Consider the following 57150-nt stretch of genomic DNA (forward strand, 5'->3'; position numbering starts at 1 on the left):
GCTTCTGACCCAGGTCGCGAGCCCTCCCTCCACAGGATGATCCTGGTCGGCCGCTGGTCGTCGGGAGCTCGACAGGCGCCCCGGCCCGCACCGTCGAGCCCTACGCTCGTCGGATGAGCTTCCGCCGCCTCGCGCCCTACCAGGTCGTCGTCGACGTGTCGGCGGCCCTCCTGCTCGGGTTCGTCTCGCTGCTGTTCCTCGACGGCGACCTGACCGGAGCCCTCGTCGTGCTCGGCATGGTCGTCGCAGCGGCGATCCGGCGCGTGTCCCCGTCGGTCGCGCTGACGCTCGCCTGGGTCGTCGCCCTGGGCGAGATGGCGTCGCTGACGACGCCGGGCATCAGCAACCTCGCCGTCTGCGCGATCCTCTACACGGTCGCCGCCTACGGCAGCGAGCGCGCGAAGTGGGCGGGTCTCGGCTCGGTCGTGGTGGGCGCGATCCTCGGCACCTTCTACGTGTCCGCCGTCCAGACGTCGTTGTTCGGCATCTCCTACGACGTCTACGGCATCACCGACGTCGTCCAGATCCTCCTGCAGCTCGGCATCACCTTCCTCGGCTTCCTCGGGCTGCTCGGGCTGCCGTGGGCGGCCGGGCTGCTGACCCGGGCACGGTCGACCGCGAGGGTGAGCCGCGAGGCCCAGCTCACCGCCGAGCGCGAGACCGCACGCGCAGAGGGCGACGCTGCTCGGGCGGAGCGGGAGGCGGCGCGGGCCGAGCGCGACATCGCCGTCGAGCAGGAGCGCAACCGGATCGCCCGCGACATGCACGACGTGGTCGCGCACTCGCTCGCCGTCGTCATCGCCCAGGCCGACGGTGCCCGGTACGCCGCGAGGGTCGACCCCACGAGCGTCGACGAGGCTCTCGTGACCATCGCAGGCACGGCCCGTGAGGCACTCGGAGACGTGCGCGTCCTGCTCGGGCAGCTCCGACACAGCCAGGGTGAGGCGCCGCAGCCGGCGCTGGGAGATCTCGACCGCCTCCTCGACCAGATGCGCGGCTCGGGTCTCGAGATCGACCACCGTGTGCACGGCGAGCCCCAGCAGCTGGGCACCAACCGGCAGCTCGCCGTCTTCCGCATCGTCCAGGAGTCGCTGACCAACGCGCTTCGGCACGGCGCGCGAGACGCCCCGGTCGGCGTGCTGTTCGACTGGCGCTACGACGCACTGCACCTGGTCGTCTCCAACGTGGTGCGGCCCGTCACCGAGCCCGTGGACCCGCGGTCCACGGGAGAACTGCGCCGAGGCGGCCACGGACTCGACGGCATGCGCGAGCGTGCCACGCTCGCGGGGGGATCGCTCACCACCCAGGACGCCGACGGCCGCTTCGTCGTCCACGCCATCGTGCCGACCCTGGCGCTCACGCAAGAAGTAGGGATGATCCGATGACCACCACCATCCGCGTCGCCCTGGTCGACGACCAGGCGCTCTTCCGGGCGGGCATCAAGATGCTCGTCGGCTCGCAGCCCGACCTCGAGTTCGTCGGCGAGGCGAGCGACGGCGAGGAGGGCGTGGCGATGGTCGCGGAGGCCCGTCCCGACGTCGTCCTGATGGACATCCGGATGCCCGTGATGGACGGCATCGCCGCGACCAGCGCGGTCCTGGCCCAGGCCGAGGCGGCAGCTCGGCGGCCGCCTCGCATCATCGTGCTCACGACCTTCGACCTCGACGAGGCGGCCACGAGGGCGATCCGCGGCGGCGCGAGCGGCTTCGTCCTCAAGGACGCGGATCCCGAGTTCCTGCTCGCAGCCATCCGCACCGTGCACTCGGGCACCGCCGTCATCGCGGCCTCGGCGACGCGCGAGCTCTTCGAGCACTTCGACGGGCGCTCGTCGCGGGCCGCGTCGATCCCGCCGGCGTTCGGCACCCTCACCAGCCGTGAGCGGGACATCTTCGACCTCGCGGCCCGCGGGCTGAGCAACTCGGAGATCGCCGGACGTGAGTTCCTCAGCGAGGCCACGGTCAAGACGCACATCAGCCGGGTGCTGTCCAAGCTGTCGCTGCGCGACCGCGTCCAGCTGGTCGTCTACGCGTACGAGCACGGCATCACCGAGTAGGCACCGCCGACCGGCGGGCCGGACGACTCGCTGGCTCGTCCGTCGCCGACGTGGCTCGGGTGCTAGATTCGCCTCGTGCTGTTCGGTCTGCTCCTCCTTAGCTGCCGCGACGAGTCCTGACCCAGGCCTCCCTCGTCGCGGAGTTCGTCGTCGGCCGACACCATCCACGCGCTGAGGCCCCGTCGTCGGGGCAGAGAAGACCTGAGTCATGAAGAACGCACAGATCCCCTCCGGGATGCCGATCCACAAGTACCGCCCGTTCCACGAGCAGATCGCCGTCGACCTGCCCGACCGGACGTGGCCGTCCCGCCGCATCACCGAGGCGCCGCGCTGGTGCGCGGTCGACCTCCGTGACGGCAACCAGGCGCTGATCGACCCGATGAGCCCTGAGCGCAAGCGGATCATGTTCGACCTGCTCGTCGGCATGGGCTACAAGGAGATCGAGGTCGGGTTCCCGAGTGCCTCGCAGACCGACTTCGACTTCGTCCGCAGCCTCATCGAGACGGGCGCGATCCCCGACGACGTGACCATCCAGGTGCTGACGCAGGCCCGTGAGCACCTCATCGCTCGCACCTACGAGTCGATCGCCGGGGCGAAGCAGGCGATCGTGCACCTGTACAACTCGACCAGCGTCCTGCAGCGGGACGTCGTGTTCCGCACGGACCGGCAGGGCATCGTCGACATCGCCCTCGAGGGCGTCCGTCTGTGCCTCGAGGCGGAGAAGACCGTCCCCGAGACGGCCGTCTTCTACGAGTACTCGCCCGAGAGCTACACCGGCACCGAGCTCGACTTCGCCCGCGACATCTGCAACCAGGTCATCGAGGCCTTCGACGCGACCCCCGAGCGCCCCGTCATCATCAACCTGCCGGCGACCGTCGAGATGGCCACGCCGAACGTGTACGCCGACTCGATCGAGTGGATGCACCGCAACCTCGCCCGCAGGGACAGCGTCATCCTGTCCCTCCACCCGCACAACGACCGCGGCACGGGCATCGCCGCCGCCGAGCTCGGCTACCTGGCCGGTGCCGACCGCATCGAGGGGTGCCTCTTCGGCAACGGCGAGCGCACCGGCAACGTCGACCTCGTGGCCCTCGGCATCAACCTCTTCACGCAGGGCATCGACCCCCAGATCGACTTCAGCGACCTGGACAAGGTCAAGCGCACCGCCGAGCACTGCAACCAGCTGCCGGTGCCGGAGCGCAGCCCGTGGGCGGGCGATCTCGTCTACACGGCATTCAGCGGCTCCCACCAGGACGCCATCAAGAAGGGCTTCGAGGCCATGGCTGCCGAGGCCGAGGCGAGGGGCACGAGCGTGGACGACCTCGTCTGGGCCGTGCCGTACCTGCCGGTCGACCCGAAAGACCTGGGCCGCAGCTACGAGGCCGTCATCCGGGTGAACTCGCAGTCGGGCAAGGGCGGCGTGGCGTACCTGCTCAAGGCCGACCACGCGATCGACCTGCCGCGCAAGCTGCAGATCGAGTTCAGCGGCGTCGTCCAGGCGCGCACCGACGCCGAGGGCGGCGAGATGTCGAGCGCCCACATCTGGTCGATCTTCCAGGACGAGTACCTCCCCGCCCCGATCGACGACGACAAGTGGGGCCGGTTCGAGCTGACGCGTACGGGCACGTCGAGCTACATGGGCGGCGTGACGTCGCTCGACGTCGACCTGCGCGTGGGCGAGACGGTCGAGTCGACCTCAGGCCGGGGCAAGGGACCGATCGACGCGTTCATCCAGGTCCTGGCCGGCCACGGCGTGCGTGTCGAGCTCTACGACTACGTCGAGCACACCCTCAGCGCCGGCGGCGACGCCCAGGCCGCGGCGTACGTCGAGCTCGACGTCGACGGCACGCGGCTGTGGGGCGTGGGCATCGACGCCGACATCTCGACGGCGTCGCTCAAGGCGATCGTCTCCGCGGTCAACCGCGCCGTGCGCCGCACGTCCGGGGTCCGCGAACTCGCCAGCGCCTAGGCGCCCGGCCCGCCCGGCGGCAGCCAGGCACCGTGTCGGCAACTCCTGAAGCGTGCGCGGTCGTGAGCACGGACAGCCGTGAGCGACGGCGGCGTCGCCGCGACCGTCAGGAGTTGCCGACACGGATCGCGTCTGCACGTGCACCGGCGCCTTCGGCACCGCGCCGGTGCACGGAAGACGTCAGCGCTGCCGCGCCGCTGCACGGAAGACGTCAGCGCTGCCGCGCCGCTGCTCGGGAGGCGTCAGCGCGGCCGGCGCCAACGCGGCAGCCGGCTGAGGGCGCGCTGTTCGGGCAGGGTCCAGCCGAAGCGGACGGCGAGCAGCCGGATCACGAGCGTGACCGACGTCCCGATGATCGCGGAGAGCGCCACCGGGGCCCCGATCGACACGAGCACGACGAGCACGACGGTCCCGGCGGCGGCGGCCACGGCGTAGAGCGACCCGACGTGCATCATCGCGATGGTCAGGTTCATCAACAGGTCTCGCAGCACCGAGCCCCCGACCGCGGAGATCACCCCCACGAACACGGCGGGGATCTCGGGCAGCCCGAGCGCCAGCGCCTTCGTCGAGCCGATCGCACCGAACAGGCCGATGGTGAGGGCGTCCAGGGCGGTGATCAGCCCCGCGAGCCGGTGGAACAGGCGCTGCAGAGCCATCCCGACGAGGGCGGCGGCCACGGCCACGAGCAGGTACCAGTTGCTCGACATGGCGCGGGGCACCTGTCCGAGCAGCACGTCGCGGAGGATGCCGCCGCCGAGCCCGGTGGCGATGCCGATGATCGCGACCCCGAGCAGGTCGAGGCGCCGGTCCTTGAACTCGGAGGCGAACATGGCGCCCTGCAGGCTGCCGACCCCGACGGCGAGGAGGTCGGCCCACAGGGGGATGGCGAAGGCCGTGGCGTGCATCCTGCACTTCTACCACGCGTGGGATCATGGGCGAGTGCCCGTCTACCGAGATGAATGCGTCGTGCTGCGCACCCACAAGCTGGGTGAGGCGGACCGCATCCTCACGATGCTCAGCCGCCAGCACGGCAAGATCCGGGCCGTGGCCAAGGGGGTGCGACGCACGGGCTCGAAGTTCGGCTCACGGCTCGAGCCCATGATGGTCGCGGACGTGCAGCTCTACGAGGGCCGGTCGCTCGACGTGGTGACCCAGGCCGAGTCGCTCGGCTCGTACGGCGCCCTGATCGCGGCCGACTACGCGAGCTACACGGCCGGGAGCGTCATGGTCGAGACGGCCGACAAGCTGACCGACGCCGAGGCCGGCCTGCAGCAGTACCTCCTCCTCGTCGGTGCCCTGCGGTCGCTGAGCCGGCGGGAGCACGCCCCCCAGCTGACCCTCGACTCCTACCTGCTCCGCGCGCTCAGCATCGCCGGCTGGTCGCCGAGCTTCGGCGACTGTGCCGTCTCCGGCGCGCCGGGGCCGCACTCGGCGTTCGTCGTCCAGCTCGGGGGAGTGGTGGCCGACAAGCACGCGCCTCCGGGGGCTCCGCGACTGGCACCTCCTGCGCTCGGGCTGCTCTCGGCGCTGTTGACCGGCGACTGGGAGGCGGCCGACGCGACCCCGGACGCGACCCGCAACCAGGCGAGCGGCGTCGTCGCCGCGTACACGCAGTGGCACCTCGAGCGCGGCCTCCGCTCGCTCCAGCACATCGACCGCGAGCCAGGCCGGGCACTGCCTGCGGCCGCCAGGGAAGGCACCCCGTGAAGAAGACCCACCGCGACGCCGTCGACTGGCGTCCCCTCGACTGGACGGGCCTCTACCCGCCCGAGCTGCCCCGGGGCGCCGTCCCCGAGCACGTCGCGATCGTCATGGACGGCAACGGTCGATGGGCGAACGCGCGAGGCCTGTCCCGCGTCGAGGGCCACAAGCAGGGCGAGGCCTCGCTGCTCGACGTCGTCGCCGGCGCGATCCAGCTGGGCGTGAAGCACCTGAGCGTCTACGCCTTCTCGACCGAGAACTGGAAGCGCTCGCCCGACGAGGTGAAGTTCCTGATGGGCTTCAACCGCGACGTCCTGCACCGGAGGCGCGACCAGCTGAACGCCTGGGGCGTGCGCGTCCGCTGGGCAGGGCGCAAGCCGCGCCTCTGGGGCTCCGTCATCAAGGAGCTCCAGTACGCCGAGGAGCTCACTCGTCACAACGACGTGCTCACCCTCACCATGTGCGTCAACTACGGCGGCCGCACCGAGATCGCGGACGCCGTTCGGGCGATCGCCGAGGACGTTGCAGCCGGGCGGGTCAAGCCGTCCGGCGTCAGCGAGAAGCTCATCCAGCGCCACCTGTACGCGCCCGAGCTGCCCGACGTCGACCTCTTCGTGCGCAGCTCCGGCGAGCAGCGGACGAGCAACTTCCTCCTGTGGCAGTCGGCCTACGCCGAGATGGTGTTCCTCGATCGGCTCTGGCCGGACTTCACCCGGACCGACCTGTGGGAGGCGGTCGTCACGTACGCGAGACGCTCTCGCCGTTTCGGCGGGGCCGTCGACGCGCCCACGCCGGTCGTGGACGCCGAGGGGAGCACGAGCACCAGCGGCTAGAACTGGATGTTCGCCCCGAGGAAGATCCGCTCGGCAGGCCAGAGGAACTGCAGCGTCAGCGGCCCGTCCGCGGGCCGGTGGAACCAGGCGTTGGCGAACACGGCCGACTCGCCCGGCAGCAGGTACCAGGTCGCCGCGTCGGACGGGAACGCCGACTCGAGCGACGTCGAGTAGCCGGCGTCCGTCAGCAGGTCCTGCCCGGAGAACACGTCCTGCTGGGCCAGGTCGTTGCCGTAGGCGGAGTAGTCGGCGCTCAGGTCGGTGAGGTCCAGCCGACGCTGCGAGTTGTTGGCCAGCACGTAGGCGGTGGCCTCGACGGCGGTGCCGGCGGGGTAGGGGTCGCTGCCGTCGGGCCGCGCGTAGATGGAGGGCGCCGTGGTCGTCAGCGTGCCGACGCTGTAGACGTAGATCGTGAGGTCCTTGTAGTTGACCTGGTTGAGGAGCGTGCCGCCCGGCGCCAGCTCGTCGGGCGAGGCCCCGCTCGTCCCGCCGCCGGTGCCCGGTGCGCCCGTCACCTGGGGCTGCGGCGCCTGGGTCGCGGTGCCGCCCAGGCCTGAGCCGTCGTCGACGCCGCCCTGGCCGACCGGCTGCAGGGTCGTGAGGTCGGGGAAGCAGGCGGTGAGCCCCACCAGCACGACGGCGGCGAGGCCGACGGCGGTCAGTCGTCTCTTCACGGAGCGGGCACCCTTCGTCTCGTCCCGTCAGCCTAGCTCGGGCCGCCGACGGCGCCCTGCGGCCCGGCCACCTCGAGGCCGTGCCTCCCTGGCAGCACCCCGGACACCGCCTCCGTCAGGACTCGGATGCTGGGCACGCGCCGGGCTCCGCGGCGGTGCGCGACCGCGATCACCCGCGCGACGGACGGGGGCAGGGTGACGACCCGCACCTCCTCGGGGACCGCCGCCGACTGCAGCGACAGGCCCGGCAGCAGCGCGATCCCGAGACCGGCCGCGACCAGGCCGAGCACGGCGAGGGCGTTGTCGGTCTCGAGGACGATGTCAGGTGCGAAGTCGGCCGCGGCGCACGTGGTCAGGAGGTGGCCGCGGCAACGCGGGCAGCCGCCGATCCAGCGCTCGGCGTGCAGTGCGCCGAAGTCGTCGCCCTCGACGAACGGGTGGGCGCGCGGCAGCACGAGCACGGTCCGGTCGACGAACAAGGCGGTCTCTCGGAGCGACTCGGGCACGCTGTCGCGATCGGTCGCGGTCCTGCCCGCGTGGCGGAACACGACCGCGGCGTCGACGGCTCCGTCGCGCAGCAGCGTCAGAGCCTCGGGAGGCTCGGCCTCGACGTAGTCGACCTGCAGGCCGGGGTGGCTGGCGCGCAGCCCCGACAGGACGTCGGGCACGAGGGTCGAGGAGGCGCTGGGGAAGCCCGCGAGCCGCACCCGTCCCGAGGTCGCGCCGCCGAGGTGGTCGAGCTCCTGGCGCGCCGCGTCGAGGGCGGCCTGCACGTGGACGGCGTGCTCTGCCAGGCGCCGTCCGGCCTCGGTGAGCTCGACCCCGCGGCCCGCGCGCAGGAGGAGGGGGTGGCCGACCCGGGCCTCGGCACGCCTCAGGTGCTGGCTGAGGGCGGGCTGGCTGTAGCCGAGCTCGGCGGCGGCGGCCGTCACCGTGCCGGTGTCGGCGACCGCCCGCACGATGCGGAGGGTCAGGAGGTCGAGGTCGTCGGTCATGCTCGAACCATAACTCCGCGTTATGACTGGCGTCACCATCCTGGTCTTGTCGTGCGGTGGCGCCCGGCCCAGGCTGGGGCCATGCAGGACACGAGCAGCACGATCTCCGTCGCGGACGCGGCCTCCCGTTTCGCGAGCGGCACCGGGTACCTCGCCGCGTGCACCATGGGGCTGCCCCTAGCGGACACGCTCGCGGCCCAGCGCGACGACCTCGAGCGCTGGACCACCGGCTCGCGCTCGCCCGTCGACTACGGGGACGTCGTCGAGCAGGCCCGGGCCTCGTACGCGCGGCTGGTGGGCGTGCCCGTCACGAGCGTGGCCGTGGGCTCGCAGACCTCGGCCATGGTCTCCGTGGTCGCCGCTGCCGCTCCCGACGGCGCCGAGGTCGTCTGCGTCGACGGCGACTTCAGCTCCGTCGTCTACCCGTTCCTGCAGCAGGCGCACCGAGGCGTGACCGTCCGCAGCGTCCCCGTCGACGAGGTCGCGGAGGCCGTCGGGCCCGGGACGTGGTGCGTCGCGTGGTCGGCCGTGCAGTCGGCGACGGGCGTCGTGGCCGACGACGCACGGATCCGCGCCGCGGCCGCCGCTCACGGCGTCCTCACCGTCTGCGACGTGACGCAGGCCGCCGGCGTGCTCCCGGTCGACGCCTCCTCGTGGGACGTCTCGGTCGGGCACGCCTACAAATGGCTCTGCTGCCCCCGGGGAGCGGCGTTCATGACCCTGTCCGAGCGTGCCCTGGCGCAGCTGCGGCCCGTGCAGGCCGGCTGGTACGCGGGCGACTCGGTCTGGTCGTCCTGCTACGGGCCCGCGATGCAGCTCGCCCACGACGCCCGCGCCTTCGACGTGTCGCCGGCCTGGCCGGCCTGGCCCGGCGCCGCTGCCGCCCTCGAGACGTTCGCCCGGCTCGACCCTGCCGAGACCTGGGCGCACGCCAGCGGGCTCGGCGACGAGCTCTGCCGACGCCTCGACCTGCCCGACCAGCACCAGGCGATCGTCACCTGGGCCGACCCCGACGGCCGGGCCGCTGCCTCGATGGGGGAGGCGGGCCTCACGGTCTCCGCCCGGGCCGGTCGCGTCCGGGTCGCCTTCCACCTCTGGAACACGAGCGAGGACGTGGAGGCGGTCGTCGCCTCCCTGGGGCGGTGACCGGGACGGTCGGGGCGGCCGGGGCGGTCGGCCCGATCGGGCGAGGCCGCCCGCGCGGCTAGAGTTGCCGGGTACCTCGACCGCCGGGCCCCCGAGCCCGGACCGATCCTCTGGAGCACACCCCGTGGCAGCACCCAACCGTCTCGATTCCGTCATCGCCCTGGCCAAGCGCCGCGGGTTCGTCTTCCAGTCGGGCGAGATCTACGGCGGTTCCCGGTCGGCGTGGGACTACGGGCCGCTCGGCGTCGCCCTCAAGGAGAACATCAAGCGCCAGTGGTGGCAGACCGTGGTGCAGGGCCGCGACGACGTCGTCGGGCTCGACTCCGCGGTCATCCTGCCTCGCCAGGTGTGGGAGGCGTCAGGCCACGTCGAGGTCTTCAGCGACCCCCTCGTCGAGTCGCTGCACACCCACAAGCGCTACCGGGCCGACCACCTCCTCGAGGCGTACGAGGCGAAGCACGGCCACCCGCCCGAGAACGGCCTGGCCGACGTGCGCGACCCCGAGACCGGCCAGCCCGGCTCGTGGACCGAGCCCCAGAACTTCTCCGGCCTGCTCAAGACGTTCCTCGGGCCGGTCGACAACGAGCAGGGGATGGCTTACCTGCGCCCCGAGACGGCCCAGGGCATCTTCACCAACTTCGACAACGTCCTCCAGTCGTCGCGCATCAAGCCGCCCTTCGGGATCGGCCAGATCGGCAAGAGCTTCCGCAACGAGATCACTCCCGGCAACTTCATCTTCCGGACGCGCGAGTTCGAGCAGATGGAGATGGAGTTCTTCGTCGAGCCCGGCAGCGACGAAGAATGGCACCAGTACTGGATCGACGCCCGCTTCCAGTGGTACGTCGACCTCGGCATCGACCCCGAGAACCTGCGTCTCTACGAGCACGCCGCCGAGAAGCTCTCGCACTACTCGAAGCGCACCGTCGACATCGAGTACCGGTTCCGCTTCGCGGGCGGCGAGTTCGGCGAGCTCGAGGGCGTCGCGAACCGCACCGACTACGACCTCAAGACCCACGCTGCCGCCTCCGGCAAGGACCTGTCGTACTTCGACCAGGCCAAGAACGAGCGCTGGACGCCCTACGTCATCGAGCCTGCTGCCGGCCTCACCCGGTCGCTCATGGCGTTCCTCGTCGACGCGTACACCGAGGACGAGGCGCCCAACGCGAAGGGCGGCGTCGACAAGCGCACCGTGCTGAAGCTCGACCGCCGTCTCGCGCCGATCAAGGTCGCCGTCCTGCCCCTGAGCCGCAACGAGCAGCTCTCGCCGATGGCGCGCGGCCTCGCCGCGGACCTCCGCAAGTACTGGAACATCGACTTCGACGACGCCGGGGCCATCGGCCGTCGGTACCGTCGCCAGGACGAGATCGGCACGCCGTTCTGCGTCACGGTCGACTTCGACTCGCTCGAGGACGACGCGGTGACGGTCCGCGAGCGCGACACGATGGAGCAGCAGCGGATGCCCCTGTCGGCGCTGCGCGGGTACCTCGCCGAGCAGCTGCTCGGCGCGTAGCGCGCGTCCCGGCCCGCCGGGCCGCACGTCCCGTCGGGCCCTGGCCCCGTCGCGCGCCTCCCGGGTCGCCCTGCCCCCGGGCCTGCCGGGTCGCCGTCAGGGCCTGGGCCCCGTCGCCGGTCGGCAACTCCTGACCGGTGCGCCGTCACCGTCGCACGCGGCGGGCTCGCGTGCGACTGCCCGCGCTCGTCGCAGGAGTTGCCGACGCCGGCTGTTCCGCGGCTCGCACGGCGCACAGCCTGCGCGACCGCTGCTCGCGGGCACGGGCACGGGCCCGGGCCCGGGCCCGGGCTGCCGGGTGCGCCGCTCGCGGTCGGCAACTCCTGATCGGGGTCGCCCGAGGCGCTTCGCGGCCGCAAGTCGGTGCTCCGTGCGTCGCGGTGTTCAGGAGTTGCCGACGTGCACGGGTCGGCCCGAGCACCGAGCACCGAGCACCGAGCGCCGGGCGCCGGGCGCCGGTACGCAGCGTCGCGGGTGCGTCCTCCCCGCCGTCGAGCGGTGCTCGTCTCGTCCACACGCTGGCTCTCCACCCCGGCGCTGCGAGCACATGGACGACCATCCTCGTGCGATGACGACGATCCGAGAGCTGGTGGCCGCGGCCGGCGGGCTGCTGCACAAGCGCGACCTCGTGGGCCACGGGGCGACCGACAGGCACCTCACGGCGGCGGTGCGGGCTCGGGACGTCCGGCGTCCGCGCCGCGGGTGGTACTCGACCTGGCCGTCCACCGACCCGAGGTTCGTCGCCGTCGCGGTCGGGGGGAGGCTGACCGGGGCAGCCGCGCTCGCCCTCCTGGGCGCGTGGGCCTGGGACCGCCGTCCCCCCGACGTCGTCGTCTCCGTGCCCCGCACCGCGTCGCGCCTGAGACGCCGCCGGGGCGTGCGCGTCGTGTGGGACGGAGGCGACGTGGTCGATCGGGGCGGGACCGCGACCGTCGACGCCCGCGACGCCCTGGCCCGCGCCGTGGTCGAGGCGCCCTCCTTCGAGGATGCGGTGGTCCTCGCCGACTGGGCTCGGTCCGTCGAGCTGATCACCGAGGCGGACGACCGTGCCGTCCTCGGGCGGCATCGACCGGACGCGTCGGGGCTGGCCGACTGGAGCGACGAGGGCGCACAGAGCATCCTCGAGAGCGCGGCGGGCACCCGCCTGCGCCTGGCGGGCCGCGTCGTCGAGCGTCAGGTCGTCGTGGGGCCGCGGGGCGAGGCGGTCGACCACGTCGTCGACGGGACGGCGTCGCTCGAGACGGACGGTCGCGAGCACCACGCCGACCACTTCGAGCGCGATCGCCGGAAGGACCTCCTGACGATCGCAGCCGGGTTCGTGCCGTGCCGGGTCAGCTACCGGCAGGTGCGCGAGGAGTGGGCGGCGGTGCAGGAGGCGGTGGACCGGCTCGTGGGCCTCGCCGGCGGCCCGCCGCCCTCCGGGCGCCCCGAGGCGCGGCTGCCGCGCGTGCTGGGCGCGAGGGGCCGCCGCCGCTGGAGGCTGGGGCGTGACCCGGGAATGCGTCGGACCCGCACCGACTTTGCCCTGTCGTGACCGACACGACCACCGCCTCCTCGTCCCTCGCCAGCTCCCCGATCAAGGTCGACGTCTGGAGCGACATCGCCTGCCCGTGGTGCTACATCGGCAAGCGCAAGTTCGAGGACGCGGCATCGCGTTTCGACGGCGAGGTCGAGGTCGAGTACCACTCCTTCGAGCTGTCGCCCGACACCCCGGTCGACTTCGAGGGCGACGAGGTCGACTTCCTCGCGAAGCACAAGGGCATGCCGGCCGACCAGGTGCGCGGCATGCTCGACCAGGTCACCGGCGTCGCCGCCGAGGTCGGGCTCGCCTACGACTTCGGGTCCCTGCACCACACGAACACGGTGAAGGCGCACCAGCTGCTGCACTTCGCGAAGGCTCACGGCCTGCAGCTCGAGATGACCGAGCGGCTGCTCGCCGCCTACTTCGTCGAGGGCCGTCACGTGGGCCGCGTCGCGGACCTCGGCGACCTGGCCGCCGAGGTCGGCCTCGACCGCGACGAGGTCGTCGCGGCGCTCGAGTCCGACCAGCACCTCGCCGACGTGCGCGCCGACCAGCAGCAGGCGCAGGCGTTCGGCATCACGGGCGTTCCTTTCTTCGTGCTCGAGGGCAAGTACGGGATCTCGGGTGCCCAGGCACCCGAGGCGTTCCTCGGCGCCCTGCAGCAGGTGCAGTCCGAGCTGGCCGCTGCCAGCGGCACCGCGTCCGTCCCGGGCGCGGACACGACCGGGACGGACGCCGTCCGATGAGCCCGTTCGCCATGCTCGGCGACGCGGACGCCCTCGCGTGCGAGGGCGACTCGTGCCTGCTGCCGGCGGCGGTCGCCACCGTCGGCGCGCTGACCCCGAGCGCAGCACCGGTCGGCGCCTTGACCCCGAGCGCAGCACCGGTCGGCGCCTCGACGCCGAGCGCGACACCGGCCGACGTCCGGACCGAGGCGGACCCGGCCCCGGAGGCGGCGGTCAGTCGCTGATGTCGGCGACGGTCGCGGAGTACGCCTCGACGAGGTCGTCGGCCTCGACGAACGCGCTGAGGCCGGGGCCTCCGGCGCCCATGGCCACTCGACGCCCGACGATCCGTTCGTCGGCCACGACGGGCCAGGCGGTCGAGCTGCCGATCGGCGTGATCGTGCCGCGCTCGAAGCCCGTCGCGTCGAGAGCGACCTCCGCCGTCGGCATCGAGAGCTTGTTGACACCCACCGCCGTCCGCAGCTTGCGCCACGAGATCTGTCTGTTCCCCGGGACGAGCGCGAAGAGGAACGACCCGTCGTGCCTCTTGACCACGAGGCTCTTGACGACCGAGGACGGGTCGACCCCCAGCAGGGCCGCCGCCGCCTCGAGGCTGTCCGCCGCCGGGCGCGCGACGATCTCGACGGGGAGGCCTCGTTGCGCGGCGTCGGCGAGGAGGCGCTGCGTGCCCGGCCCCTGCACGGCGTCCGGTACCGCGGCGTCGTCCACAGGCGAGGCGTCGGAGGCTGTCGAGGCAGAGTCGCTCATGGGAGAATCGTACCGATGACCACCACCACCCTGCCTTCCCCTGGCCTGTCGATCGGACCGATCGACGTGGCCTCGCCCGTCGTCCTCGCGCCGATGGCCGGCATCACGAACACGGCCTACCGCCGCCTCTGCCGCGAGCACGGCGCCGGCCTGTACGTCAGCGAGATGATCACGAGCCGCGCCCTCGTCGAGCGCACCCCCGAGTCGATGCGGCTGATCACGCACCACGAGAGCGAGACTCCCCGCAGCATCCAGCTCTACGGCGTCGAGCCGAACACCGTGGCGGAGGCGGTGACCATGCTGGTCGCCGAGGACCGCGCGGACCACATCGACCTCAACTTCGGCTGCCCCGTGGCGAAGGTGACGCGGCGCGGCGGGGGAGCAGCCCTCCCCTGGAAGATCGGGCTCTTCCGCGAGATCGTCGAGCGGGCCGTGAAGGCCGCCGGCGACGTCCCCCTGACCGTGAAGATGCGCAAGGGCATCGACGACGAGCACCTCACCTACCTCGAGGCGGGCCGCGCCGCTGAGGGCGCGGGCGTCGCGAGCGTCGCGCTCCACGCCCGTACCGCCTCCGAGTACTACTCGGGCCAGGCCGACTGGTCCGCGATCGCGAAGCTGAAGCAGACGGTCACGAGCGTGCCCGTGCTCGGCAACGGCGACATCTGGTCCGCGGCCGACGCTCTCCGCATGGTCGACGAGACGGGCTGCGACGGCGTCGTCGTCGGTCGGGGCTGCCTCGGGCGCCCGTGGCTGTTCGGCGACCTCGCGGCCGCGTTCCGCGGCGAGGAGCAGAAGGCCGAGCCGGCCCTCGGCGAGGTGGCCGCGGCCTTCCGGCGGCACGCCGAGCTGCTGGTCGAGTTCTACGACGGAGACGAGCCGCACGCCTGCCGTGACATCCGCAAGCACGTCGCCTGGTACTTCAAGGGCTATCCCGTGGGCGGCGACACGCGAGCCGCGCTGGCGGCCGTCGAGTCGCTGCAGCAGATGGACGACCTGCTGGCGACGCTCGACGCCGATCAGCCGTACCCCGGCGACGCGGCGGAGGGCCCGCGGGGCCGCGCCGGCAGCCCGAAGCGGCCGTCGTTGCCCGACCGCTGGCTCGAGAGCCGCGAGCTCGACGAAGCGTTCCGCGGCGAGCTCGTCGCGGCCGAGCTGCACCACAGCGGGGGCTGAGGCGTGTCCTCCCCGGCGTCCGTCCGTCCCGCCTCCCTGATCCCGTCCGACCCCGTCAGCCCGAGAGGCCCCCGGTGACCACTGCCTCCCTGCACGGCGTCGGCGTCGAGTACGCCCCCGCCGACTCCGAGCGCTGGCTGCCCGAGCAGCACTCGAACCGTCGCAGCGACTTCGCCCGCGACCGCGCTCGTCTGCTGCACTCGAGCGCGCTCCGCCGCCTCGCCGCCAAGACGCAGGTGCTGAGCCCGACTGCCGGGCTCGACTTCGCCCGCAACCGCCTCACCCACTCGCTCGAGGTGGCGCAGGTCGGCCGCGAGCTCGCGACGAGCCTCGGGCTCGACCCCGACGTCGTCGACACGGCGTGCCTGGCACACGACCTCGGCCACCCGCCGTTCGGGCACAACGGTGAGCGCGCGCTCAACGAGTGGGCCTCGGGCATCGGCGGCTTCGAGGGAAACGCCCAGACGCTCCGACTGCTGACGCGCATCGAGCCGAAGGTCATCGACGCGACGGGGCGCAGCTTCGGCCTGAACCTGACCCGGGCGAGCCTCGACGCGAGCTGCAAGTACCCGTGGCCGGCGGCCCAGGGCGTCCCCGACCCGGGCGGACGCATGAAGTTCGGCTTCTACGACGACGACACGGCGGCCTTCGACTGGCTGCGGGCCGGTGCGCCGAGGCGTCGCCGGTGCATCGAGGCCCAGGTGATGGACCTTTCCGACGACATCGCCTACTCGGTGCACGACTTCGAGGACGCCGTGGTGAACGGCTACGTCGACGTGTCGAGCCTCGGCTCGCCCGACGGCCACGAGTCCCTGGTCACGGCCATGCACGCGTGGGTCGGCGGCGAGCTGAGCCGTGACGAGCTCGTCGAGGCCTTCGACCGCCTCCGGCGGCAGCCCTTCTGGCTGCGCTCCTACGACGGCGGCCGCCTCGACCAGGCGCGGCTGAAGAACCTGACCAGCCAGCTGATCGGCCGCTTCGCCGGCTCGGCCACGCAGTCCACGCGCGAGTCGTACGCCGAGCAGTCCCTCATCCGCTTCAGCGCCAGCATGGTCATCTCTCCTGACGTCATCGGCGAGATCGCCGTGCTGAAGGGGATCACGGCGGCGTTCGTGATGACCCAGGGCCACCGGCAGCCGATCTACGAGCGTCAGCGCGAGGTCCTGACGACGTTGTCCGACGCCCTCTGGGCGACGGGCGACTCCGAGCTGGACCCGGGCTTCCGTGCCGACTGGGCCGTCGCCGACGACGACTCCGGCAGGAGGCGCGTGGTCGTCGACCAGGTCGCCTCCCTCACCGACCAGAGCGCGGTCAGCTGGCACGACCGCCTCGTCGGCGCCCGATGAACGGCCCCGCGACCCGGCCCGCGGACCGCCGGGTGGTCGGCCCCGCGACCGGGCCTGCGTTCCGAAGGGAGACCCTCCCGTGCCCGGCTTGATCAAGCGCGACGACATCGACGAGGTCCGCTCCCGCACCAACATCGCCGACGTCGTCGGCGACCACGTCACGCTCAAGGGCGCGGGCGTCGGCTCGCTGAAGGGCCTCTGCCCGTTCCACGACGAACGCAGTCCGAGCTTCCACGTCCGTCCCCAGGTCGGTCGGTACCACTGCTTCGGCTGTGGCGAGGACGGCGACGTCTACAGCTTCGTGATGAAGACCGACCACACGACGTTCCAGGAGGCGGTGGAGCGGCTGGCGAGCCGCATCGGCTTCACGCTGCGCTACGAGGACGGCGGCCAGGCGAGCGACCACGGCGGCCGTGCGCGTCTGATCGCCGCGAACGAGGCCGCGCGGGAGTTCTTCGTGCAGCACCTGACCGCCGCGGACGCGGACCCTGCCCGCCGGTTCCTCGGCGAGCGAGGATTCGACCCTGCCGCGGCCGAGCGCTTCGGCGTCGGCTTCGCGCCGAAGTCGTTCGACGCCCTCCGCTCGCACCTCAAGGGCGCGGGCTTCGCCGACGAGGAGCTCGTCACGGCCGGCCTGCTGAGCCAGGGCGACCGCAGCCCCTACGACCGGTTCCGGGGGCGTCTGGTGTGGCCGATCCGCGACGTCACCGGGTCGACCATCGGCTTCGGCGCGCGCCGTCTGCTCGACGACGACAAGGGGCCCAAGTACCTCAACACGCCCGAGACGCCGATCTACCACAAGTCGCAGGTCCTCTACGGGCTCGACCTCGCCCGTCGGGACATCGCCAAGGGCAAGCAGGTCGTCATCGTCGAGGGCTACACCGACGTCATGGCCTGCCACCTGGCGGGCGTGACGACCGCGGTGGCGACGTGCGGCACCTCCTTCGGCGTCGACCACATCAAGCTGCTGCGGCCGATGCTCGGCGAGAGCGCCGGGCACGACCTCTCGGCTCTCGGCCAGGTCGTCTTCACGTTCGACCCCGACGAGGCCGGCCAGAAGGCAGCCTCTCGCGCCTTCGCCGAGGAGCAGCGCTTCCAGACCCAGACCTTCGTGGCGCTCCCGCCCGAGGGCCTCGACCCGTGCGACCTCAGGCTGGCGAGGGGAGACGACGCGGTCCGTCGCATGATCGACACCCGGCGGCCCATGTTCGAGTTCATGATCCAGCGCAGCGTCGTGGGGTTCGACCTGGAGACGGTCGAGGGGCGCGCCAGCGCCGTCCGTGCAGCGGCGCCGGCTGTCGCGTCGATCCGCGACAACTCGATCCGGCTCGGCTACGCGCGCTTCCTCGCCAAGGCCGTCGGGGAGGACACGGAGACCGTCGTCGAGGTCGTCACGTCCGTGATGCGCCAGGCCCAGGCGACCGCGTCCGCGCCTCGTGCCCTGCCTGCCAACGCCTCCGAGGGGCGTCAGTCGATCACGAGCCTGCCGCCCCTCCCCGAGGAGCCGGCCGGTCCGAGCCTCATGACGCTGCCGGGGGACCTGACGACGCGGACGGAGCGGGACGCGGTGATGGCGATGCTGCAGCACCCCGACGCGGTCGGCTTCGAGCTCATGCGGCGCGCCGTCCGGGCGCGCCTGGAGACCTCGTCGCTGGCGGTCGTCCGCGACGCCATCGGGGCCAGTCTCGACAAGTTCGGCGACGCCTCCTGGTTGGACGTCGTGCTCGACCAGACGCCCGCGCCGTTCGACGCCCTGGCGAAGGAGCTGGCGGTCGCGCCGATCCCCGAGCGGCAGGACAGGGAGATCACGACCTACTGCCGCGGCATCGTGGTCTCGGTCGTCGAGCGTGACCTCATCCGCGAGAAGTCCGAGCTGATGGGCAGGTCGTTCCGCACCGACGTGAAGACCGACCCGGAGAAGTGGCGTGAGATCCAGGTGCAGCTCGCCGCGCTCGAGGGCGAGCGGAGGGCGCTCACGGCCGAGCAGTGAGACCCGGTGAGCGACGGCGTCCGAGGCGCGGGGAAGCTCGCGGACCACGTGGCAAACTTCGTTGCGAGTTTGTAAACGATCGCCTATCGGTTGCAGCCGAGAGCTGTCTGTGTGTTACCAATAGCTACCCCCCGTGCAGTGCCGCACCCACAGCTGCGGCCTCGGGGTCCCTGCACACAGAGAAAGAGGCAACCGGAATGACATCCGACTCCAGGCTCAACCGTCGCGTCCTCGCCGTCATGGGGGGAGCAGCCGCCACGGCTCTCGTCCTGGCCGGCTGCGCGTCCGGCGGCGACGCGGCCGACGACGCGCTCAACGGCATCAGCGTCGGCACCACCGACGTCATCACTTCGCTCGACCCGGCCGGGTCGTACGACAACGGCTCGTTCGCGGTGCAGAACCAGGTCTTCGGGTTCCTCCTGAACTCGCCCTACGGCAGCCCGGACGTCGAGCCCGACCTCGCCGAGTCGGCCGAGTTCACCGACCCGACCACCTACACGGTCACCCTCAAGGACGGCCTCACGTTCGCCAACGGCAACGCGCTGACCTCGAGCGACGTCAAGTTCACGTTCGACCGCCAACTGGCGATCGCGGACGACAACGGCCCCTCGTCCCTGCTCGGGAACCTCGCCGGCACCGAGGCCCCTGACGACAAGACCGTCGTCTTCACGCTCAAGGGCGCCGACCAGACCTGGCCCCAGATCCTCTCGAGCCCCGCAGGGCCCATCGTCGACGAGGACGTCTTCTCGGCGACCAGCCTCACCGCCCCGGACGACATCGTCGACGGAAACGCCTTCTCCGGGCAGTACTCGATCACCGACTACTCGGAGAACGAGTCGATCCAGTACGCGGCCAACGACTCGTACGACGGCGTGCTGGGCGCGGCGGCGACCGACTCGATCACGGCGACCTACTACACGGAGGAGACCGACCTCAAGCTCGCCGTGCAGGAGGGCGACGTCGACGTCGCGAACCGCAGCCTGAGCCCCACCGACCTCGCCGACCTGGCGAAGGACGACTCGCTGACCGTGCACAACGGCCCCGGCGGCGAGACGCGCTACATGGTCTTCAACTTCGACACGATGCCCTACGGCGCGACCCAGCCGGACGCCGACGCGGCGAAGGCCCTGGCTGTCCGCCAGGCCGTCGCGAGCGTCGTCGACCGCGAGGCCCTCGCCAAGGAGGTCTACAACGACACCTACACGCCGCTCTACTCGGTCGTCCCCGACGGCCTGACCGGCGCCACCAAGCCCCTCGAGTCGCTCTACGGCGACGGCCAGGGCGGCCCCGACGCGGACGCCGCGACCTCGGCGCTGTCGACGGCCGGCGTGGACGTGCCCGTGCAGCTCGACCTGCAGTACAGCCCCGACCACTACGGCGCGTCGAGCGACGAGGAGTACGCCCTGATCAAGACGCAGCTCGAGGCGTCCGGCCTGTTCACCGTGAACCTGCAGTCGACCCTGTGGGACACCTACTCGACCGAGCGCCGCCAGGACGCCTACCCGGTGTACCAGCTCGGCTGGTTCCCCGACTTCTCGGACGCCGACAACTACCTGTCGCCGTTCTTCGTGAAGGACAACTTCGTCGGCAACCACTACGACTCGGCGGCCGTCCAGGCCCTCCTGTCGCAGGAGATCGCCGAGGAGGACGAGACGGCCCGCACCGCGCTCATCGGCGACGTGCAGGACGCCGTCGCGGCCGACCTGCCGACGCTGCCGCTCCTCCAGGGCACGCAGGTCGTCGTCTCGGCCAGCGACGTCCAGGGCGTCGACGACACGCTCGACGCGTCGTTCAAGTTCCGCTACGGAGCGCTCAGCCGCTAGTCGGCAGGACGACCGCCTCACGGCACGACGCGAGGGGTGCTCCGCCCACGGGCGGGGCACCCCTCGCGTCCGCCCCCGTTCCACCCAGAAAGGCACATCGACGTGACAGTGCTCACCGGCGACCAGATCGCCCCCGAGCGGCCCGCCCCGGCGGCCCCCCGACGACGCCGAGCAGGCGGCGGAGGCGGTGGTCTCGGACGCTACCTGGTGGTCAGGGCCCTCCTCATCATCCCGACCGTCTTCATCCTGGTCACGCTGGTGTTCTTCCTGATGCGTGTGGTCGGCAACCCGATCACCGCCTCGGTCGGAGACCGACTGACGGAGGCGCAGCTCGCCGAGCGGCTCGCCGCGGCCGGCTACGACCGGCCGATCATCGTCCAGTACGTCGAGTACCTCGGCCAGATCGTGCGCCTGGACTTCGGCACGACCGCCACGGACAACCGCCAGATCAGCGACATCATCGTCACCTACGGCGCCGCGACACTCGAGCTCGTGATCTACGCGCTCGTCGTCGCGCTGGTGATCGGCATCCCGCTCGGCATGCTCGCCGCCTACCTCCGCGACCGCTGGCCCGACGCCGTGCTGCGGATCCTCGCGATCTTCGCCTACGCCACGCCCGTCTTCTTCGCGGGCCTGCTGCTCAAGCTGACCTTCTCGGTCTGGCTCGGCTGGCTCCCGCTGAGCGGGCGCGCCGACACCCGGATCGCGATCGCCCTCGGCCGGATCGAGAACCCCACCGGCATCTACATCCTCGACGCGCTCCGGCTCGGCAACTCGACGATCACCCTGAACGTCCTCAGCCACGCGGTGCTGCCCGCCCTCACGCTGGGCCTGCTCACGGCGGGCATCTTCCTCCGCCTGGTGCGGACGAACGTCATCGGCACGCTCGGCTCCGAGTACGTGGACGCCGCCCGCTCCCGCGGCGTGTCCGAGCTGCGGCTCGTGCGGAAGCACGCGCTCAAGCCCGCGCTGATCCCGATCATCACCGTGATGGGCCTGCAGATCGCCATGCTGCTCGGCGGCTCGGTGCTCACCGAGACGACCTTCGGCTGGCGCGGCCTCGGCTTCCAGCTGCAGCAGTACCTCTCGGCGCGCGACTTCGTCGCCGTGCAGGGCATCGTCGCCGTGCTCGCCGTCATCGTCGCCGTCACCAACTTCGCGGTCGACGTCGTCGCGGCCCTCATCGACCCGAGAGTGAGGTACTGACCGTGTCGACCACCACCTCCGGCGTCCTGTCCGACCGGCACGAGCCCCTCTGGAAGCGCCTCCCGATCGTCGCCCACGTGCGCCGTTCGGTCGGCCTGCAGCGCGGCATGCTCGTCGCCGGCATCGTCATCTGCGTCGCGTTCATCGTGCTCGCCGTCTTCGCCCCCTTGATCGCGCCCTACGGCTACGGTCAGCTCAGCGACGACGGCGGCACGTTCGCGCGCCAGGCCGCGCCCTCGGCCCAGCACCTCTGGGGCACCACCGTCGGCGGGTACGACGTCTTCAGCCGCGTCGTGTGGGGCACCCGGACCGCGATCTCCGTCGTCGTCGTCGCGGTCGTGCTCTCGATCGTGCTCGGCGTCGTCCTGGGCCTCGTCTCCGGCTACCTCGGCGGCTGGGTCGACCGCGTGCTCGTCGTCGTGGCCGACGCCGTCTACGCGTTCCCGTCGCTGCTGCTCGCGATCGTCGTCTCGATCGTCATCAGCGGCGGCCAGTCGAGCCTCTGGGGCGGCATCCTCTCGGCGGGCATCTCGATCACCGTCGTGTTCGTGCCCCAGTACTTCCGGGTCGTCCGCGCCGAGGCCGTCCGGCTCAAGTCCGAGGCGTTCGTCGAGTCGGCCAAGGTCGTCGGCAGCAGCACGCCGCGCATCATGTTCAAGCACGTGCTCCGCAACGCGACCCGCAGCTTGCCCCTCATCCTGACGCTGAACGCGTCGGAGGCGATCCTCACCCTGGCAGCGCTCGGCTTCCTGGGCTTCGGCATCGGCCCGACGTCGGCCGCCGAGTGGGGCTACGACCTGAACCGAGCGCTCAGCGACACGGCGAGCGGCATCTGGTGGACGGGCGTGTTCCCCGGCGCGGCCATCGTCCTCATGGTGCTCGGCATCACCCTCGTGGGCGAGAGCCTGAACGACCTGGCCGACCCGCGCCTCCGGACGCGTCGCCGGGCCGGGCGCACCCAGAAGGCCGGACGCCGCGGTGCCGGCAGCACGACGACCACGACGGCCGCAGCGCCGGTCGAGCCGCAGGAGGCGACAGCATGACCGCAGGACCGCTCGACCAGGGTGCACAGGCCGCCCAGCCCGTCCGCCACGCCGCCCACGACGTCCCGCGCGACGAGCGCGACGTGGCCGTCGGCATCACCGACCTCAGAGTCACGTTCGCGACCGACGGCGGCGACGTCGCGGCTGTCCGCGGCGTGACCCTCGACGTGCGCGCGGGGGAGGTGCTCGCGATCGTCGGGGAGTCGGGAAGCGGCAAGTCCGTGACGGCCAAGACGATCCTCCGCCTGCTGCCCGAGACGGCGGTCGCCGCCGGCGCCGTCGTGCTGTCGGGGAAGAACGTCCTCGAGATCGGCCGGGGCGCCGTGCGCGAGATGCGCGGCACCGAGGTCGCGATGGTCTTCCAGGAGCCCTCGACGGCTCTCAACCCCGTCTACACGGTGGGCTGGCAGATCGCGGAGGGCATCCGAGCCCACGGCAAGATCGGACGCAAGGAGGCGCGCTCCCGGGCCGTCGACATCCTGCGGAAGGTGGGCATCCCCGACCCCGAGACCCGCGTCGACTACTACCCGCACCAGTTCTCCGGCGGCCAGAAGCAGCGCGTGGTCATCGCCATGGCCCTGGTGCTGAACCCGTCGGTCATCGTCGCCGACGAGCCGACCACCGCGCTCGACGTGACGGTGCAGGCCGAGATCCTCGACCTGCTGCGCCGCTGCCGCGACGAGTTCGGCACGGCCATCGTGCTGATCACCCACAACATGGGCGTCGTGGCCGACCTGGCCGACCGGGTGGCCGTGATGTACCAGGGCGAGGTCGTCGAGCAGGCGACCTCGGAGGCTCTGTTCGCCTCGCCGCAGGACGACTACACGAAGCGCCTCCTCGGCAGCGTGCCCGTGCTCGAGCCGCGCGGCGCCCAGGTGCAGGCCGGCGAGGCCGACCGCGACGTCGTCGTGCGCGCCACGGGCCTCGAGATCGAGTACCCGGGTCGTCTCGGCCGCGGCGGGTTCCGCGCCGTCAAGGGCGTCGACTTCTCCATCGCGAAGGGGGAGGTCCTCGGCCTCGTCGGCGAGAGCGGCTCGGGCAAGACCACCATCGGCCGCGCCATCGCCGGCCTGACCAAGGTGACCGGCGGGTCGCTCGAGGTGCTGGGCGTCGAGATGAACGGGGTGCACGAGCGCGAGTTCAAGCCGCTGCGCGCCGACATCGGGTTCGTCTTCCAGGACCCGGCGTCGAGCTTCAACCCGCTGCTGACCATCGCCGAGTGCGTGGCCGAGCCCCTCATCGTGCACGGCCGTGCGGGCGACGCGCGTGCCGCGCGGCCGCGCGTCGACGAGCTGATGGAGGCGGTGCAGCTGCCCAGGGCGTTCGGCGACCGCTACCCGCACGAGCTGAGCGGCGGCCAGCGTCAGCGCGCGAGCCTCGCGCGCTCCCTGGCGCTCGAGCCGAGCCTCCTGATCGCCGACGAGCCGACGAGCGCGCTCGACGTGTCCGTGCAGGCGCGGGTGCTCGAGCTGTTCCGCGAGCTGCAGGCCGACCTCGGCTTCGCGGCGCTGTTCATCAGCCACGACCTCGCCGTCGTGAACATGCTCGCCGACCGCATCGGCGTCCTGTACCACGGCGACCTCGTCGAGAGCGGCCCGAACGACCAGGTGCTCGGCGCGCCCGAGCACCCGTACACGCAGCGGCTGCTCGCCTCGCTGCCCGTGCCCGACCCGGCCGAGCAGGCGGCGCGACGGAGGCGGCTGGCCGAGCTCGACGCCCGCACGGCTGCGAGCGAGGTAGCGTGACGCGGTGAGCTCCGCACTCGACCTCGACCTCGGCCGGCCCGTCACCACCGACGACCTGTCGCTGACCTATCCGGCCCGCGCCGGCCACCCGGCACTCCGGGCGGTCGACGGCGTCACGCTCGACGTCCGGCCCGGCGAGATCGTCGCGGTGCTGGGCGAGAGCGGCTCGGGCAAGTCGACCCTCGCCCTCGCCGTGGCCGGCCTCGTCGGCAAGGGGCGGCCGCCCGAGGGCCGACCGCAGATCAGCGGGGGAGCGGCGAGCGTGTTCGGCCTCGACCTGGCCCGCGCCTCCGCGCGCCGGCGCGATCGTCTCTCAGCGGTCCTCGGCTACCTCGCGCAGGACGACGGCGAGGCCCTCAGCCCCGACCTCACCGTCGGCGAGGCCATCGCCGAGCCGATCTACCTGAGGGACCGGCACTTCGACCGCCGTGAGGCCGGGCGCCTCGTGACGGCACTGGTCGACGCGGTGCACCTCCCTCTCGGCACGATGCTCAAGCAGACCTGGGAGCTCAGCTCGGGACAGCGACAGAGGGTGGCGCTGGCCCGGTCCCTCGTGCTGGAGCCGCGCCTCCTCGTGGCGGACGAGCCGGCGCGCGGCGTGGACGTCCTCGTGCGGCAGGCCGTTCTCGACGTGATCAAGAACCTGCACGCCGACCGCCAGTTCTCGGCGATGGTCGTCACCTCGAGCGTGTCCGAGGCGCGGGCGATCACCGACCGCGTGGCCGTCATGCGAGGCGGTCGTCTGGTCGGGTTGGGCCAGATCGACGAGGTGCTCCGTGACGGGGTCGACCCCTACGTCAAGGTGCTCTCGACGACGACGCCGATCGACGTGATCAGGCCCGACGAGCGCCGGCGCGACGAGCGTCGGCCCGACGAGCGACGGCCCGACGAGCGACGGTCGTGACGGCAGGAGGCGCGCGCGGCCACCGGGCGGCGGCCGTCGAGGCGGCGGACCTGCCTCCGGAGCGCCGCCCTCGACCCGGCTCGGTCAGCATCGGGCCGCGCAGCTCGTCGGTCTTCGCCGACGCCGTGCAGGAGGCGGGCGGCGACCTCGTCCCGCTCGGCCCCGACACACGGGGCCTGATCTGGCTCTCGTACCGCGACGTCGCCGGTCTCGAGGCTGCCCTCGCCGCGCACCCCGGCATCCAGTGGGTACAGCTGCCCTGGGCCGGCGTGGACGCCTTCGCGGGCGTGCTCGCGGCGCATCGCGACCGGGCCCTCCCGCTCTGGACGAGCGCGAAGGGCGCCTACGCCGAGCCGGTCGCCGAGCACGCGCTGGTGCTGCTGCTCTCGCTGCTGCGGGTCGTTCCCTCCCGGGTCCTGGCGTCGTCGTGGCAGACCGAGCAGCGGGGCATCTCGCTCTACGGTCGGCACGTCGTCATCGTCGGGGCCGGGGGGATAGCCCGTGAGCTGGTGCGTCTCCTGGCGCCCTTCGAGGTACGGGTCACGATCGTGCGACGCACCGCCGAGCCCGTCGAGGGCGTGGACCGGACCGTGTCCGTCGACCTGCTCGACGAGGTGCTGCCCACCGCCGACGTGGTCGTCGTGGCGGCGGCCGCGACCCCGGGCACCGCCCGGCTCCTCGACGCTCGCCGGCTGGCCCTGCTCCCGTCCCGTGCCGTGTTCGTCAACGTGGCCCGGGGGAGCCTCGTCGACACCGACGCCCTCGTCGCCGCCGTGCGTGCGGACCGGCTCTGGGGCGTCGGCCTGGACGTCACCGACCCCGAGCCCCTGCCGGACGGGCACCCGCTCTGGGGCGATCCCCGGGTGATCGTGACGCCGCACCAGGCGGACACTCCCGAGATGACGGCGCCGCTCCTCGCCGGTCGCATCCGCCACAACGTCAGGGCCCTGGCCGGCGACGGGAACTTCGTCGGCGTCGTGGACACGATCGCGGGCTACTGAGCCGCCGGGCTCGTCGGGCCCGCCGCGACCGATCGCCGAGGAGGTGCGCGACGCGCCCGGCGGTCACCTCGTGTTCAGAGACGGCCGCGACATGCGCTAGAGTTGTGTCCGCTGTCAGGGACTCCGGTCCTGGGCAGCTGCCATTCCTCGATAGCTCAATTGGCAGAGCAGCCGGCTGTTAACCGGCAGGTTGTTGGTTCGAGTCCAACTCGGGGAGCGAAGGCCCAGCGGCTCCACCCGCTGGGCCTTTTCTCGTCTCTGCGCCGGACGAGCCTCAGTCGTCGAGGTGGTCGACGCCCGGCAACCAGGTCTTGCCCGGCACGCCCCACCCCGACTTCTTGACGCTCTTCGCGGCGGCCTTGTGCAGGGGGTGCTCGAGGCGGTCCGCGTAGAGGATGCCGTCCAGGTGGTCGTACTCGTGCTGGAAGATGCGGGCGAGCCAGCCGTGGGCCTCGATCTCGTACTCGACGCCGTCGAGGTCCGTCGCGCGGAGCAGCACGCTCTCGGCCCGGCGCAGCGGGAACCGCTCGCCCGGGATCGACAGGCACCCCTCCGACTCGTCCTCCTCGTCGAGGGGCTCGATGTCGAGCGGGCTCTGCCAGAGGGTCGGGTTGACGGCGACGCCGCGCCAGGACTCGCCGTCGTCGTCGACCCAGGAGTACACGAAGAGACGGAGCCCGACGCCGACCTGCGGGCCGGCGAGGCCCACGCCGGGCGCGGCGTCCATCGTCTCGAACATGTCGGCGACGAGCGTCCGCAGATCGTCGTCGACGGCCTGCACCTCGGCGGCTCGGGCGTGGAGGACGGGTTCTCCCGTGATGGTGATCGGTCGTACGGCCATTCGCCCAGACTATCCAGCGCGCTGCCGCTACCGTGTCACCGTGAGCGCTGACCTCGGGGACCTGACCGCCCAGGTGTCGCTGACCCCCTACCAGGCCCTCGGCATCCCCATCGCCCTCGTCGGCGCCGTGTTCCTCTCCATCGGGGCGCAGCTGCAGAGCCGTGGAGTCGAGAAGGTCGAGCGGCGCCTCGGGGCGGCGCAGAGCGGCATGAGCGTGCGCCAGGTCGCGGCGCTGGTCGGCAGGCCGTCCTGGGTGGCCGGCACGCTCCTCCTCGGTCTCGCCGTCGTCTTCCAGCTGACCAGCCTCAACATCGCCCCCCTGCTGGTCGTTCAGCCGCTCGGTGCCGTGGCACTCGTCGTCACCGCGGTCGTCAACGCCCGGGTCACGAAGCAGCGTCTGAGCGCGAAGGTGAAGCGGTCGATCGCGCTCTGCGTGGGCGGCATCGGGCTCTTCGCGACCGTGGCCGCGTTCGCCGCGACCGAGACGCCGATCACGACCCGGCAGCTCGTCACCGTGCTCGTGCTGCTGCTCGTCGTGGGGGCCGTGCTGGCAGCCGCCTTCGTCGTGCTGCGGCACCGCCGGAACGTCCTCTTCTACGTCATCGGCGCGGGTGTCCTCTACGGGTTCGTCGCGACCCTCGCCAAGGTCGTGCTGAACCGCATCACGTCCGGCACCTTCGACTGGCTCGAGGTCGTCTGCATCGTCATGCTGGTCGCGGCGGCCGTGCTCGGGGGCTACTTCGTGCAGAACGCGTACTCCTCGGGGTCGCCCGACCTGGTGATCGCTGGCCTGACCGTCGTCGACCCCATCATCGCCGTGACGATCGGCATCGTCGTGCTCGGCGAGGCCGCGACGGCGCCGCCGATCGCCGCGGTGCTCTTCCTCGTCGCGGGGGCCGTCGCGGTCGCCGGCGTCTTCCAGCTCGCCAAGCACCAGCCGCAGAAGAAGAGGGTCAGCTGAGCTACCGTGGTCGACGCGGGTCCGCGGGAGCCCTGTCGTCCGGCCCGCTGTCGCCCCACCTCCCGCACCCGGGCCCGACCATCCCTCACGACAAGGACTGACCACGTGACCGACGCCGACGGACCGACCGATCCGAGCGACACCGCAGCCTGGGCCGACGCGCCGAGGCTGACCGTGCTGATCGCCGCCGACACGTTCCCGCCCGACGTCAACGGGGCCGCGAACTTCGCCGAGCGGCTCGCCGTCGGCATGGCGGCCCGGGGCCACGACGTGCACGTCCTCGCCCCCGCGGCCAGCCGGAAGCACGGCACGTTCCTCGAGCAGCACGCCGGCGTGACGCTGACGGTGCACCGGCTCTACTCCACCCGGTGGCCCCTGCACGACTGGCTGCGCTTCGCGACGCCGTGGCGGGCCGAGGCGAACGCCGAGCGGGTGATCCGTCAGATCCAGCCCGACGTCGTGCACATCCAGTCGCACATCGTGATCGGCCGCGCGGTGGTCCGCGTGGCGAACCGCCTCGGCATCAGGGCCGTGGCGACCAACCACTTCATGCCCGAGAACCTGCTCGAGCACACGGGGCTGCCCCACGCGCTCCGTGCGACCGCCGTGAAGCTCGCCTGGGCCGACGCGAGCCGCACCTACCACCGCGTCGAGTCGATGACCACGCCGACCGACAAGGCGGCCCGGTTCCTCGAGAAGGCCATCGACGTCGAGGGCGTCCTCGCGGTGTCGTGCGGCATCCAGGCGTCCGACTACACGGCTCGTGAGGACCGGCCAGAGGGCAACCGGGTCGTCTTCGTCGGGCGGGTCACGGCCGAGAAGCAGATCGACGTGCTGCTGCGGGCCATGACCCTGGTCGACCCGGCGCTCGACAGCACGCTCACGATCGTCGGCGGCGGCGACCTCCTGCGCCAGCTCCAGCAGCTCAGCGTCGACCTCGGCCTCGCCGGACGAGTGACCTTCGCGGGGTACCTGTCGGACGCCGAGCTGCGTCGCACCCTCGCCGACGCGACCGTCTTCGCCATGCCGTCGATCGCCGAGCTGCAGAGCATCGCGAGCCTCGAGGCGATGGCCTCGGGCCTGCCGATCGTCGTCGCCGACGCCATGGCCCTGCCGCACCTCGTCGACGACGGCCGCAACGGGTGGCTGTTCCGTCCCGGCGACAGCGCCGACCTGGCGGAGAAGCTCACCCGGGTGCTCACGGCGTCGGACGACGAGTACCTCGCGATGCGACGCGCCAGCCTGCGGATGATCGAGGGGCACGACATCGAGCGCACGCTCAACGTCTTCGAGGGCCTGTATCGTGGGCAGCCGGTGGCTCCCACCACCGACGTCGTCTCGTCCTGACCTCGCCCGCGGGTGCTGGTCGCGCAGTCGACACGGGGCGGTAGCTCAGCCGGTTAGAGCAGTCGACTCATAATCGATCGGTCACGGGTTCAAGTCCCGTCCGCCCTACTGCCGTGGCTGTGCCGTGCCACGGGGCGCGCTCGCCTCCCAGCGGCACGCCTCGCTCGTCTGGCAGCATGGCCCGATGTTCTTCAGCAAGAGCGCCGGCCCCGACCACGGGGACGAGTCCCTCGAGTCCGTCGGCGCCGAGCCGCGCATGGGCGTAGGGGCGCAGGTCTACGTGCTCGACTCCGACGACGATCCGACGTCGCCGTGGCCCTTCGGCCCGACGGGCGTGGTCATGCGTGCAGGTGGCTCGGCGTGGCAGGGCGTGTCCGCGATCGGCGGCTCGGCGCGGACGTGGTGGGTCGAGTTCGACTCGCCCCAGCTCGACCGTGACGGCGACGGGCCGGTGCAGAGCGCGCAGGTCGCCGAGCGCTTCCTCCGCCTCGCGCCTCCGATCGCACCCCGCTGACGCGGGCGGGAATACTCACACCCGACCTGTCGTTCACCCATTTACATGCAGACGCATGAACTAGATCTGAGGTGAGACCATGCAGTTCGGAGTCTTCTCCGTCGGCGACATCACGGCCGACCCGACCACCGGCAGGGTGCCGACCGAGCACGAGCGCATCAAGGCGATGGTGACCATCGCCCAGAAGGTCGAGGAGGTGGGCCTCGACGTCTTCGCCGCCGGCGAGCACCACAACCCGCCGTTCGTGAACTCCAGCCCGACGACCCTGCTCGCCACGATCGCCGCGACGACCGAGCGCATCCAGCTCAGCACGGCGACGACGCTCATCACGACGAACGACCCGGTGAAGATCGCCGAGGACTTCGCGATGCTGCAGCACCTCGCCGACGGCCGGGTCGACCTGACCCTCGGCCGCGGCAACACCGGCCCGGTCTACCCCTGGTTCGGCAAGGACATCCGCCAGGGGATCAACCTGGCCATCGAGAACTACGCCCTGCTGCGGCGCCTCTGGACCGAGGACGTCGTCGACTGGAAGGGCCACTTCCGCACGCCGCTCCAGGGCTTCACCGCGACGCCCCGTCCGCTCGACGGCGTGGCGCCGTTCGTCTGGCACGGCTCGATCCGCAGCCCCGAGATCGCTGAGCAGGCCGCCTACTACGGCGACGGCTTCTTCGCCAACCACATCTTCTGGCCGGCATCGCACACGAAGCAGATGGTCGAGCTCTACCGCAGCCGCTTCGAGCACCACGGCCACGGCCGCGCCGACCAGGCGATCGTCGGTCTCGGCGGGCAGGTCTTCATGGCCAAGAACTCGCAGGACGCGAAGCGCGCCTTCCGCCCCTACTTCGACGAGGCCCCCGTCTACGGCCACGGTCCGAGCATGCAGGACTTCACGAGCCAGACGCCGCTCACCGTCGGCAGCCCGCAGGAGGTCATCGACCGCACGCTCGGCTTCCGCGAGTACGTCGGCGACTACCAGCGCCAGCTCTTCCTCATCGATCACGCGGGCCTGCCCCTGCAGACCGTCCTCGAGCAGCTCGACATCCTCGGCGAGGAGGTCGTGCCCGTGCTCCGCCGCGAGTTCGCGTCCCGTCGTGCCGCGGGCGTCCCCGACGCGCCGACGCACGCCTCCCTCGTGGCCGCGGCCGCCGCCTCCGCCGCGACCTCGTCCGTCACGTCCTCGGCCACGGCCGACGCCGCGTCTGTCCCGAGCCTGTAGGAGGCGCCCCGTGAGCACCAGGAAGATCGTCGTCCTCTCGGCAGGGCTGGGTCAGCCCTCCTCCACCCGGCTCCTCGCCGACCGTCTCGCCGAGGCGAGCGCCCGGGCCCTGCTCGACCAGGGCTCGCCCGCCGAGTTCCGCGTCGTCGAGCTCCGGGACCACGCCCACGACGTCACCGACGCCATGCTGACGGGGTTCCCGTCCGAGGCGCTGGCCGACGTGCTGGCGGCCGTCGGGGCCGCGGACGGGGTCGTGGCCGTCACGCCCGTATTCACCGGCTCCTACAGCGGCCTGTTCAAGTCGTTCTTCGACGTGCTCGACAACACGGCCCTGACCGGCACGCCCGTGCTGATCGGCGCGACGGCGGGCACCGCTCGGCACTCGCTCGTCCTCGACCACGAGCTGCGCCCGCTCTTCTCCTACCTGCGTGCCGTCGTCGTGCCCACCGGCGTCTTCGCCGCGGCGGAGGACTGGGGCGCCGGCGACGCGACGACCACGGGCCTGCCCGAGCGCGTGACGCGCGCGGCGGACGAGTTCGCCGCGCTGGTGTCGCTGAGGCACACCGAGCGCCGCGACCCCTTCGCCGACGTCGTCTCGTTCGAGGACCAGCTGGGCCGGCTGGGCGTCCAGGACGACGTCTGACGCCGTCCGACCCGCTGCGTGTCCGCCCGTCCGCAGCCGTGCCGACGGACGAGCAGCACGTGACGGGTCGATGATGGTCTCGCCCGTCGCGTCGACCCGCGCGCACCCCGAGGAGGACACATGACCGACACCCGCAGCCCCGCCGACGAACTCGGCCGGTTCCACAAGGCTCGGCGCGCACGCGCCGTCAGCCCTCACGGCCCCCTGGCTCTCGTCAACACCCAATGGGTCGACTCGGTGCAGCCCGTGTGGGGCGTGGCCGGCTCTTGGGCGCCGGCGCCGGACGGCCTGGCGGGCCTGCTCGTGACCGCGGCGGCCGCCGACGGCGTGCGCGTCGACGGCGACCTCGTCGACGGGACGGTGCTCGTCGCGGGCGACGACGCGGTGACGCCGAGCGTCGTCCAGTTCTCCGACACGCTGAGCGGCACCGTCATCGCCAACGACGACCGCTCGAGCTGGGGCCTCCGGGTCTGGGACGCGGACTCCGAGGCGATCCGGCGCTTCGGGTCCATCGACTCCTTCGAGCACGATCCCGCGTGGGTGGTCACGGCGGACTTCGTCCCGACCGAGGCCGGCACCCAGGTCGACATCCGCCACCAGGCAGACCTCGACCTCAGTCGCCCGAGACCGCTGCCCGGCCTCATCCGCTTCTCGCTCGGCGGCGTCGACCACGAGCTCGCCGCGTTCCCGAGCGGCTCGGGCGAGCGCCTGCAGCTCGTCTTCGGCGACGCGACCAACGGTGACAGCACCTACTCGGTCGGGCGGTTCCTCTTCCCGACCCCCGGCGACGACGGCACGATCGTGCTCGACTTCAACCAGGCCGTGCTGCCTCCCTGTGCGTTCTCGTACGCCTTCAACTGCCCGATCCCGCCGCCTCAGAACCGCCTGTCGATGCCGATCGAGGCCGGCGAGAAGAACGTGCTCGACCGGGACGGCGCCCTGCTGCACTGACGCTCGGTGTCGGTCGGCAGTGGGATGATCGACGGATGTTCCTGCTCGTCCGCCGCCTCCCCGACGGCGACGTCGAGCTGACGACCTGGAGTCGTCCCGCGCCGGACCAGGCACTCGTCACGGCGGGCGTCGAGGTCGTCGCGGACGCCGACCTCGCCGAGGCCGTCAGGAGGCGCGAGTCGGGTCCCGGGGGCGCGACCGGCCCCCGCTGGGTCTGGGACGACACCCCGCGGTGGTACCCGCGCCTCCTCGAGGCGGGCGTCCGCGTCGCGCGCTGCGTCGACCTGCGGCTCTGCCACGCGCTGTTGCGGGCGGCCGTCGCGACGACGGGCTCCGAGCTGCACGGCGCGGCTCGCGGTCCGTGGGACGTCCCGCAGGGCGCCGACGGCCCTCGTGACGGGCTCTTCGACGTGCTGCCCGAGTCGCTGCCCGACCCGGCGGGGGAGTTCGTGCGGCAGCGCGCGGCGATCGAGGCGAGCCCCGAACGGGCACGCCTCGAACTCCTCACGACGGCCGAGTCGACAGGTGCGCTGATCGCCGTCGAGATGCGGCACCACGGGGTGCCCTGGTCGGCCAGGGTGCACGACCGACTGCTCAGCGAGGCCCTCGGCCCGCGCCCGGCGACCGGCGAGCGTCCCGCCCTCATGCGCGAGGACCTCGACGAGGTGCGCCGCCGCCTCGACGCGCCCGACCTCAACCCCGACTCGCCCGCCGAGCTCGTGCGTGCCCTCAACTCGGCCGGCGTCCCCGTCACGTCGACCACGAAGTGGGAGCTCGAGCGACACGCGCACCCCGCCGTCGAGCCCCTGCTCCGGTACAAGAAGCGACAACGGCTCCTGGTCGCCAACGGCTGGGCCTGGCTCGACGCCTGGGTGCGTGACGGGCGGTTCCGGCCCGACTACGTCCCCGCCGGCAGCGTCACGGGTCGCTGGGCCACGAGCGGAGGAGGCGCCCTGCAGCTGCCGAGGGCCGTCCGGGCGGCCGTCGTGGCCGACCCCGGCTGGAAGCTCGTCGTCGCGGACGCCTCTCAGCTCGAGCCGCGCATCCTCACCGGTCTGTCCGGCGACCGCGCGATGGCCGCGGCGGGGGAGGGCGACCTCTACGAGGGCATCGTCGCGAGCGGTGCCGTGGCGAGCCGGGCCGAGGCGAAGGTGGCGATGCTCGGCGCGATGTACGGCGCGACGCAGGGCGAGAGCGGCCGACTGGTGCCGCGCCTTGCGCGCCGGTTCCCGCACGCGATGGCCCTGGTCGAGGCGGCCGCGCGGACGGGCGAGCAGGGCGGCGTGGTCCGGACCCTCCTCGGGCGGACGTCGCCGTCGCCCGCCGACGCCGCGGCCTCCGACGAGCTGCCGCCCGAGATGCCCCGCGCCGAGGTCGGGCGCGACGCCCGGTCGTGGGGGCGCTTCACCCGCAACTTCGTCGTGCAGGGCACGGCGGCCGAGTGGGCGCTGTGCTGGCTGGGCGCGTTCCGCCAGGCGCTGCACGATCGCTTCGGCGACCGTGGCGACGACGCCCCGCACCTCACGTTCTTCCTGCACGACGAGGTCGTGGTGCACGCGCCGGCGGACACGGCCGACGAGGTCGCGCACCTCGTGGTCGAGGCGGCGGCCGCCGCCGGTCGCATGCTCTTCGGCGATGCACCGGTGCGGTTCCCCCTCACCGTGGCCGTGGTCGACGACTACGCCCAGGCCAAGTGAGAGGCGCACGCCGCCCCGGGGACGCACCCGCCGACTCCTTGCCAGCTGTTGCACAGTTGTGACCCCCAGGCAGGGCGTGTCATGATCGACCCTGCGGGCACAGGTCCGCTCACAACCGAACACGCACGAGAGCACGCACACGGTCCACGTGTCCACAGGTCGATGGGGAAGTCGCACCTAACGGATGGAGGAATCGTGGCTGCTGCAACGGCTAGGGGAGTGCTCTTCGTGCACTCGTCCCCTCGTGCACTGTGCCCGCATGTCGAGTGGGCGGTCGGTCGAGCCCTCGGGCACGCCGTGAACTTCGCCTGGGTGGCGCAGCCGGTGATGTCGGGCGCCCAGCGCACGGAGTTCTCCTGGCAGGGCGACGAGGGCGCCGGTGCGCGCATCGCGTCGGCGCTGCGCGGCTGGGAGCACCTGCGCTACGAGGTGACGGAGGATCCCGGCGAGTCGATCGACGGAGGGCGCTGGATGCACACGCCCGATCTCGGCGTCTTCTTCGCGCAGACCGACACTGCCGGCAACACCGTGGTGCCGGAGGACCGCATCCGGTACGCCATGGACATCGCCGGCTCGAACGCGCTCGAGCTGCACCGCGAGCTGCGGCTCGCCCTCGGCCAGGCCTGGGACGACGAGCTCGAGCCGTTCCGGTACAGCGGCGAGGGCAACCCGGTCGTCTGGCTGCACAAGGTCGGCTGACCCCGACGCACCCGGACCGCGTGACGAAGGCCGGTGGCCCCGAGGGGACACCGGCCTTCGTCGTGCCCGGCGCGGAAGCCGGCGCGGTGCAGGGTCAGACCGAGCGGAACGCGACGACGGCGTTGTGCCCGCCGAAGCCGAACGAGTTGCTGATCGCGACGATCTCGCCGTCGGGCAGCCGGCGGGGTTCTCCGACCACGACGTCGAGGTCGATCTCGTCGTCCATCTGCGTCACGTTGATCGTCGGGGGAGCGAGGCGCTCGTGCAGGGCCTTGACCGTGAAGAGGGCCTCGATCGCCCCGGCACCGCCGAGGAGGTGGCCGGTCGACGCCTTGGTCGCCGAGACGATCAGCGTCGGGGTGTGATCGCCGAAGACCCGCTTGATGGCGTGGTACTCGGCGATGTCGCCGACGGGCGTGCTGGTCGCGTGCGCGTTGACGTGCACGACCTGGTCGCGCTCGACGCCGGCGTTCTCCAGCGTCGCGATGACCGCGCGGGCAGCACCCGTGCCCTCGGGGTCGGGAGCGGTGATGTGGTACGAGTCGCTCGTGACCGCTCCGCCGAGCAGCTCGGCGTAGATGCGGGCACCGCGGGCGAGCGCGTGCTCCTCGGTCTCGAGAACGAGCGCCGCGCCTCCTTCGCCGAGGACGAAGCCGTCTCGGGTGACGTCGTACGGGCGGGAGGCGGTGGCCGGGTCGTCGTTCCGCTTCGAGAGGGCCTGCATGGCCGCGAACGAGGCGAGCGGCATGGGGTGGATGGCCGCCTCGGAGCCGCCGGCGACGGCGATGTCCGCGAGGCCTGACTGGAGGTGGTCGTAGGCCATCGCGATCGACTCGGTGCTGGAGGCGCAGGCCGACACGACGGTGCGGGCGCCGGCGCGCGCGCCGAGGCTCATGGAGATCGCGGCGGCGGGGCCGTTCGGCATCAGCATCGGCACGGTCATGGGCAGGACGCGACGCGGACCCTTCTCACGGAGGGTGTCCCAGGCGTCGAGCAGGGTCCACACGCCGCCGATGCCGGTGGCCCAGTCGACGATGAACCGCTCGGGGACGACCTCGGGCGAGCCGGCGTCGGCCCACGCCTCGCGTGCCGCCGTGAGGGCGAACTGGCTCGAGGGGTCGAGGCGCTTGGTCTCCCGACGGTCGAGCACGTCGGCCGACGGCACCTTCGCCTGGCCGGCGATCGTGACGGGGAGCTCGTACTTGGCGACCCATTCCTGCTCGAGGGTCGTGATGCCGGACTCGCCGGCGAGCAGGGCGTTCCAGCTGTCGACGGCGGTGCCGCCGAGGGGGGAGGTGCCACCGAGGCCGGTGACGACGATCTTCTTGGTCATGACGATTCTCCTGGAGAGGCGGTGCGTCCCTCGGCGGGCACGGAGCCCGAGAGGGGGGACGGAGAGGCCCGGTCGCCCCGAGGGGAGACCGGGCCGTCGACGTCTAGTCCTGTGCCTTGGTGATGAAGGTGACGGCGTCCCCGACGGTCTTGAGGTTCTTGACCTCTTCGTCCGGGATCTTCACGTCGAACTTCTCCTCGGCGTTGACCACGATGGTCATCATCGAGATGGAGTCGATGTCCAGGTCGTCGGTGAACGACTTGTCCATCTCGACGGTGTCGGTCGCGATGCCCGTCTCGTCGTTGACGAGCTCGGCCAGGCCGGCGAGGACTTCTTCGGTGGACAGTGCCATGGTGTGTTCTCCTTGAGGGGGTGTCGTGGTGACCGGGGTAAAGCCTATACAGGGCGAGGGCGGCGAGCCGTCGCGGCGCGCTACGGGAGGACGACGACCTGGGCGCCGAAGACGAGGCCCGCGCCGAAGCCGATCTGGAGCGACAGGCCGCCGCTGAGCTCTGGGTTCTCCTCGAGGAGGCGGTGGGTCGCGAGCGGGATGCTGGCGGCCGACGTGTTGCCGGTCGTCGCGATGTCTCGGGCGATCACGACGGTCCCGGGCAGGCCGAGCTGTTTCGCGAACTCGTCGACGATGCGCATGTTGGCCTGGTGCGGCACGAACGCCGAGAGCTGGTCGGCGGTGACGCCGGCCCGCTCGAGGGCCTGCTTGGCGACCTTGACCATCTCCCAGACCGCCCAGCGGAACACGGTCTGGCCCTCCTGGCGGAGCGTCGGCCAGGCGACGTCGCCGCCCCCGGCGCGGTACTCCTGCATGGTGTTCGTCATGCGGATCGCGTCCCACTTCGAGCCGTCGCTGCCCCACACGGTGGGCGCGATGCCGGGGGTGTCGCTCGCGCCAACGACCGCGGCGCCCGCCCCGTCGCCGAGGAGGAACGAGATGGTGCGGTCGGTCGGGTCGATGAAGTCGCTGAGCTTCTCGGCGCCCACGACGAGCACGTACTCGGCCAGGCCCGACTTCACGAAGGAGTCGGCCTGGGCGATGCCGTAGGCGTAGCCGGCGCAGGCCGCGGAGATGTCGTAGGCGGCGGCCGGGTTCGCGCCGATCTTCTCGGCGAGCAGCGAGGCGACCGAGGGTGTCGCCACGCCTCCGCTGATCGTCGAGACGAGCACGACGCCGATCTGGTCGGGACGGATGCCGGCCTTGGCGATCGCCTCGTTCGCCGCGGCCTCGGCGAGGTCGACGACGTGCACCTCGGAGGACGCCCTGACACGGGTCACGACGCCCGTGCGCTGCTGGATCCACTCGTCACTCGAGTCGATGGGCTCGACGATGTCGGCGTTCGGCACGACCTGGTCGCCACGAGCCGCACCGATGCTGAGGATGCGCGTGTACTCGGCGCCGTGGTGCTGCTTGAGCTGGGGGGTGGTCATTCTGCTCCCTCGAGGAGGTCGACGGCGGCCTGCAGGTCGTCGGGGGTCTTCACCGCGACGGAGGGGACTCCGCGCAGCGCGCGCTTGGCGAGGCCCGTCAGGGCGCCCGCGGGGGCGAGCTCGACGATGCCGGTGACCCCGGCGTCGGCGAACGAGGTCATGACGGCGTCCCACCGGACGGGCGAGGACACCTGGCCGACCAGCAGCTCGACGAAGCGGCTGCCGGAGTCGACGGCGCTGCCGTCGTTGTTCGTCCAGAGACGCAGGGTCGGGTCGGAGGTGGTGACCGAGGAGGCGGCGGTTCGGAGTCGCTCGACGGCGGGTTCCATGAAGCGCGTGTGGAACGCCCCGGCGACCTGCAGCGGCACGACCCGGCTCTTGGCGGGCGGCTCCGCCGCGAGTGCGGCGAGTGCGCTCAGCTCGCCGGCGACGACGACCTGCCCGCCGCCGTTGTGGTTCGCGGCGGTGAGCCCCAGGGCCTCCAGGCGGGCGGCCAGCTCGGCCTCGTCCCCGCCCAGGACGGCGCTCATGCCGGTCTCGACCCGCGACGCGGCCTCGGCCATGGCGCGGCCGCGCTCGGCGACCAGGCGGACGGCGTCGTCGTCGGTCAGGACCCCGGCGACCGCCGCCGCGGTGAACTCGCCGACGGAGTGGCCGGCGACGCCGCCGACACGGCTGCGGTCGACGCGGGAGAAGAGGGCGCGGGCCGTGAGCAGCCCGGCGGCGACGATGAGGGGCTGGGCCACCGCGGTGTCGCGGATGGTGTCGGCGTCGGACGTCGTCCCGTGGGAGACGAGGTCGACCCCGGCCGACTCCGACAGCGACTCGAGGAACTCGCGCTGGGCGCCGTCCTCCAGCCAGGGCTCGAGGAATCCGGGGGACTGGGAGCCCTGTCCGGGCGCTACGACGACGATCACTCGACCATCATGCCAACGACGTGTCCCGTCCGTGTGGAGCAACTCGACCAAAGATCGCCGTGGACACTGTGGATGGCCACAGGGGGCGCCGGCGGGCCGCGGTCGTGGGGCCGTCTCAGCGTCGGCGCGGCCCCTGGCCGTCGGTGTCGGCGATGGAGCCGAGGATGAGGGCCGACTGCAGCACGATGGCCTCCCGTGACCCGGTGGCGTCCCAGCCGATCACGTCGGACACGCGCTTCAGTCGATAGCGCACCGTGTTGGGGTGCACGAACAGCTCGCGTGCCGTGGCCTCGAGCGAGCGGCCGTTGTCCAGGTAGCACCAGAGGGTCGTGAGCAGCTCGGTCGAGTGCGTCTTGAGCGGCTTGTAGATGCGGTTGACGAGAGTCGACCGGGCGAGCGGGTCACCGGCCAGCGCCCGCTCGGGGAGCAGGTCGTCGGCGAGCACGGGACGCGGTGCGTTGCGCCACGACCGTGCCACCGCGAAGCCGGCGAGGGCGGCCTTGGCGCTCTGCGCGGCCTCGACGAGGCTCGGCACCTCGTGGCCGAGCACGAGGTGGCCGTCGCCGAACCCCGGCTCGAGGGCCGAGGCGATGTCGGTGAACGGGGGCTGGGAGGTCGATTCGCCGTTCTCGTCGGTCTCCTGCTCGGCGCGGCCGATGACGAGCACGAGCCGGCTGCCCTGCACGCCGATCAGGACGTCGGCGTCGAGGTGCCGCGCCGTCCGGCGGAGCTGGTCGACGTCGAGCACGCGCGGCGCCGTCCCCACCAGCACGGACACCTCGCCGTGGCCGTGCCAGCCCAGGGCGGCGATGCGGCTCGGCAGCTCGTCGTCGTACTCGCCCCGCAGGATCGAGTCGACGACGAGTGCCTCGAGCCGGGCGTCCCACAGGCCGCGAGCCTCGGCCGCACGGGCGTAGACGTCCGCCGAGGCGAACGCGATCTCCCTCGAGTACAGAAGGATCGCCTCCCGCAGGCTGTCGTCGCCGTCCTTGACGCGCTCCTCGACCACCTCGACGGTGACCCGGATGAGCTGGAGGGTCTGCTGGAGGCTGATGGACCGGAGCAGCTCCCGCGGAGCCGCGCCGAACACGTCGGCGGCGATCCACGGCGTCGACCGGGGGTCGTCGAACCAGCTGATGAAGGAGGTGATGCCCGCCTGGGCGACCAGCCCCACCGCCGAACGGCGGCCGGGCGGCATGTCGCCGTACCAGGGCAGCGTCTCCTCCAGCCGCTTGATGGTCGCCGTCGACAACTCGCCCGACACCGTCCGCAGCCACGCGAGCGTGCGCTCCTTCGTGGCCGCGGACGGCTCCATCGGCGAGGCCGGGACCCGCTCGGCGCTCACGCGGTCGTCAGCTCTCCCCGCCGGCGGTGCCGCTGGTGCCGGCCGTCACGTCGTGCAGCTGGTAGCGGTCGATCGCCTGCTGGACGACGCTGCGGTCGACGTCGCCGCGACGGGCGAGCGCCTGCAGCGTCCGGACGACCATGGACGGGCCGTCGATCTTGAAGAACCGACGAGCAGCCGCGCGGGTGTCCGAGAAGCCGAAGCCGTCGGCTCCGAGCGTCAGGTAGTCACCGGGCACGTACTCGCGGATCTGGTCGGGCACGGCCGCCATGAAGTCGGACGTCGCGATGACCGGGCCCTCGGAGCCCTGGAGCTTCTCGGTGACGTAGGGCGTGCGGGGCTCGGCGCTCGGGTTGAGGAAGTTGTGCTCCTCGGCCTCGAGGCCGTCGCGGCGCAGCTCGTTCCACGAGGTGACGCTCCACACGTCGGCGGCGACGTTCCAGTCGTCGGCGAGCAGCTGCTGAGCCTCGAGGGCCCAGCGCACGCCGACGCCCGAGGCGAGCAGCTGGGCACGAGGGCCCAGGTTCTCGGCGCCCTTGAGCTTGTAGATGCCGCGCACGACGCCGTCGACGTCGAGGTCGTCCGGCTCGACGGGCTGCTGCATCGGCTCGTTGTAGACGGTGATGTAGAACATGACGTTCGGGTCGTCGTGCGACGGGGTGCCGTCGTCGTTCTTCCCGTACATGCGGTCCATGCCCGCCTTGACGATGTGCCCGAGCTCGTAGCCGTACGCCGGGTCGTACGAGACCACGGCGGGGTTGGTCGAGGCGAGCAGCAGCGAGTGGCCGTCCGCGTGCTGGAGGCCCTCGCCGGTCAGCGTCGTGCGGCCCGCCGTGGCGCCGATGATGAACCCGCGGGCCATCTGGTCGCCCGCGGCCCACATGGCGTCGCCGGTGCGCTGGAAGCCGAACATCGAGTAGAAGACGTAGACCGGGATGAGCGGCTCGCCCTGCGTCGAGTACGACGTGCCCACGGCGGTGAAGGCCGCGAAGGCGCCGGCCTCGTTGATGCCGACGTGCAGGAGCTGGCCCTGGGGGCTCTCCTTGTAGGCCAGCAGCAGCTCGCGGTCGACGGACGTGTAGTGCTGCCCGTTGGGGTTGTAGATCTTCGACGTCGGGAAGTACGCGTCCATGCCGAAGGTGCGGGCCTCGTCCGGGATGATCGGGACGATGCGGTGGCCGAAGTCGGGGGAGCGCAGCAGGTCCTTGAGCAGGCGGGCGAAGGCCATCGTGGTGGCCACCTCCTGCTTGCCCGAGCCCTTGCGGACGACGTCGTAGGACTTCGCCTCGGGAACCGCGATCTCGGTGTACTTGCTGCGGCGCTCGGGCACGTAGCCGCCGAGGGCGCGTCGGCGCTCGTGCAGGTACTGGATCGCCTCGTCGCCGTCGCCCGGGTGGTAGTAGGGCGGCAGGTACGGATCTTCGTCGAGCTGCGCGTCGCTGATCGGGATGCGCATCTCGTCGCGGAACTGCTTGAGGTTGTCGAGGGTGAGCTTCTTCATCTGGTGGGTCGCGTTGCGGCCCTCGAAGGCCGGGCCGAGGCCATAGCCCTTGACGGTCTTCGCGAGGATGACCGTGGGCTGGCCCTTGTGCTCGCTGGCGGCCTTGAACGCCGCGTAGACCTTCTTGTAGTCGTGGCCGCCGCGCTTCAGGTTCCAGACCTGGTCGTCGGTGAAGTCCTTGACGAGCTCGAGGGCGCGCGGGTCGCGGCCGAAGAAGTTCTCGCGGACGTACGCGCCGCTCTCGGCCTTGTAGGTCTGGAAGTCGCCGTCGGGCGTCGTGTTCATCAGGTTGAGCAGCGCGCCCTCGGTGTCACGGGCGAGCAGGTCGTCCCACTCGCGGCCCCAGACGACCTTGATGACGTTCCAGCCGGCGCCGCGGAAGAAGCTCTCGAGCTCCTGGATGATCTTGCCGTTGCCGCGGACCGGTCCGTCGAGTCGCTGCAGGTTGCAGTTGATGACGAAGTTGAGGTTGTCGAGCCCCTCGTTGGCCGCCACCTGGAGCTGGCCGCGGCTCTCGACCTCGTCCATCTCGCCGTCGCCGAGGAACGCCCAGACCTGCTGGTCCGACGCGTCCTTGATGCCGCGGTTGGTGAGGTACTTGGCGACCTGCGCCTGGTAGATCGCGTTGATCGGCCCGAGGCCCATCGACACGGTCGGGAACTGCCAGAACTGCGGCATCAGCCGGGGGTGCGGGTACGAGCTCAGGCCCCCGGTGGGGTGAGACTTCTCCTGGCGGAAGCCGTCGAGCTGGTCGGTGCCGAGACGCCCCTCGAGGAAAGCGCGGGCGTACATGCCGGGGGAGGCGTGGCCCTGGAAGAAGACCTGGTCGCCGCCGCCCGCGTGGTCCTGGCCGCGGAAGAAGTGGTTGTAGCCGACCTCGTAGAGGGCAGCCGAGGAGGCGTAGGTCGAGATGTGGCCGCCGACCGAGACACCGGGACGCTGGGCGCGGTGCACCGTCACGGCCGCGTTCCAGCGGACCCAGCGGCGGTAGCGCCGCTCGAGTTCTTCGTCGCCGGGGAACTCCGGCTCGTCCTCAGGGGCGATCGTGTTCACGTAGTCCGTCTTGGGGACCATGGGGACGCCGAGGTGCAGCTCGCTCGACCGCGAGAGCAGGCTCTTCATGATCTGACGTGCGCGCTCGTGGCCCTGTGCCGCGACGAGGGAGTCGAGCGACTCCCTCCACTCGGCGGTCTCCTCGGGATCCTGGTCGGTCGTGTCGACCGTGTACGGATCCTGATCGTTTACCGTCACCCTTGACCTCTATCACTCGTGTGTGGTGGACAACAGCCGCGGCCCCACGGGGGCGCACGGCGGCCAGCTCGACGCGGCTCGGGTCCCGGGTCGTCGTCGCACACTGACCGTCCGAGTCTAGTTGGCTCGGCCGGCGCAGGCTCGGCACGCCCTGGGAGAACGTCCTCGCGCGCGGTCCCGAGGGGCGTAGCATCGCTCATCGTGTTGACGTCGGTCGCCCGGACCGGCGCGGAAGGAACGTGCTCATGGCGCTGGAGAACGACATCCAGGCTCCCGACTTCGATCTGCCGAACCAGTTCGGCGAGCACGTGCGCCTGGCGGACTACCGCGGCGTGCGCCCCGTCGCCCTCGTCTTCTTCCCGCTGGCCTTCTCCAGCACCTGCACCGCCGAGCTGTGCACGCTCCGCGACAACCTCTCGATGTTCCAGGACGCCCGGGTCGAGCTGATCGGCATCTCCGTCGACTCGAAGGCCACCCTGCGTGCGTTCGCGGAGGAGGAGGGCTATGACTTCACGCTGCTGGCCGACTTCTGGCCGCACGGAGAGGTCTCGAAGGAATACGGGGTGTTCCTCGAGCACAAGGGCTTCGCCACCCGCGCGACGTTCCTGATCGACGTCGACGGGGTCATCCGCGAGCACTTCCTGACCGAGCCCGGCCAGGCACGCTCGCTGGCCGACTACCAGGCCGCGCTCGACCAGCTCACGTCCGTCCCGGCCTGACCCGCCGTCAGGGCCGGTCCGCAGGAGGCGTCGGCCGGGTCTGCGACGCGCTAGCCTGTCTCCTGCTCGCCCGGCCCGCCCGGCGCGAGGGCCTTTAGCTCAGTTGGTAGAGCGCCACGTTTACACCGTGGATGTCATCGGTTCGAGCCCGGTAGGGCCCACTGATCACCTCAGCGGCCCGGCGACTCGTCGGCCTGGCTGCCCTCGCCTCGCGGGAACCGGGGACCACTGCGTCCTCAGGCCTCGGTGACCGCCTCGGCGGCAGTGCGGCGCGCTTCCTCGTCCTCGGAGAGCGCCCAGCTCGCCAGCAGGGCTAGGCGCTCGGCCGAGATCGAGGCCGGTTCGACGCTGTAGACGAAGAGGGTGAGGCCGACGTCGGCGGTGAGCTCCATGCCCTCGTACGAGAGCTCCAGCTCGCCGACGACGGGGTGGTTCAGCTTCTTGGACCCGGTGCGGTGGTAGCTGACGTCGTGCGCCGCCCAGCGGATGCGGAACTCGTCGCTGCGGGTCGCGAGCTCGCCGACGAGGTCAGTGAGCGCCTTGTCGTGCGGGTTGCGTCCGGCCTCGGCGCGGAGGATCGAGACGGCGGCGTCGGCGGTGCCCTCCCAGTCGACGAAGAAGTCGCGGGCGCGGGGGCTGAGGAAGGTGAAGCGGGCGGTGTTCGCCGGGCGTGCCGGGTCACGGAAGACCTCGGAGTACAGGGCCCTGCCCAGCACGTTGGCGGCGAGGAAGTCCCCTCGACCGTTGCGCACCCACGCGGGGGCGTCCACCGAGTCCAGCACGCGCTGCACGACGGGCCGCACCCGCTGTGACGGGGTGCGGCGGCGGGTCACGGGCGACGCGTTGGCGGTGCGGGCGAGATCGAAGAGGTGACCTCGCTCGGCCTCATCGAGCTGAAGTGCCCGCGACAAGGCCTCGAGGATGCCCTCGGAGACCCCGGAGAGGTTGCCGCGCTCGAGCCGGACGTAGTAGTCGACGCTGACGCCGGCGAGCATCGCGACCTCCTCGCGGCGGAGGCCGGTCACGCGGCGGGTGGTTCCGAAGGCAGGGAGCCCTGCCTGCTCGGGGGTGAGCCGGCCGCGCCGGCTGACGAGGAACTCGCGCACCTGGGTCTGGTCGTCCATGCTCACCAGGCTAGGCGCGCGCGGGCCAGGGAGGGAGGCCCCTGCAGTACCCGTCAGTCAGGCGCCGTCAGGGCCTGGCAGGCAGCGCGGGATCCGAGTGATCTGTCTCAAATTTGAGAGTGATCCGACCGTGGATCAGGAGAGAAGCAGCCCGCAGGGAAGCGTGACGGGCAGATCTGTCTCGGTTTGCGTCCGGCGTCCGGCCGGCCAGCAGTCGGGCTGGCCGGCCTGCCTGCCGCGGGTCGCTCAGGCCTCGGGGATGTCGCGGCCGAACGCCTCGAGGGTGACGTCCTCGGGCTCGGGGCCGCCGCGGACGCCGGTCTCGAGCTCGTCGATGCGGGCGATGTCGTCGGCGGTCAGGGTGAAGTCGAACACGTCGACGTTCTCGAGGATGCGCTCACGGCGCACCGACTTCGGGATCACCTGGCGCCCCTCCTGGATGTGCCAGCGGAGCATGACCTGGGCGGTCGTCTTGTCGTGGGCGGAAGCGATCTCGGTGAGGACGGGGTCGGTGAACGTCGTGCGGTCGCCGTCGCCGCGGTAGCTCGTGATGCCGCCGATGGGCGACCAGGCCTGGGTGAGGACGCCTGCTGCGGCGTCGGCGTCGATGACGTCCTCCTGGCGGAAGTAGGGGTGCGACTCGATCTGGTTGATCGCCGGGACGATGCTCGTCGCGTCGGCGAGCTGCGCGAGGTGGGCAGGCATGAAGTTGCTGACGCCGATCGACCGGACCTTGCCGTCCACGAGGAGCTGCTCCAGGGCTCGGTAGGCGGCGATCGTCATGTCGAACTCGCCCGGCAGGGCCTGGTGCAGGATCAGCAGGTCGAGCTGCTCGACGCCGAGCTTGCCGGCGCTCTTGTCGAAGGCGTGCAGGGTCTCGTCGTAGCCGTAGTCGCTGATCCAGATCTTCGTCTCGACGAAGACCTCGGAGCGGTCGAGGCCGGAGCGGCGGATGCCTTCGCCGACCTCGCGCTCGTTGCCGTAGGCGGCCGCCGTGTCGACGTGGCGGTAGCCGGCCTCGAGGGCTGTCTGCACGGCAGCGACGGTCTCCTCGGGCGGTGTCTGGAAGACGCCGAGGCCGAGCTGGGGGATGGTGATGCCGTTGTTGAGCGTGAACGTGTCCATGCCTCGACGCTACGACCGGGGCGGTGTCCGTGACAGGGTCCGTCAGTACCTGTGGGGCACGGAGGCGCGGGCATAGCGTCGAGGGACCGACACGAAGGAGAACCACATGGAACACCGTCTGCTCGGCCGCACGGGAGTGCAGGTCAGCCCGCTCGCCCTCGGCACCATGATGTTCGGCCCCTGGGGTAACGACGACGAGGACGACTCCGTAAGCATCATCAACCGCGCGCTCGACGCCGGCATCAACTTCGTCGACACGGCCGACGTCTACTCGGCCGGCCGCTCCGAGGAGATCGTCGGCAAGGCGATCCAGGGCCGACGCGACGACGTCGTGCTCGCGACGAAGTTCTTCATGCCCATGGGCGAGGGCGTCAACCGCTCGGGCGGGTCGCGACGCTGGATCGTCCGCGAGGTGGAGGAGTCGCTCCGCCGCCTCGGCACCGACCACATCGACCTCTACCAGGTGCACCGTCCCAGCCCCACGACCGACGTCGAGGAGACGCTCGGCGCCCTCACCGACCTGGTCCGCCAGGGCAAGGTCCTCTACGTCGGCTCGTCGTCGTACGCGGCCAGCGAGATCGTGGAGGCGCAGGTCGTCTCCCGAGACCGCCACCTGGAGCGCTTCGTCACGGAGCAGCCGCCGTACTCGATGCTCGTCCGCGGCATCGAGTCCGACGTGCTCCCCACCACTCAGCGCTACGGCATGGGGACCTTGACGTACAGCCCGCTCGCGGGCGGCTGGCTCTCGGGGAAGTGGCGCGACGGCAAGGCGCCGACCCCCGCCTCCTCGGCTCGCCCCGGCGCCCGCTTCGACATGACGACGGCGGCCAACGGACAGAAGCTCGAGGCACTCGCTGCGCTCACCGACCTCGCCGACGAGGCCGGGCTGACCATGATCGAGCTGGCGATCGGGTTCGTGATCCGTCACCCCGGCGTGACGTCGGCGATCATCGGGCCGCGCACGATGGAGCAGCTCGAGTCGCAGCTGCCCGCCGCCGACGTCGTCCTGAGCGACGACGTGCTCGACCGCATCGACGAGATCGTCGCCCCCGGCGTCACCCTGAACCCCGACGACGACAGCTACGGCACGACAGAGCTCGCCGTCGCGGCGCGGAGGCGCTGAGCCCGGCATCCGGGGGAGGAGGAGGGCTCGGGGTACAGCCGCATCCCCATCTTTGGGGACACGCGACCCCTTACCGCGCTGGCGACCCGTCGGTACCGTCACATCGTCGGCACCGTGCCGATCCTCGCGAGTCCCTACCCGACCGGCACCACCGGGGGCTCCCGAGGCGCTACCCGAGAGACCTCCCGACATGTCCCGAACGATCAGGCGCGCCCGCTGGACGCGCCGTGCCCGCTGGGCAGCCCTGCCCGTCGCCGTGATCGCCTCCGGCGCGATCATCTCGACCGCCTCGTACTCGGCGTTCTCCGCCACCACGTCGAACCCGACCAGCAACTGGTCGACCGGCACCGTGCAGCTCTCGGACGACGACTCCGACGTCGCCCTGTTCTCGGCGTCGGGCCTGAAGCCGGGCGACACGGGGACCAAGTGCATCACGGTCACGTCGAAGGGCACCCTGCCGTCGGCGGTCAGGCTCTACGGCACCTCGGCCACGACGACGAACTCGCTCTCGTCCTACCTCGACCTGCGCATCGTGCAGGGCACCGGCGGGTCGAGCGCGTCGTGCGACGGGTTCACGCCCGCGACCCAGGACTCCCAGGTCTGGTCGGGCACCCTCGCGGACTTCGCGGGGCAGCGCACCGGCTACGCGACCGGTGCGTCGACCTGGTCGCCGTCGGGCACCGCCCCCGAGTCCCGCTCGTTCCAGTTCACCTACACGCTGAGCTCGGCCACCCCGAACACCGGGCAGGACTCCCGTGCCGCCCTCGCCTTCACGTGGGAGGCGCAGACCCGCTGACCCGTGGTCGACCCCGGTCGACCACCGAGAGCGGGAAGCTCTGTCATGACCACGACCACCACGCTGCAGCACGGTCGCACGGCCTTCTCCTTCTGGGGTGCCCTGTGCGTCGCGACGTGTGCGCGGGTGGTCCTCACGACGGCCGTGTGCCTCCTCCTCTGGGCAGCCGTGCCGGCCCTCTGGGGCTGGTCGCCGACGACCGTGGTGTCGGGGTCGATGGCGCCGGCGATCGTCGCGGGCGACGTCGTCGTGGCGATGCCCCTCGGGGCCGACGAGCTCGTCCCCGGGCAGGTCCTGCTCGTGGACGACCCCGACCGACCGGGCGAGCTGCGGCTGCACCGGCTGGTCGAGAGCACCGCCGACGGGCTCCGGCTGCAGGGCGACGCCAACGCGGCGGCCGACTCGAGCCCGGTCCCTGTCGAGGACGTCCGCGGCGTGGGCGTCCTGCTCGTGCCCGCCGTCGGCTCCCCGATGCTCTGGCACGGCGGCGACCGTGTGGCCGGCGGCCTGCTGGCGTCGCTGGTCGTGCTGATCCTGATCGCCCTGACCCGACTCGAGCCGAGGGGCGACGAGGAGGTGGTCGACCCGCTCGGTCCTTCCCGTCACCGTGCGCGTGTCCCCGTGACGACCCGGACCTGGGCAGCCAGGGCGTCGGGGACGGTGCTCGCCGTCGTCGGCGGCGTCGCCGTCCTGGTGCTCGTGGTGGGCTCGAGCCACTCCGCGTTCGCGGGCACGACCTCGACGGCGAGCAGCCTCGCCACGTCCCGTTTCGCCTGCCTCGACCGCCCGGTCGCCGCACAGGCGCACTTCGCGTACCAGTACAACGACGGCGTCGGGACGTCGCTGCGGGACAGCAGCGGCAACGGGCGGGCGGGCACGCTCACGCAGGGCGCGGCCATCGAGAGCGGGACCTGCGCGTCCGGTCCGAGCCCGTGGCTGACGCTCGACGGGGTGGCAGGGCAGGTGACGACAGCGGAGCGGCTGCGGGCCCCCCAGGTCTTCTCGATCGAGACGTGGTTCCGGACGACGACGACCTCCGGCGGCAAGCTGGTCGGCTTCGGCAACAGCCAGGCGGGGGCGTCGACCCAGTACGACCGGCACCTCTACCTCACGAACCGGGGCACCCTCGTCTTCGGCGTGTACAGCGGCCAGCAGTACACGATGTCGAGCACCGCCTCCTACACCGACGGGGCGTGGCACCTCGCCACCGTCACCCTCGACGGGTCCGGCATGGTCATGTACGTCGACGGGGCGCAGGTGGCGTCCTCGCCGCAGGCCTCGGCAGAGAACTTCTTCGGCTGGTGGCGGATCGGCTACGACACGGTGGGGGGAGTGTGGCCGGAGGCGCCGTCGAGCCCGCACTTCCGGGGCGATCTCGAGAACACGACGGTCTACGACGTCGCCCTGTCGGGGGCCGACGTGGCTGCCCGCCACGCCGCTGGGCGCTGAGCGAGCCCGCCGCCACGGGGCGAGGGGCCGGGACGTCCGTGACGGCCCGGCGCACCCCCGCGACGGCAGCGGTCGTCGCCTAGCGGCGGGCGGCGCTGCGGCGTCCCGAGACGGCGACCCAGATCGCGAGGACGACGATCGCGCCGATGATCGAGCCGATGATGCCGGCGGGCTGGAAGAAGCCGTCGGTGGGGTCGTGCTGGAACAGCAGGAAGCCGAGGAACCCGCCGACGAACGAGCCGATGACGCCGAGGAGGATCGTCATGGCGATCGAGAGGCCCTGACGCCCCGGGACGACCGCCCGGGCGATGAAACCTGCGATGAGGCCGATGACGAGCAGGCTGATGATGAGACCGATCATGGTGTTCTCCTTCCGGGAGAGCTGAGCGACCGGCACCGTCGGTGCCGCGGAGTCGCGCAGCTCAGCAGACCACCCCTGGAGGTGTGGCGGCACACCCCTCGGGGTGGGATGGTGTCGTCATGCCCCTCGCCCCGACCCGCTCGATCACCGTCGCCCTCGTCGACGACTACGACGTCGTGCTCGCCGGCCTCGCCCACATGTTCGACCAGTACCGCGACCGGGTCGTCGTCGCCGAGATCGACGCGACGACGGCGCTGTCCGACGAGGTCGACGTCGTCCTGTACGACTCCTTCGCCCAGCCCGAGTCCGACCACCACGAGCTCGCCGAGCTCGTCGCGAACCCCGCGGCCGGCAGGGTGGTCGTCTACACCTGGAACTTCCACCCCGAGCTGGTGGAGGCGGCCCTCGCGCAGGGCGTGCACGGGTACCTGTCGAAGACCCTCACGGCACGCGAGCTCGTCGAGGCGCTCGAGGCGGTGCACCGAGGCGAGCAGGTCGTCAGCGACGTCCGGGGCCGCGCGCCGAGCGCCCCCGGCCTCGACTGGCCCGGCCGCCGCGAGGGCATCACCGACCGCGAGTCGGAGATCCTGGCGCTGATCACCCAGGGCAAGAGCAACGCGGAGGTCGCGGCCTTGACGTACCTGAGCCCGAACACCGTGAAGTCGTACATCCGATCGGTCTACCGGCGCATCGGTGCGACCAGCCGCACGCAGGCCGTGCTCTGGGGCGTGCAGAACGGCTTCCGCCCCGACCACCACCGGATCGACCACTGGCTCGGCGGTCCCTAGGGAGTCGGACGCGCCTCCGCGATCCGTCAGGTCGGCGGCCGCTGCGCGCCGGGCTGCGGCGACACACGGCGTCACGGGACGACGCAGGACGTGACATCCGCTCGGTCTGCACCCGCTCCTCCCTATGCTCGGCGACACCCCGGGCGGGCAGCCCCGTGAGGGGCCCGCCCGATCCGACACCTGGGAGCCGCCATGATCAGCCTCGAGCAGCTGACGAAGGTCTACGAGACCAGCTCGTCGCGCACGACCGTCCTCGACCGTGTCGACTTCTCGGTCGCGAGCGCTGAGATCGCCGCCGTCGTCGGGCCGAGCGGCGCGGGCAAGAGCACCCTCGCGCAGTGCGTCGGGCTGCTCGAGCGTCCGACCTCGGGCTCGGTCGTCGTCAACGGCGACGACCTGACCCGACTCGGCGAGCGCGACCTGCGCGTCGCCCGGCGGCGCATCGGGACGGTGTTCCAGTCCGACGGCCTCTTCGGTCGGCGGACGGCGGCGCAGAACGTGGCCCTGCCGCTCGAGTACCTCGGCGTCACCACGGCCGAGAAGAAGCGCCGCGTCGCCGAGCTGCTCGACCGGGTCGGGCTCGGACACCGCGCCGACGCCCGACCGCACGAGCTCTCGGGCGGCCAGCGGCAACGTGTCGGCATCGCCCGCGCCCTCGCGCTCCGGCCGAGCGTGCTGCTCTCCGACGAGGCGACCTCGGGCCTCGACCCCGCGTCCACGGCGTCGATCGTGGCGCTGCTCCGCGAGCTGCGCGACGACCTCGGCCTGTCGATCCTGTTCGTCACCCACGAGATGGACACCGTGCTGCAGATCGCCGACAGCGTGGCCCGTCTCGACCACGGTCGCATCGTCGAGCGCGGTCGCGTCGTGGACCTGCTGCGCGACCCGTCCTCTGCCCTCGGCGCCGCACTGCGACCGGCCCGCCCCGCCGCCGCGGCCCCCGCGGGCGCGACCACCTGGCGCCTGGACTACGTCTCGGCCGACGTGCCGTCCGACTGGCCGACAGCGCTCGGCTCGGCGCTCGCCTCGGCCGTCTCCCTGCTCGGCGCGTCGATCGAGACCCTCGGAGGCGCGACCGTCGGACACGCGACCGTCGCCGTCCCCGAGGCGGTCGCCCACCGCGTGCCCGAGGTCGCCGCCGCGCTCGGCCTCGGCGCCCGCCCGCACGACGCCCTCGTGCCCGTGTCCGGTCCGCCTGCCCCCGTCACGCCTGACGCCGAGAAGGAGCTCGTCCGATGAGCCTCGCAGGCACGTCCCTCGCGACCACGCTCCTCGAGACGACCGTGCTGCCGACGGCAGTCCTGTCGGCAGGCACGAGCCCGTCGTCCGCCTACGACAACTCGGTGCCCCTGGCGGAGATCCCCGCCCTCGTGCTGCCTGCCCTCGGCGACACGTTCGTCATGGTCGGCATCGTCATGGCGATCGTCGTCGTGGTCGGCGTGCCGCTCGGCGCGCTGATCCACAACATCGGGCCGGCCGGCCTCACGCCGAACGCCCCCGTCCACACCGTGCTCAGCGCGGTGATCAGCATCGGGAGGTCCCTGCCCTTCCTCATCCTGATGGCGTCCATCGTGCCGTTCACGCGATTCGTCACCGGCACGAACATCGGCATCGCGGCCGCCGTGGTGCCCATGTCGATCGCGGGCATCGCGTTCTTCACGCGCATCGTCGAGAACTCGCTGCGGAGCGTGCCGTCCGACCGGGTGCGGGTCGCGACCGCCAGCGGCGCCTCGCGCCTGCAGATCGTCCGCACGGCTCAGCTCTCCGAGGCGCTGCCCAGCCTCATCGGCGGCCTGACAATCAACACGATCGCCATGATCGAGTACTCGGCCATCGCCGGCACGATCGGCGCCGGCGGCATCGGCTACGTCGCGGTCACGTACGGCTACCAGCGCTTCGACCACGCCGTGATGATCGTCACGATCGTGCTGCTGATCGCCACCGTCGCCGCCGTCCAGCTGCTGGGCGACGCCGCAGTCCGCGCGACGAGCCCCGAGCCCGTCGCCCGCCGACGCTGGTGGCGTCGACGCGCCGCCGACCTGCCTCCCGTCGCCGCCGGGGCCTGAGCCGCGCTGCGCCTCCTCGCCTCTCGTCGGCCGACAGCACAGCACGACGGCACCGCACCACGTCCGTACCTCCACCGCACACCGCAGGGACCCCCTGCTCTCACCCCGAGGACACCCATGCCCGAGAACACCTCTGCCCCCGAGCCCGCCACGCCCGCGAGCGACCACGGCTTCGAGCTGAAGCGACGCCGCCGCTGGCCCTGGATCGTCGGAGGAGCGGTGGCGGTCGTCGCCGTCGCCGCCGCGATCGTCGTGCCCCTGACCGCACCTGCGGGGCCGGCCGTCGCCGAGCCCGGTGCGACGCTGACCGTGGCCACGGCCGAGGGCAACGCCTCGGAGCAGGCACTCGTGCAGTTCGTCGCCGACGAGGTCGCGCCGAGGTACGGCATCACCGTCGAGTTCCGAGGACTCAGCGACAGCAACACGATCAACCGGGCCGTCAGCGAGGGCGAGATCGCCGGCACGGTCTACCAGCACGAGCTCTGGCTGAGCCAGGTCCTCGCCTCGAACCCCGACTTCAGGGAGGAGGCGGCGACGCCCGTGTTCCGCTGGGGCTTCGGCCTGTGGTCCTCGAAGTACACCGACGTGAGCCAGCTGCCGGACGGTGCGACCGTGTCGCTCTACTCCGACCCGGCGAACGAGGCGCAGGGGCTCTGGGTGCTCGAGCGTGCCGGCCTGATCACGCTCGAGGACGGCGTCGACAAGGCACACGCGACCCAGGACGACATCGCCTCGAACCCGAAGGGCCTGAAGTTCACCTTGCTCGACTTCGCCGCCCAGTCTCGGGCGCTGCCCGACCTCGACGCGGCCGTCGGCTACACCGAGTACTACCTCGCCGCCGGCGTGCCGATCGAGCAGCAGTTGTTCGCGCCGGCCGCGCCCGACGAGTTCGCCGGGCAGCTCACGATCGGCAGCGACTGGGCCGACGAGGAGAACGTGAAGAAGCTCGTGGCCGCGTTCCGGGACCTGGCCGTGCAGGAGTTCCTCGCCACCGACTCCCGCGTGAAGGGCATCCTGCTGCCGCTCGACGCGAGGTGAGGCCACGGGCGCGGGAGGCGCGGGCGGGCTCGGCCGAGCCGGTCCGGGACGGTGCCGGCACAGCCTCGTCCGGGCACGGTGCGCCTCCTCAGCCCCTGCCTCCGGGCGTGGTCTGCTGGGTGCATGCCTGACACGAGCGAGCTGACCACGTACCTGCCCTGGGCGGTCGCCGCCGTCCTCCTCATCGTGCTGATCGTGCTCGTGGTGCTGCTGCGTCGACGGGCGACGGCGGCGCAGGAGGCGCTGCGGACCCGCGAGGACGCGCACCGCAAGGCGCTGGACGAGGCCACGGCCGAGCGCGAGCGGGCCGCGCGCGACGCCGCCGAGGCCCACGCCCGCGAGATCGAGCAGGTCGAGGCACGTCGGGTCGACGCCGAGACGTCCGCCCAGCAGAGCCGCGCCCTGGTCGCGGCCGGGGCGAAGTGGGAAGAGACCTCCCGTCGCATGGTGCTCGACGCGGTGACCGACCTCGGCCTCGACGGCGTCCTCGTGACCAACCTCGTCTTCGTGCCCGTCGACGCGACGCGGACCCGGCAGTTCGTCGCCCAGGTCGACCACGTGCTCCTGCTCCCCACGGTCGCCCTCGTGATCGAGAACAAGGGGTGGAAGGGCGTCGTGCTCGACGGCGTCCATCCCCGGGACGCCGGCTCGTCGTTCGCGACGCTCCTCGGCGACCTCGAGCTGGAGCCGCCCTTCGCGGTCCAGGTCAAGCGCGACTCGCTCACGTCGCTCGAGCTGCGCACGCACGACCAGGGCCACGCCCCCCGCAAGCAGGTCCGGCGCCAGGCGCAGCGCATCTCCGACCTCGTCCGTGCCGAGACCCACCGCAAGCCGTGGTTCGACACCGCGGTGCTCTACTCGCACCCCGACGCCGACGTCCACGCGGACCCCCTGGCCGACGACGAGGGCGTGAGCACCGTGGTCATCGCGAGCCAGGCGCAGCTCCGCGCCCACCTGGAGGAGCTCGTCCGGCGCCGTCGGCCCGGCCCCGACAGCCCCCGCCTCGACGAGCTCTCCGCGCTCTTCTCCGGTCTCGGGGCCGACGTGACGCCCTTCGGCCAGCCGGTCGAGCGTGCGGCGGCCGCGGGCACGGGAGGCCCGGAGGCCGCGGCGCGTGAGCCCGACGACGCGCACTCCTCGCCGACGCAGGCGTAGCGCTCGTCTGTCGCCGCGCCTCCTGCAGGCACTGCACGCAGCAGGCCGATCCTCGGCCTCCTCGGGGCGTCCTGCCAGGCACGGAACCTTGCTCGGCCCCTACCGTCGACCCCCTCGGCGCCTGACCGGCGCGAGGACGACGGGAGACGCGCCGATGAGGCTGACCGACACGAGCGACCTGTGGTGGAAGACCGCGGTCTTCTACAACCTCGACGTCGAGACCTACCTCGACCGGGACGACGACGGCGTCGGCGATCTCGACGGGTTGGCGCACCGACTCGACCACCTCGCCGAGCTCGGCGTCACCTGCCTGTGGCTGGCGCCGTTCTACCCGTCACCCCAGCGCGACAACGGATACGACATCGAGGACTACTACGGGGTCGACCCTCGCTACGGCCACCTCGGCGACCTCGTCGAGGTCGTGCGCACCGCCCACGACCGGGGCATGCGCGTCATCGTCGACCTGGTGGTCAACCACACGTCCGACCAGCACCCCTGGTTCCGGGAGGCGCGCAGCAGCCCCGAGAACCGGTACCGCCGGTTCTACCAGTGGCGCGACGACGTCCCCGAGGACGCCCCGGAGAGCATGTTCCCCGACGTCGAGGACGGCGTCTGGCACTTCGACGACGAGGCGGGGCAGTACTACAGGCACTCCTTCTACCGCCACCAGCCGGACCTCGCCACCGACGACCCGGTCGTCCGCGAGGAGATCGCCAAGGTGATCGGCTTCTGGCTGCAGCTCGGCATCGACGGGTTCCGGGTCGACGCCGTGCCGCACCTGATCGAGGGCGACGACGGCCCCGAGCACGACTTCCTGCGCACGCTGCGGCGCTTCGTGTCCCGACGCAGCGGGCACGGCGTGCTGCTCGGCGAGGTCAACCTGCCCTACGACGAGCAGCTCGCGTTCTTCGGCGGCGAGGACGGCGACGAGCTCACCATGCAGTTCGACTTCGTCGGCAACCAGGCGCTGTACCTGTCGCTCGCGCGACAGGACGCGACCCCGCTGGGGGAGGCGCTCGAGGCTCGACCTGCCCTGGCCCGCGGCAACCAGTGGGGCAACTTCGTCCGCAACCACGACGAGCTCACCCTCGACCAGCTGAGCGAGTCCGAGCGGGGCGAGGTCTTCGCGGCGTTCGCGCCGGAGGAGGGCCAGCGCATCCACGGCCGCGGCATCACGCGCCGGCTGCCGCCGATGCTGGAGGGAGACCCTCGCCGCGTCCGCATGGTCTACAGCCTGCTGTTCTCGCTCCCCGGCTCGCCGGTGCTCTACTACGGCGAGGAGATCGGCATGGGCGAGGACTCCCGGATCGAGGGCAGCCGCGGCGCCGTCCGCACCCCCATGCAGTGGACCGCGGAGGCGAACGGCGGGTTCTCGGCAGCCGCGGCCGACGTCCTCGTCTCGGCGGTGGTCACGGGCGGCAACGCTCCGGAGCACGTCAACGTCTCCCAGCAGCGGCACGACCCGGGTTCGCTGCTCGCCTTCGTCTCGCAGCTGACCCGCGCCTACCGGGCGGCGCCCGAGATCGGCTGGGGAGAGCTGTCCGTCCTCCGGCAGCCGCACGCCTGCGTGCTCGCCCACAGCGTGGACAGCGAGCTCGGGCTGCTCGTCGCGGCGCACAACTTCGCCCCGGACGGCCGGTCGTTCCGTGTCGAGCTCGAGGGCGCGACCGACGAGTGGCAGGTGGTCGACGTCCTGGCCGGCGACGGTGCTGCCCGACCGCTCGACGACGGCGGCGTCGAGATCGAGCTGGAGGGCTACGGCCACCGCTGGCTGCGCGTGGTGCGCCCGGGGGAGAAGCGCCTCCTCTGACGCCGGACTGCCGCGCGGGCCTACTGGACCGACGCGGTCAGCCGTGCCACGTTGTCGAGCACCTGCAGGCCCGCGGGCCGCGACAGCCAGCCCTCGAGCGTGATCTCGCGCGACTTGCGGCGGTAGTCGTCCTCGATCAGGCGGACCTCGTCGACGAACGACTTGCCGTGCACCATCAGTGACACCTCGAAGTTGAGGCTGAACGAGCGCATGTCCATGTTGCTCGAGCCGATCACCGCGACGGTGTCGTCGACCGTGAAGTGCTTCGAGTGCAGCACGATCGGCCGCTCGTAGAGGAAGATCCGCACGCCGGCTCGCAAGAGCGTCTCGTAGTACGACCGCTGGGCGTGGTAGACCATGAACTGGTCGGCCACCTCGCAGGCGAAGAGCTGGACCTCGACGCCGCGCTCGGCAGCCGTCGTGATCGCGTAGAGCATCGAGTCGTCGGGGACGAAGTAGGGGCTCGCGATGATGAGCCGTTCCTGTGCGCCGTAGACGAGGGCGTTGAAGAGGCGCAGGTTGTTCTCGCCGTCGAAGCCCGGGCCGCTCGGCACCACCTGGCACTCGAGGCTGTCGGGGCCGTGGCGCTGCTCGATCAGCGGCTCGGCCTCGGCGTCGGTCGGCAGCTCGTCGGTCTCGCTGTACCAGTCCGTGATGAAGAGGGCGTTCAGGCCGACGGCGGCAGGCCCCTCGAGCCTCACCATCAGGTCCTTCCACTGCAGCCCGCGCTTGATGTTGCCGCGCTTGTTGTAGCTCGGGTCGGTCATGTTCTGCGATCCGGTGAAGGCGACGTCGCCGTCGACGACG

At 71.9% G+C, this 57150-nt stretch carries 53 protein-coding genes and 3 tRNA genes (2 of these 56 cut by a window edge); 41 read left to right on the top strand and 15 right to left on the bottom strand.

The features are described 5' to 3' along the window. The 4 genes from era to leuA form a co-directional block, all read left to right on the top strand. Positions 1-8, top strand: the final stretch of a protein-coding gene (era, locus tag ES689_RS03700; protein ID WP_223269360.1) for a GTPase Era. The gene continues 931 nt to the left of window position 1, outside the view; only the last 8 of its 939 coding nucleotides appear in the window; its start codon lies beyond the left edge, outside the window; the stop codon is at positions 6-8. A gap of 105 nt (positions 9-113) precedes the next feature. Then, positions 114-1385 (top strand): sensor histidine kinase, encoded by a 1272-nt coding sequence (locus ES689_RS03705; protein ID WP_146900332.1) that lies wholly within the window; start codon positions 114-116, stop codon positions 1383-1385. Further along, positions 1382-2053, top strand: coding sequence for a response regulator transcription factor (locus tag ES689_RS03710; protein ID WP_146900335.1), 672 nt, complete (start codon positions 1382-1384; stop codon positions 2051-2053). Before ES689_RS03705 ends, ES689_RS03710 begins: the two co-directional genes overlap by 4 nt. A 208-nt stretch (positions 2054-2261) precedes the next feature. Further along, on the top strand, positions 2262-4022 hold the full coding sequence (leuA, locus tag ES689_RS03715; protein WP_146900339.1) for a 2-isopropylmalate synthase: 1761 nt from the start codon (positions 2262-2264) through the stop codon (positions 4020-4022). Positions 4023-4264: 242 nt separating this feature from the next. On the opposite strand, the gene ES689_RS03720 is transcribed toward leuA, so the two are convergent. Further along, positions 4265-4927 carry a trimeric intracellular cation channel family protein gene (locus tag ES689_RS03720; RefSeq protein WP_146900342.1) on the bottom strand — a complete coding sequence of 221 codons (663 nt, stop codon included), beginning with the start codon at positions 4925-4927 and terminating at the stop codon, positions 4265-4267. Between the two features lie 34 nt (positions 4928-4961). Here ES689_RS03720 and recO point away from each other — a divergent pair, with 34 nt between their 5' ends. Both recO and ES689_RS03730 read left to right on the top strand, forming a co-directional pair. After that, a complete protein-coding gene (gene recO, locus ES689_RS03725) occupies positions 4962-5729 on the top strand; it encodes a DNA repair protein RecO (protein ID WP_146900345.1) in 768 nt (255 codons plus the stop codon). Then, positions 5726-6556 (top strand): isoprenyl transferase, encoded by an 831-nt coding sequence (locus ES689_RS03730; RefSeq protein WP_146900348.1) that lies wholly within the window; start codon positions 5726-5728, stop codon positions 6554-6556. The genes recO and ES689_RS03730 overlap by 4 nt, the downstream gene beginning before the upstream one ends. Here ES689_RS03730 and ES689_RS03735 read toward each other — a convergent pair. Further along, positions 6553-7230: a hypothetical protein gene (locus ES689_RS03735; protein WP_146900351.1), complete on the bottom strand. Its 678-nt coding sequence runs from the start codon at positions 7228-7230 to the stop codon at positions 6553-6555. The genes ES689_RS03730 and ES689_RS03735 overlap by 4 nt on opposite strands. 32 nt (positions 7231-7262) lie before the next feature. After that, complete coding sequence (locus ES689_RS03740) at positions 7263-8225, bottom strand: LysR family transcriptional regulator (RefSeq protein WP_223269361.1); 963 nt, start codon at positions 8223-8225, stop codon at positions 7263-7265. Between the two features lie 81 nt (positions 8226-8306). Here ES689_RS03740 and ES689_RS03745 point away from each other — a divergent pair, with 81 nt between their 5' ends. From ES689_RS03745 to ES689_RS03765, 5 genes are all read left to right on the top strand, one after another. Continuing rightward, positions 8307-9371, top strand: a complete 1065-nt coding sequence (locus ES689_RS03745) for an aminotransferase class V-fold PLP-dependent enzyme (protein ID WP_146900357.1) — start codon at positions 8307-8309, stop codon at positions 9369-9371. A gap of 124 nt (positions 9372-9495) precedes the next feature. After that, a complete protein-coding gene (locus ES689_RS03750) occupies positions 9496-10881 on the top strand; it encodes a glycine--tRNA ligase (RefSeq protein ID WP_146900360.1) in 1386 nt (461 codons plus the stop codon). 568 nt (positions 10882-11449) lie between these two features. After that, positions 11450-12415: a hypothetical protein gene (locus ES689_RS03755; protein WP_146900363.1), complete on the top strand. Its 966-nt coding sequence runs from the start codon at positions 11450-11452 to the stop codon at positions 12413-12415. Then, a complete protein-coding gene (locus tag ES689_RS03760) occupies positions 12412-13149 on the top strand; it encodes a DsbA family protein (protein WP_146900366.1) in 738 nt (245 codons plus the stop codon). Before ES689_RS03755 ends, ES689_RS03760 begins: the two co-directional genes overlap by 4 nt. After that, the gene (locus tag ES689_RS03765; protein ID WP_146900369.1) at positions 13146-13373 is read left to right on the top strand and encodes a hypothetical protein; all 228 of its coding nucleotides are present in this window, start codon (positions 13146-13148) and stop codon (positions 13371-13373) included. Before ES689_RS03760 ends, ES689_RS03765 begins: the two co-directional genes overlap by 4 nt. On the opposite strand, the gene ES689_RS03770 is transcribed toward ES689_RS03765, so the two are convergent. After that, positions 13363-13896 (bottom strand): aminoacyl-tRNA deacylase, encoded by a 534-nt coding sequence (locus ES689_RS03770; RefSeq protein WP_146900372.1) that lies wholly within the window; start codon positions 13894-13896, stop codon positions 13363-13365. The two genes, ES689_RS03765 and ES689_RS03770, sit on opposite strands and share 11 nt — an antisense overlap. 15 nt (positions 13897-13911) lie before the next feature. On the opposite strand from ES689_RS03770, the gene dusB reads away from it, so the two are divergent. The 10 genes from dusB (at position 13912) to ES689_RS03820 (ending at position 26344) form a co-directional block, all read left to right on the top strand. Continuing rightward, positions 13912-15069, top strand: coding sequence for a tRNA dihydrouridine synthase DusB (gene dusB / locus ES689_RS03775; protein WP_146900375.1), 1158 nt, complete (start codon positions 13912-13914; stop codon positions 15067-15069). Positions 15070-15143: 74 nt separating this feature from the next. Further along, positions 15144-16415, top strand: coding sequence for a deoxyguanosinetriphosphate triphosphohydrolase (locus ES689_RS03780; RefSeq protein WP_146900377.1), 1272 nt, complete (start codon positions 15144-15146; stop codon positions 16413-16415). Positions 16416-16494: 79 nt separating this feature from the next. Next, positions 16495-18405, top strand: coding sequence for a DNA primase (gene dnaG / locus ES689_RS03785; RefSeq protein ID WP_146900380.1), 1911 nt, complete (start codon positions 16495-16497; stop codon positions 18403-18405). 197 nt (positions 18406-18602) lie between these two features. Further along, a complete protein-coding gene (locus ES689_RS03790; protein ID WP_146900383.1) occupies positions 18603-20228 on the top strand; it encodes an ABC transporter substrate-binding protein in 1626 nt (541 codons plus the stop codon). Between the two features lie 126 nt (positions 20229-20354). Then, positions 20355-21434 (top strand): ABC transporter permease, encoded by a 1080-nt coding sequence (locus ES689_RS03795; protein WP_370512337.1) that lies wholly within the window; start codon positions 20355-20357, stop codon positions 21432-21434. A gap of 2 nt (positions 21435-21436) precedes the next feature. Beyond that, on the top strand, positions 21437-22477 hold the full coding sequence (locus ES689_RS03800; protein ID WP_146900386.1) for an ABC transporter permease: 1041 nt from the start codon (positions 21437-21439) through the stop codon (positions 22475-22477). After that, positions 22474-24222, top strand: a complete 1749-nt coding sequence (locus ES689_RS03805) for an ABC transporter ATP-binding protein (protein ID WP_146900389.1) — start codon at positions 22474-22476, stop codon at positions 24220-24222. The genes ES689_RS03800 and ES689_RS03805 overlap by 4 nt, the downstream gene beginning before the upstream one ends. A gap of 4 nt (positions 24223-24226) precedes the next feature. Further along, complete coding sequence (locus ES689_RS03810) at positions 24227-25126, top strand: ATP-binding cassette domain-containing protein (RefSeq protein ID WP_146900392.1); 900 nt, start codon at positions 24227-24229, stop codon at positions 25124-25126. Beyond that, positions 25123-26127: an NAD(P)-dependent oxidoreductase gene (locus ES689_RS03815; RefSeq protein ID WP_223269362.1), complete on the top strand. Its 1005-nt coding sequence runs from the start codon at positions 25123-25125 to the stop codon at positions 26125-26127. Before ES689_RS03810 ends, ES689_RS03815 begins: the two co-directional genes overlap by 4 nt. Before the next feature lie 144 nt (positions 26128-26271). Beyond that, a tRNA-Asn gene (locus tag ES689_RS03820) sits at positions 26272-26344 on the top strand. Between the two features lie 57 nt (positions 26345-26401). Here ES689_RS03820 and def read toward each other — a convergent pair. After that, the gene (gene def / locus ES689_RS03825) at positions 26402-26968 is read right to left on the bottom strand and encodes a peptide deformylase (RefSeq protein WP_146900395.1); all 567 of its coding nucleotides are present in this window, start codon (positions 26966-26968) and stop codon (positions 26402-26404) included. A gap of 40 nt (positions 26969-27008) precedes the next feature. Here def and ES689_RS03830 point away from each other — a divergent pair, with 40 nt between their 5' ends. From ES689_RS03830 to ES689_RS03870, 9 genes are all read left to right on the top strand, one after another. Continuing rightward, the gene (locus ES689_RS03830) at positions 27009-27929 is read left to right on the top strand and encodes a DMT family transporter (RefSeq protein ID WP_146900398.1); all 921 of its coding nucleotides are present in this window, start codon (positions 27009-27011) and stop codon (positions 27927-27929) included. 105 nt (positions 27930-28034) lie between these two features. Continuing rightward, positions 28035-29276 carry a glycosyltransferase gene (locus ES689_RS03835; RefSeq protein WP_223269363.1) on the top strand — a complete coding sequence of 414 codons (1242 nt, stop codon included), beginning with the start codon at positions 28035-28037 and terminating at the stop codon, positions 29274-29276. Positions 29277-29310: 34 nt separating this feature from the next. After that, positions 29311-29384, top strand: a tRNA-Ile gene (locus tag ES689_RS03840). 76 nt (positions 29385-29460) lie between these two features. Continuing rightward, positions 29461-29790: a hypothetical protein gene (locus ES689_RS03845; RefSeq protein WP_146900401.1), complete on the top strand. Its 330-nt coding sequence runs from the start codon at positions 29461-29463 to the stop codon at positions 29788-29790. Between the two features lie 79 nt (positions 29791-29869). Further along, complete coding sequence (locus ES689_RS03850) at positions 29870-31009, top strand: LLM class flavin-dependent oxidoreductase (RefSeq protein ID WP_146900404.1); 1140 nt, start codon at positions 29870-29872, stop codon at positions 31007-31009. A gap of 10 nt (positions 31010-31019) precedes the next feature. Further along, on the top strand, positions 31020-31652 hold the full coding sequence (locus ES689_RS03855; RefSeq protein WP_146900407.1) for an FMN reductase: 633 nt from the start codon (positions 31020-31022) through the stop codon (positions 31650-31652). A gap of 120 nt (positions 31653-31772) precedes the next feature. Further along, entirely contained in the window at positions 31773-32603 is an 831-nt protein-coding gene (locus ES689_RS03860; RefSeq protein ID WP_146900410.1) for a DUF1684 domain-containing protein, read from the top strand. Between the two features lie 35 nt (positions 32604-32638). Then, positions 32639-34300: a bifunctional 3'-5' exonuclease/DNA polymerase gene (locus tag ES689_RS03865; RefSeq protein WP_146900413.1), complete on the top strand. Its 1662-nt coding sequence runs from the start codon at positions 32639-32641 to the stop codon at positions 34298-34300. A gap of 162 nt (positions 34301-34462) precedes the next feature. After that, positions 34463-34999, top strand: a complete 537-nt coding sequence (locus tag ES689_RS03870; RefSeq protein ID WP_146900417.1) for a DUF3145 domain-containing protein — start codon at positions 34463-34465, stop codon at positions 34997-34999. Between the two features lie 94 nt (positions 35000-35093). On the opposite strand, the gene ES689_RS03875 is transcribed toward ES689_RS03870, so the two are convergent. The 6 genes from ES689_RS03875 to aceE all read right to left on the bottom strand — a co-directional run bounded on the left by ES689_RS03875 (position 35094) and on the right by aceE (position 42789). After that, entirely contained in the window at positions 35094-36332 is a 1239-nt protein-coding gene (locus ES689_RS03875) for a beta-ketoacyl synthase (RefSeq protein WP_146900420.1), read from the bottom strand. 103 nt (positions 36333-36435) lie between these two features. Continuing rightward, positions 36436-36684 (bottom strand): acyl carrier protein, encoded by a 249-nt coding sequence (locus tag ES689_RS03880; RefSeq protein ID WP_056054313.1) that lies wholly within the window; start codon positions 36682-36684, stop codon positions 36436-36438. 80 nt (positions 36685-36764) lie between these two features. After that, entirely contained in the window at positions 36765-37775 is a 1011-nt protein-coding gene (locus tag ES689_RS03885; protein WP_146900423.1) for a beta-ketoacyl-ACP synthase III, read from the bottom strand. After that, positions 37772-38692, bottom strand: coding sequence for an ACP S-malonyltransferase (locus ES689_RS03890; protein WP_146900426.1), 921 nt, complete (start codon positions 38690-38692; stop codon positions 37772-37774). The genes ES689_RS03885 and ES689_RS03890 overlap by 4 nt, the downstream gene beginning before the upstream one ends. 115 nt (positions 38693-38807) lie before the next feature. Then, positions 38808-40007 (bottom strand): CdaR family transcriptional regulator, encoded by a 1200-nt coding sequence (locus ES689_RS03895; protein WP_146901794.1) that lies wholly within the window; start codon positions 40005-40007, stop codon positions 38808-38810. Between the two features lie 37 nt (positions 40008-40044). Further along, a complete protein-coding gene (gene aceE, locus ES689_RS03900) occupies positions 40045-42789 on the bottom strand; it encodes a pyruvate dehydrogenase (acetyl-transferring), homodimeric type (protein ID WP_146900429.1) in 2745 nt (914 codons plus the stop codon). A gap of 245 nt (positions 42790-43034) precedes the next feature. Here aceE and ES689_RS03905 point away from each other — a divergent pair, with 245 nt between their 5' ends. Both ES689_RS03905 and ES689_RS03910 read left to right on the top strand, forming a co-directional pair. Continuing rightward, entirely contained in the window at positions 43035-43508 is a 474-nt protein-coding gene (locus ES689_RS03905; protein WP_146900431.1) for a peroxiredoxin, read from the top strand. Positions 43509-43596: 88 nt separating this feature from the next. Further along, positions 43597-43669: transfer RNA gene (locus tag ES689_RS03910), tRNA-Val, on the top strand. A gap of 75 nt (positions 43670-43744) precedes the next feature. Here ES689_RS03910 and ES689_RS03915 read toward each other — a convergent pair. After that, the gene (locus tag ES689_RS03915; RefSeq protein ID WP_146900434.1) at positions 43745-44632 is read right to left on the bottom strand and encodes a helix-turn-helix transcriptional regulator; all 888 of its coding nucleotides are present in this window, start codon (positions 44630-44632) and stop codon (positions 43745-43747) included. A 246-nt stretch (positions 44633-44878) separates the two neighbouring features. Continuing rightward, on the bottom strand, positions 44879-45757 hold the full coding sequence (locus ES689_RS03920; RefSeq protein WP_146900437.1) for an aldo/keto reductase: 879 nt from the start codon (positions 45755-45757) through the stop codon (positions 44879-44881). A 106-nt stretch (positions 45758-45863) separates the two neighbouring features. On the opposite strand from ES689_RS03920, the gene ES689_RS03925 reads away from it, so the two are divergent. The 3 genes from ES689_RS03925 to ES689_RS03935 all read left to right on the top strand — a co-directional run bounded on the left by ES689_RS03925 (position 45864) and on the right by ES689_RS03935 (position 49125). Next, positions 45864-46880 (top strand): aldo/keto reductase, encoded by a 1017-nt coding sequence (locus tag ES689_RS03925; protein WP_146900439.1) that lies wholly within the window; start codon positions 45864-45866, stop codon positions 46878-46880. Between the two features lie 190 nt (positions 46881-47070). Further along, positions 47071-47676 (top strand): hypothetical protein, encoded by a 606-nt coding sequence (locus ES689_RS03930; RefSeq protein WP_146900442.1) that lies wholly within the window; start codon positions 47071-47073, stop codon positions 47674-47676. A gap of 45 nt (positions 47677-47721) precedes the next feature. Then, positions 47722-49125 (top strand): LamG-like jellyroll fold domain-containing protein, encoded by a 1404-nt coding sequence (locus ES689_RS03935; protein WP_146900445.1) that lies wholly within the window; start codon positions 47722-47724, stop codon positions 49123-49125. Positions 49126-49204: 79 nt separating this feature from the next. Here ES689_RS03935 and ES689_RS03940 read toward each other — a convergent pair whose 3' ends face one another. Further along, on the bottom strand, positions 49205-49486 hold the full coding sequence (locus tag ES689_RS03940) for a GlsB/YeaQ/YmgE family stress response membrane protein (protein WP_146900448.1): 282 nt from the start codon (positions 49484-49486) through the stop codon (positions 49205-49207). Between the two features lie 119 nt (positions 49487-49605). Between ES689_RS03940 and ES689_RS03945 the strand changes: the two genes are divergently transcribed. The 6 genes from ES689_RS03945 to ES689_RS03970 all read left to right on the top strand — a co-directional run bounded on the left by ES689_RS03945 (position 49606) and on the right by ES689_RS03970 (position 56343). Then, positions 49606-50274 (top strand): LuxR C-terminal-related transcriptional regulator, encoded by a 669-nt coding sequence (locus tag ES689_RS03945; protein WP_146900451.1) that lies wholly within the window; start codon positions 49606-49608, stop codon positions 50272-50274. Between the two features lie 192 nt (positions 50275-50466). Then, positions 50467-51513: a methionine ABC transporter ATP-binding protein gene (locus ES689_RS03950; protein WP_146900454.1), complete on the top strand. Its 1047-nt coding sequence runs from the start codon at positions 50467-50469 to the stop codon at positions 51511-51513. After that, the gene (locus tag ES689_RS03955) at positions 51510-52340 is read left to right on the top strand and encodes a methionine ABC transporter permease (RefSeq protein ID WP_146900457.1); all 831 of its coding nucleotides are present in this window, start codon (positions 51510-51512) and stop codon (positions 52338-52340) included. The genes ES689_RS03950 and ES689_RS03955 overlap by 4 nt, the downstream gene beginning before the upstream one ends. A 117-nt stretch (positions 52341-52457) precedes the next feature. After that, the gene (locus tag ES689_RS03960; protein ID WP_146900460.1) at positions 52458-53378 is read left to right on the top strand and encodes a MetQ/NlpA family ABC transporter substrate-binding protein; all 921 of its coding nucleotides are present in this window, start codon (positions 52458-52460) and stop codon (positions 53376-53378) included. 123 nt (positions 53379-53501) lie between these two features. After that, the gene (locus ES689_RS03965) at positions 53502-54533 is read left to right on the top strand and encodes a nuclease-related domain-containing protein (RefSeq protein ID WP_146900463.1); all 1032 of its coding nucleotides are present in this window, start codon (positions 53502-53504) and stop codon (positions 54531-54533) included. A gap of 154 nt (positions 54534-54687) precedes the next feature. Next, positions 54688-56343 (top strand): alpha-amylase family protein, encoded by a 1656-nt coding sequence (locus ES689_RS03970; RefSeq protein ID WP_146900466.1) that lies wholly within the window; start codon positions 54688-54690, stop codon positions 56341-56343. 20 nt (positions 56344-56363) lie between these two features. Here the strand turns inward: ES689_RS03970 and cls are convergent, their stop codons facing one another. Continuing rightward, positions 56364-57150 carry the 3' portion of a cardiolipin synthase gene (cls, locus tag ES689_RS03975; protein ID WP_146900468.1) on the bottom strand. The gene runs 686 nt beyond the window's last position, so only the last 787 of its 1473 coding nucleotides appear in the window; its start codon lies beyond the right edge, outside the window; its stop codon occupies positions 56364-56366.

It is taken from the genome of Frigoribacterium sp. ACAM 257 (genome assembly GCF_007954365.1).
Classification (GTDB): domain Bacteria; phylum Actinomycetota; class Actinomycetes; order Actinomycetales; family Microbacteriaceae; genus Frigoribacterium.

Bases quoted from the DNA above. Each gene is read 5' to 3' on its own strand.
- ES689_RS03710 (WP_146900335.1), top strand. From the start codon at position 1,382: ATGACCACCACCATCCGCGTCGCCCTGGTCGACGACCAGGCGCTCTTC.
- ES689_RS03970 (WP_146900466.1), top strand. From the start codon at position 54,688: ATGAGGCTGACCGACACGAGCGACCTGTGGTGGAAGACCGCGGTCTTC.
- ES689_RS03880 (WP_056054313.1), bottom strand. From the start codon at position 36,684: ATGGCACTGTCCACCGAAGAAGTCCTCGCCGGCCTGGCCGAGCTCGTC.
- ES689_RS03925 (WP_146900439.1), top strand. From the start codon at position 45,864: ATGGAACACCGTCTGCTCGGCCGCACGGGAGTGCAGGTCAGCCCGCTC.
- ES689_RS03955 (WP_146900457.1), top strand. From the start codon at position 51,510: ATGAGCCTCGCAGGCACGTCCCTCGCGACCACGCTCCTCGAGACGACC.
- ES689_RS03720 (WP_146900342.1), bottom strand. From the start codon at position 4,927: ATGCACGCCACGGCCTTCGCCATCCCCCTGTGGGCCGACCTCCTCGCC.
- ES689_RS03940 (WP_146900448.1), bottom strand. From the start codon at position 49,486: ATGATCGGTCTCATCATCAGCCTGCTCGTCATCGGCCTCATCGCAGGT.
- ES689_RS03865 (WP_146900413.1), top strand. From the start codon at position 32,639: ATGTTCCTGCTCGTCCGCCGCCTCCCCGACGGCGACGTCGAGCTGACG.
- ES689_RS03950 (WP_146900454.1), top strand. From the start codon at position 50,467: ATGATCAGCCTCGAGCAGCTGACGAAGGTCTACGAGACCAGCTCGTCG.
- ES689_RS03920 (WP_146900437.1), bottom strand. From the start codon at position 45,757: ATGGACACGTTCACGCTCAACAACGGCATCACCATCCCCCAGCTCGGC.
- ES689_RS03770 (WP_146900372.1), bottom strand. From the start codon at position 13,896: ATGAGCGACTCTGCCTCGACAGCCTCCGACGCCTCGCCTGTGGACGAC.
- leuA (WP_146900339.1), top strand. From the start codon at position 2,262: ATGAAGAACGCACAGATCCCCTCCGGGATGCCGATCCACAAGTACCGC.
- ES689_RS03845 (WP_146900401.1), top strand. From the start codon at position 29,461: ATGTTCTTCAGCAAGAGCGCCGGCCCCGACCACGGGGACGAGTCCCTC.
- ES689_RS03805 (WP_146900389.1), top strand. From the start codon at position 22,474: ATGACCGCAGGACCGCTCGACCAGGGTGCACAGGCCGCCCAGCCCGTC.
- ES689_RS03740 (WP_223269361.1), bottom strand. From the start codon at position 8,225: ATGACCGACGACCTCGACCTCCTGACCCTCCGCATCGTGCGGGCGGTC.
- ES689_RS03860 (WP_146900410.1), top strand. From the start codon at position 31,773: ATGACCGACACCCGCAGCCCCGCCGACGAACTCGGCCGGTTCCACAAG.
- ES689_RS03905 (WP_146900431.1), top strand. From the start codon at position 43,035: ATGGCGCTGGAGAACGACATCCAGGCTCCCGACTTCGATCTGCCGAAC.
- ES689_RS03745 (WP_146900357.1), top strand. From the start codon at position 8,307: ATGCAGGACACGAGCAGCACGATCTCCGTCGCGGACGCGGCCTCCCGT.
- ES689_RS03870 (WP_146900417.1), top strand. From the start codon at position 34,463: ATGGGGAAGTCGCACCTAACGGATGGAGGAATCGTGGCTGCTGCAACG.
- def (WP_146900395.1), bottom strand. From the start codon at position 26,968: ATGGCCGTACGACCGATCACCATCACGGGAGAACCCGTCCTCCACGCC.
- ES689_RS03960 (WP_146900460.1), top strand. From the start codon at position 52,458: ATGCCCGAGAACACCTCTGCCCCCGAGCCCGCCACGCCCGCGAGCGAC.
- ES689_RS03765 (WP_146900369.1), top strand. From the start codon at position 13,146: ATGAGCCCGTTCGCCATGCTCGGCGACGCGGACGCCCTCGCGTGCGAG.
- ES689_RS03705 (WP_146900332.1), top strand. From the start codon at position 114: ATGAGCTTCCGCCGCCTCGCGCCCTACCAGGTCGTCGTCGACGTGTCG.
- ES689_RS03945 (WP_146900451.1), top strand. From the start codon at position 49,606: ATGCCCCTCGCCCCGACCCGCTCGATCACCGTCGCCCTCGTCGACGAC.
- ES689_RS03850 (WP_146900404.1), top strand. From the start codon at position 29,870: ATGCAGTTCGGAGTCTTCTCCGTCGGCGACATCACGGCCGACCCGACC.
- ES689_RS03935 (WP_146900445.1), top strand. From the start codon at position 47,722: ATGACCACGACCACCACGCTGCAGCACGGTCGCACGGCCTTCTCCTTC.
- ES689_RS03915 (WP_146900434.1), bottom strand. From the start codon at position 44,632: ATGGACGACCAGACCCAGGTGCGCGAGTTCCTCGTCAGCCGGCGCGGC.
- ES689_RS03930 (WP_146900442.1), top strand. From the start codon at position 47,071: ATGTCCCGAACGATCAGGCGCGCCCGCTGGACGCGCCGTGCCCGCTGG.
- ES689_RS03755 (WP_146900363.1), top strand. From the start codon at position 11,450: ATGACGACGATCCGAGAGCTGGTGGCCGCGGCCGGCGGGCTGCTGCAC.
- ES689_RS03790 (WP_146900383.1), top strand. From the start codon at position 18,603: ATGACATCCGACTCCAGGCTCAACCGTCGCGTCCTCGCCGTCATGGGG.
- dusB (WP_146900375.1), top strand. From the start codon at position 13,912: ATGACCACCACCACCCTGCCTTCCCCTGGCCTGTCGATCGGACCGATC.
- ES689_RS03965 (WP_146900463.1), top strand. From the start codon at position 53,502: ATGCCTGACACGAGCGAGCTGACCACGTACCTGCCCTGGGCGGTCGCC.
- ES689_RS03885 (WP_146900423.1), bottom strand. From the start codon at position 37,775: ATGACCACCCCCCAGCTCAAGCAGCACCACGGCGCCGAGTACACGCGC.
- ES689_RS03875 (WP_146900420.1), bottom strand. From the start codon at position 36,332: ATGACCAAGAAGATCGTCGTCACCGGCCTCGGTGGCACCTCCCCCCTC.
- ES689_RS03895 (WP_146901794.1), bottom strand. From the start codon at position 40,007: ATGGAGCCGTCCGCGGCCACGAAGGAGCGCACGCTCGCGTGGCTGCGG.